This window comes from Burkholderia sp. KL41 (assembly GCF_057005415.2).
In genome coordinates this window covers 1,189,786-1,244,981 of sequence record NZ_CM174446.1, presented here as the reverse complement: position 1 = coordinate 1,244,981, position 55,196 = coordinate 1,189,786, and the positions used below count along the sequence as shown (strand labels likewise).

The 55,196-nt window shown below is 67.3% G+C and carries 59 protein-coding genes and 2 tRNA genes (2 of these 61 only partly in view); 30 read left to right on the top strand and 31 right to left on the bottom strand.

Annotation, left to right across the window (positions count from 1 at the left end; translation table 11 throughout):
- The 8 genes from fabF to PQB87_RS05930 form a co-directional block, all read right to left on the bottom strand.
- Positions 1–548 carry the beginning of a beta-ketoacyl-ACP synthase II gene (gene fabF, locus PQB87_RS05965; RefSeq protein ID WP_021159697.1) on the bottom strand. The gene continues 685 nt to the left of window position 1, outside the view, so only the first 548 of its 1,233 coding nucleotides appear in the window; its start codon is at positions 546–548; its stop codon lies off the left edge, out of view.
- Positions 549–715: 167 nt separating this feature from the next.
- Positions 716–955, bottom strand: coding sequence for an acyl carrier protein (acpP, locus tag PQB87_RS05960; protein ID WP_004197638.1), 240 nt, complete (start codon positions 953–955; stop codon positions 716–718).
- 144 nt (positions 956–1,099) lie between these two features.
- Complete coding sequence (fabG, locus tag PQB87_RS05955; RefSeq protein WP_006476504.1) at positions 1,100–1,849, bottom strand: 3-oxoacyl-ACP reductase FabG; 750 nt, start codon at positions 1,847–1,849, stop codon at positions 1,100–1,102.
- A gap of 36 nt (positions 1,850–1,885) precedes the next feature.
- Complete coding sequence (gene fabD / locus PQB87_RS05950; protein ID WP_489242681.1) at positions 1,886–2,818, bottom strand: ACP S-malonyltransferase; 933 nt, start codon at positions 2,816–2,818, stop codon at positions 1,886–1,888.
- Positions 2,819–2,901: 83 nt separating this feature from the next.
- The gene (locus tag PQB87_RS05945) at positions 2,902–3,891 is read right to left on the bottom strand and encodes a beta-ketoacyl-ACP synthase III (protein ID WP_027788011.1); all 990 of its coding nucleotides are present in this window, start codon (positions 3,889–3,891) and stop codon (positions 2,902–2,904) included.
- The gene (gene plsX, locus PQB87_RS05940) at positions 3,892–4,998 is read right to left on the bottom strand and encodes a phosphate acyltransferase PlsX (RefSeq protein ID WP_027788012.1); all 1,107 of its coding nucleotides are present in this window, start codon (positions 4,996–4,998) and stop codon (positions 3,892–3,894) included.
- A gap of 129 nt (positions 4,999–5,127) precedes the next feature.
- The gene (gene rpmF / locus PQB87_RS05935) at positions 5,128–5,307 is read right to left on the bottom strand and encodes a 50S ribosomal protein L32 (protein ID WP_006051932.1); all 180 of its coding nucleotides are present in this window, start codon (positions 5,305–5,307) and stop codon (positions 5,128–5,130) included.
- Positions 5,308–5,405: 98 nt separating this feature from the next.
- Positions 5,406–6,044, bottom strand: coding sequence for a DUF177 domain-containing protein (locus tag PQB87_RS05930; protein WP_059486572.1), 639 nt, complete (start codon positions 6,042–6,044; stop codon positions 5,406–5,408).
- Between the two features lie 221 nt (positions 6,045–6,265).
- Between PQB87_RS05930 and PQB87_RS05925 the strand changes: the two genes are divergently transcribed.
- Positions 6,266–6,898, top strand: a complete 633-nt coding sequence (locus PQB87_RS05925) for a Maf-like protein (RefSeq protein WP_059681829.1) — start codon at positions 6,266–6,268, stop codon at positions 6,896–6,898.
- Positions 6,895–7,617: an SAM-dependent methyltransferase gene (locus PQB87_RS05920; protein WP_027788014.1), complete on the top strand. Its 723-nt coding sequence runs from the start codon at positions 6,895–6,897 to the stop codon at positions 7,615–7,617. The genes PQB87_RS05925 and PQB87_RS05920 overlap by 4 nt, the downstream gene beginning before the upstream one ends.
- A gap of 62 nt (positions 7,618–7,679) precedes the next feature.
- On the opposite strand, the gene PQB87_RS05915 is transcribed toward PQB87_RS05920, so the two are convergent.
- The 4 genes from PQB87_RS05915 to PQB87_RS05900 are packed head-to-tail and all read right to left on the bottom strand — an operon-like array spanning position 7,680 to position 10,758.
- The gene (locus PQB87_RS05915) at positions 7,680–8,672 is read right to left on the bottom strand and encodes a S49 family peptidase (RefSeq protein ID WP_059681827.1); all 993 of its coding nucleotides are present in this window, start codon (positions 8,670–8,672) and stop codon (positions 7,680–7,682) included.
- Between the two features lie 12 nt (positions 8,673–8,684).
- Positions 8,685–9,086, bottom strand: coding sequence for a Rieske (2Fe-2S) protein (locus tag PQB87_RS05910; RefSeq protein ID WP_153488006.1), 402 nt, complete (start codon positions 9,084–9,086; stop codon positions 8,685–8,687).
- Positions 9,083–9,742 (bottom strand): HAD-IA family hydrolase, encoded by a 660-nt coding sequence (locus PQB87_RS05905; RefSeq protein ID WP_059681826.1) that lies wholly within the window; start codon positions 9,740–9,742, stop codon positions 9,083–9,085. Before PQB87_RS05905 ends, PQB87_RS05910 begins: the two co-directional genes overlap by 4 nt.
- Before the next feature lie 11 nt (positions 9,743–9,753).
- Entirely contained in the window at positions 9,754–10,758 is a 1,005-nt protein-coding gene (locus tag PQB87_RS05900) for an RluA family pseudouridine synthase (protein ID WP_489242680.1), read from the bottom strand.
- A 723-nt stretch (positions 10,759–11,481) separates the two neighbouring features.
- Between PQB87_RS05900 and PQB87_RS05895 the strand changes: the two genes are divergently transcribed.
- The 6 genes from PQB87_RS05895 (at position 11,482) to PQB87_RS05870 (ending at position 18,706) form a co-directional block, all read left to right on the top strand.
- A complete protein-coding gene (locus PQB87_RS05895) occupies positions 11,482–14,616 on the top strand; it encodes an Rne/Rng family ribonuclease (RefSeq protein ID WP_489242679.1) in 3,135 nt (1,044 codons plus the stop codon).
- Between the two features lie 131 nt (positions 14,617–14,747).
- Positions 14,748–15,860, top strand: a complete 1,113-nt coding sequence (moaA, locus tag PQB87_RS05890; protein ID WP_111939650.1) for a GTP 3',8-cyclase MoaA — start codon at positions 14,748–14,750, stop codon at positions 15,858–15,860.
- Between the two features lie 27 nt (positions 15,861–15,887).
- Entirely contained in the window at positions 15,888–16,505 is a 618-nt protein-coding gene (mobA, locus tag PQB87_RS05885; RefSeq protein ID WP_048022956.1) for a molybdenum cofactor guanylyltransferase MobA, read from the top strand.
- A gap of 105 nt (positions 16,506–16,610) precedes the next feature.
- Positions 16,611–17,909, top strand: coding sequence for a molybdopterin molybdotransferase MoeA (gene moeA / locus PQB87_RS05880; protein WP_489242678.1), 1,299 nt, complete (start codon positions 16,611–16,613; stop codon positions 17,907–17,909).
- 39 nt (positions 17,910–17,948) lie between these two features.
- Entirely contained in the window at positions 17,949–18,224 is a 276-nt protein-coding gene (locus tag PQB87_RS05875) for a hypothetical protein (protein ID WP_006401288.1), read from the top strand.
- On the top strand, positions 18,221–18,706 hold the full coding sequence (locus PQB87_RS05870) for a GNAT family N-acetyltransferase (protein ID WP_489242677.1): 486 nt from the start codon (positions 18,221–18,223) through the stop codon (positions 18,704–18,706). Before PQB87_RS05875 ends, PQB87_RS05870 begins: the two co-directional genes overlap by 4 nt.
- Before the next feature lie 88 nt (positions 18,707–18,794).
- Here the strand turns inward: PQB87_RS05870 and PQB87_RS05865 are convergent, their stop codons facing one another.
- From PQB87_RS05865 to pncB, 5 genes are all read right to left on the bottom strand, one after another.
- Complete coding sequence (locus PQB87_RS05865) at positions 18,795–20,273, bottom strand: DNA recombination protein RmuC (protein ID WP_489242676.1); 1,479 nt, start codon at positions 20,271–20,273, stop codon at positions 18,795–18,797.
- Positions 20,270–21,259 (bottom strand): 2-hydroxyacid dehydrogenase, encoded by a 990-nt coding sequence (locus PQB87_RS05860; RefSeq protein ID WP_021159714.1) that lies wholly within the window; start codon positions 21,257–21,259, stop codon positions 20,270–20,272. The genes PQB87_RS05865 and PQB87_RS05860 overlap by 4 nt, the downstream gene beginning before the upstream one ends.
- Before the next feature lie 81 nt (positions 21,260–21,340).
- Positions 21,341–22,771: a sodium:proton antiporter gene (locus PQB87_RS05855; protein ID WP_027788023.1), complete on the bottom strand. Its 1,431-nt coding sequence runs from the start codon at positions 22,769–22,771 to the stop codon at positions 21,341–21,343.
- Positions 22,772–22,814: 43 nt separating this feature from the next.
- Complete coding sequence (locus tag PQB87_RS05850; protein WP_489242675.1) at positions 22,815–23,477, bottom strand: LutC/YkgG family protein; 663 nt, start codon at positions 23,475–23,477, stop codon at positions 22,815–22,817.
- A gap of 88 nt (positions 23,478–23,565) precedes the next feature.
- A complete protein-coding gene (gene pncB / locus PQB87_RS05845) occupies positions 23,566–24,765 on the bottom strand; it encodes a nicotinate phosphoribosyltransferase (protein ID WP_059498126.1) in 1,200 nt (399 codons plus the stop codon).
- A gap of 300 nt (positions 24,766–25,065) precedes the next feature.
- Between pncB and fdxA the strand changes: the two genes are divergently transcribed.
- The 8 genes from fdxA to PQB87_RS05805 all read left to right on the top strand — a co-directional run bounded on the left by fdxA (position 25,066) and on the right by PQB87_RS05805 (position 29,449).
- Complete coding sequence (gene fdxA, locus PQB87_RS05840) at positions 25,066–25,389, top strand: ferredoxin FdxA (RefSeq protein WP_011351384.1); 324 nt, start codon at positions 25,066–25,068, stop codon at positions 25,387–25,389.
- A gap of 102 nt (positions 25,390–25,491) precedes the next feature.
- Positions 25,492–25,567 (top strand) — tRNA-Asn (locus PQB87_RS05835).
- Between the two features lie 71 nt (positions 25,568–25,638).
- Positions 25,639–25,714, top strand: a tRNA-Asn gene (locus PQB87_RS05830).
- Between the two features lie 119 nt (positions 25,715–25,833).
- Positions 25,834–26,319 carry a CreA family protein gene (locus PQB87_RS05825; protein WP_027788025.1) on the top strand — a complete coding sequence of 162 codons (486 nt, stop codon included), beginning with the start codon at positions 25,834–25,836 and terminating at the stop codon, positions 26,317–26,319.
- A gap of 61 nt (positions 26,320–26,380) precedes the next feature.
- Positions 26,381–27,280: an AraC family transcriptional regulator gene (locus tag PQB87_RS05820; protein ID WP_111939645.1), complete on the top strand. Its 900-nt coding sequence runs from the start codon at positions 26,381–26,383 to the stop codon at positions 27,278–27,280.
- A 122-nt stretch (positions 27,281–27,402) separates the two neighbouring features.
- Positions 27,403–28,170, top strand: a complete 768-nt coding sequence (locus PQB87_RS05815; protein ID WP_489242674.1) for an AzlC family ABC transporter permease — start codon at positions 27,403–27,405, stop codon at positions 28,168–28,170.
- Positions 28,167–28,505, top strand: a complete 339-nt coding sequence (locus PQB87_RS05810; RefSeq protein ID WP_021159722.1) for an AzlD domain-containing protein — start codon at positions 28,167–28,169, stop codon at positions 28,503–28,505. Before PQB87_RS05815 ends, PQB87_RS05810 begins: the two co-directional genes overlap by 4 nt.
- A gap of 161 nt (positions 28,506–28,666) precedes the next feature.
- Positions 28,667–29,449, top strand: a complete 783-nt coding sequence (locus PQB87_RS05805) for a DUF4088 family protein (RefSeq protein WP_059681813.1) — start codon at positions 28,667–28,669, stop codon at positions 29,447–29,449.
- A 123-nt stretch (positions 29,450–29,572) separates the two neighbouring features.
- Here the strand turns inward: PQB87_RS05805 and PQB87_RS05800 are convergent, their stop codons facing one another.
- Positions 29,573–29,974 carry a hypothetical protein gene (locus tag PQB87_RS05800; RefSeq protein WP_489242673.1) on the bottom strand — a complete coding sequence of 134 codons (402 nt, stop codon included), beginning with the start codon at positions 29,972–29,974 and terminating at the stop codon, positions 29,573–29,575.
- Between the two features lie 269 nt (positions 29,975–30,243).
- Here PQB87_RS05800 and PQB87_RS05795 point away from each other — a divergent pair, with 269 nt between their 5' ends.
- From PQB87_RS05795 to fumC, 3 genes are all read left to right on the top strand, one after another.
- Positions 30,244–30,462, top strand: a complete 219-nt coding sequence (locus PQB87_RS05795; protein WP_021159725.1) for an RNA-binding S4 domain-containing protein — start codon at positions 30,244–30,246, stop codon at positions 30,460–30,462.
- Between the two features lie 134 nt (positions 30,463–30,596).
- Positions 30,597–31,985 carry a multidrug efflux MATE transporter NorM gene (gene norM, locus PQB87_RS05790; protein ID WP_489242672.1) on the top strand — a complete coding sequence of 463 codons (1,389 nt, stop codon included), beginning with the start codon at positions 30,597–30,599 and terminating at the stop codon, positions 31,983–31,985.
- 155 nt (positions 31,986–32,140) lie between these two features.
- The gene (fumC, locus tag PQB87_RS05785; RefSeq protein ID WP_489242671.1) at positions 32,141–33,535 is read left to right on the top strand and encodes a class II fumarate hydratase; all 1,395 of its coding nucleotides are present in this window, start codon (positions 32,141–32,143) and stop codon (positions 33,533–33,535) included.
- 71 nt (positions 33,536–33,606) lie between these two features.
- On the opposite strand, the gene PQB87_RS05780 is transcribed toward fumC, so the two are convergent.
- Together PQB87_RS05780 and PQB87_RS05775 are read right to left on the bottom strand one after the other, a co-directional pair.
- A complete protein-coding gene (locus PQB87_RS05780) occupies positions 33,607–34,119 on the bottom strand; it encodes an acyl-CoA thioesterase (protein ID WP_012328135.1) in 513 nt (170 codons plus the stop codon).
- A gap of 130 nt (positions 34,120–34,249) precedes the next feature.
- Complete coding sequence (locus PQB87_RS05775) at positions 34,250–34,390, bottom strand: hypothetical protein (protein WP_006753078.1); 141 nt, start codon at positions 34,388–34,390, stop codon at positions 34,250–34,252.
- A 195-nt stretch (positions 34,391–34,585) separates the two neighbouring features.
- Here PQB87_RS05775 and PQB87_RS05770 point away from each other — a divergent pair, with 195 nt between their 5' ends.
- Positions 34,586–35,293: an ArsR/SmtB family transcription factor gene (locus tag PQB87_RS05770; RefSeq protein WP_027788033.1), complete on the top strand. Its 708-nt coding sequence runs from the start codon at positions 34,586–34,588 to the stop codon at positions 35,291–35,293.
- A gap of 162 nt (positions 35,294–35,455) precedes the next feature.
- Complete coding sequence (locus PQB87_RS05765; RefSeq protein ID WP_489242670.1) at positions 35,456–37,999, top strand: DUF6600 domain-containing protein; 2,544 nt, start codon at positions 35,456–35,458, stop codon at positions 37,997–37,999.
- Between the two features lie 102 nt (positions 38,000–38,101).
- On the opposite strand, the gene PQB87_RS05760 is transcribed toward PQB87_RS05765, so the two are convergent.
- Together PQB87_RS05760 and PQB87_RS05755 are read right to left on the bottom strand one after the other, a co-directional pair.
- Positions 38,102–39,073 carry a thymidylate synthase gene (locus PQB87_RS05760; protein ID WP_489242669.1) on the bottom strand — a complete coding sequence of 324 codons (972 nt, stop codon included), beginning with the start codon at positions 39,071–39,073 and terminating at the stop codon, positions 38,102–38,104.
- Between the two features lie 41 nt (positions 39,074–39,114).
- A complete protein-coding gene (locus PQB87_RS05755; RefSeq protein WP_059681805.1) occupies positions 39,115–40,512 on the bottom strand; it encodes a sigma-54 dependent transcriptional regulator in 1,398 nt (465 codons plus the stop codon).
- A 609-nt stretch (positions 40,513–41,121) separates the two neighbouring features.
- Here PQB87_RS05755 and PQB87_RS05750 point away from each other — a divergent pair.
- Together PQB87_RS05750 and PQB87_RS05745 are read left to right on the top strand one after the other, a co-directional pair.
- Positions 41,122–41,340 (top strand): hypothetical protein, encoded by a 219-nt coding sequence (locus PQB87_RS05750; RefSeq protein WP_226128618.1) that lies wholly within the window; start codon positions 41,122–41,124, stop codon positions 41,338–41,340.
- Positions 41,341–41,610: 270 nt separating this feature from the next.
- Entirely contained in the window at positions 41,611–42,111 is a 501-nt protein-coding gene (locus PQB87_RS05745) for a dihydrofolate reductase (RefSeq protein WP_153487991.1), read from the top strand.
- A gap of 86 nt (positions 42,112–42,197) precedes the next feature.
- Here PQB87_RS05745 and pmbA read toward each other — a convergent pair whose 3' ends face one another.
- Positions 42,198–43,568, bottom strand: coding sequence for a metalloprotease PmbA (pmbA, locus tag PQB87_RS05740; RefSeq protein ID WP_027788039.1), 1,371 nt, complete (start codon positions 43,566–43,568; stop codon positions 42,198–42,200).
- A gap of 127 nt (positions 43,569–43,695) precedes the next feature.
- Here pmbA and yjgA point away from each other — a divergent pair, with 127 nt between their 5' ends.
- Entirely contained in the window at positions 43,696–44,298 is a 603-nt protein-coding gene (gene yjgA / locus PQB87_RS05735) for a ribosome biogenesis factor YjgA (protein ID WP_279609146.1), read from the top strand.
- Complete coding sequence (mog, locus tag PQB87_RS05730) at positions 44,282–44,896, top strand: molybdopterin adenylyltransferase (RefSeq protein ID WP_111939772.1); 615 nt, start codon at positions 44,282–44,284, stop codon at positions 44,894–44,896. Before yjgA ends, mog begins: the two co-directional genes overlap by 17 nt.
- A gap of 34 nt (positions 44,897–44,930) precedes the next feature.
- Here the strand turns inward: mog and orn are convergent, their stop codons facing one another.
- Entirely contained in the window at positions 44,931–45,551 is a 621-nt protein-coding gene (gene orn, locus PQB87_RS05725) for an oligoribonuclease (protein WP_021159736.1), read from the bottom strand.
- 117 nt (positions 45,552–45,668) lie between these two features.
- Between orn and PQB87_RS05720 the strand changes: the two genes are divergently transcribed.
- The 3 genes from PQB87_RS05720 to PQB87_RS05710 all read left to right on the top strand — a co-directional run bounded on the left by PQB87_RS05720 (position 45,669) and on the right by PQB87_RS05710 (position 48,250).
- Entirely contained in the window at positions 45,669–46,928 is a 1,260-nt protein-coding gene (locus tag PQB87_RS05720; RefSeq protein ID WP_021159737.1) for a M48 family metallopeptidase, read from the top strand.
- The gene (rsgA, locus tag PQB87_RS05715; RefSeq protein WP_021159738.1) at positions 46,925–47,866 is read left to right on the top strand and encodes a ribosome small subunit-dependent GTPase A; all 942 of its coding nucleotides are present in this window, start codon (positions 46,925–46,927) and stop codon (positions 47,864–47,866) included. The genes PQB87_RS05720 and rsgA overlap by 4 nt, the downstream gene beginning before the upstream one ends.
- A gap of 66 nt (positions 47,867–47,932) precedes the next feature.
- Positions 47,933–48,250, top strand: a complete 318-nt coding sequence (locus PQB87_RS05710) for a putative signal transducing protein (protein ID WP_021159739.1) — start codon at positions 47,933–47,935, stop codon at positions 48,248–48,250.
- 67 nt (positions 48,251–48,317) lie between these two features.
- Here the strand turns inward: PQB87_RS05710 and PQB87_RS05705 are convergent, their stop codons facing one another.
- From PQB87_RS05705 to rpsP, 6 genes are all read right to left on the bottom strand, one after another.
- Positions 48,318–49,256 carry a CobD/CbiB family protein gene (locus PQB87_RS05705; RefSeq protein WP_021159740.1) on the bottom strand — a complete coding sequence of 313 codons (939 nt, stop codon included), beginning with the start codon at positions 49,254–49,256 and terminating at the stop codon, positions 48,318–48,320.
- 120 nt (positions 49,257–49,376) lie between these two features.
- Positions 49,377–50,063 (bottom strand): CoA pyrophosphatase, encoded by a 687-nt coding sequence (locus PQB87_RS05700; RefSeq protein WP_021159741.1) that lies wholly within the window; start codon positions 50,061–50,063, stop codon positions 49,377–49,379.
- Positions 50,064–50,150: 87 nt separating this feature from the next.
- Positions 50,151–50,543, bottom strand: a complete 393-nt coding sequence (gene rplS / locus PQB87_RS05695; protein ID WP_006753174.1) for a 50S ribosomal protein L19 — start codon at positions 50,541–50,543, stop codon at positions 50,151–50,153.
- Between the two features lie 133 nt (positions 50,544–50,676).
- The gene (gene trmD / locus PQB87_RS05690; RefSeq protein WP_111939641.1) at positions 50,677–51,471 is read right to left on the bottom strand and encodes a tRNA (guanosine(37)-N1)-methyltransferase TrmD; all 795 of its coding nucleotides are present in this window, start codon (positions 51,469–51,471) and stop codon (positions 50,677–50,679) included.
- A gap of 1 nt (position 51,472) precedes the next feature.
- Positions 51,473–52,150 carry a ribosome maturation factor RimM gene (gene rimM, locus PQB87_RS05685; RefSeq protein WP_027788045.1) on the bottom strand — a complete coding sequence of 226 codons (678 nt, stop codon included), beginning with the start codon at positions 52,148–52,150 and terminating at the stop codon, positions 51,473–51,475.
- Positions 52,151–52,192: 42 nt separating this feature from the next.
- Positions 52,193–52,447, bottom strand: a complete 255-nt coding sequence (rpsP, locus tag PQB87_RS05680) for a 30S ribosomal protein S16 (protein WP_006476550.1) — start codon at positions 52,445–52,447, stop codon at positions 52,193–52,195.
- Between the two features lie 153 nt (positions 52,448–52,600).
- On the opposite strand from rpsP, the gene PQB87_RS05675 reads away from it, so the two are divergent.
- A complete protein-coding gene (locus PQB87_RS05675; protein WP_111939640.1) occupies positions 52,601–53,740 on the top strand; it encodes a PQQ-dependent sugar dehydrogenase in 1,140 nt (379 codons plus the stop codon).
- Positions 53,741–53,849: 109 nt separating this feature from the next.
- Entirely contained in the window at positions 53,850–54,317 is a 468-nt protein-coding gene (locus PQB87_RS05670; protein ID WP_059486875.1) for an NINE protein, read from the top strand.
- Positions 54,318–54,366: 49 nt separating this feature from the next.
- Here PQB87_RS05670 and PQB87_RS05665 read toward each other — a convergent pair whose 3' ends face one another.
- Positions 54,367–55,196: the 3' portion of a PA0069 family radical SAM protein gene (locus PQB87_RS05665; RefSeq protein WP_489242668.1), read on the bottom strand. It continues 358 nt past the right edge of the window; 830 of the gene's 1,188 nt are visible here — the last part of the coding sequence; the start codon falls outside the window, past its right edge — the gene reads right to left on this strand; its stop codon occupies positions 54,367–54,369.

Below are 55,196 nucleotides of genomic sequence, written 5' to 3'. Positions count from 1 at the left end.
GCGTCGCCGGCCTGGATCAGGCGCGCCGCGAGGCCGATGCTGTGCAGGCCGGTCGTGCAGGCCGTGACGGCCGCGAGGTTCGGGCCCTTCAGGCCGAACATGATGCTCAGGTGACCCGAGATCATGTTGATGATCGAACCCGGCACGAAGAACGGCGAAATCCGGCGCGCGCCGCGATCGACGTAGGTCTGGTGCGTATCTTCGATCATCGGCAGACCGCCGATGCCGGAACCGACCAGCACGCCGATGCGTTCCGCATTGGTTTCGTTCACCTCCAGCCCGCTGTCCTTGATGGCCTGGACGCCGGCGGCGATGCCGTAATGGATGAACGTATCCATGTTCCGGGCTTCCTTCGCCGGGATGTACTCCTCGGCGCTGAACCCCTTCACTTCGCCCGCGAAATGGACGGCGAGGTTCGACGGGTCGAACTTCGTGACGGTGGCAATGCCGGACTTGCCGGCGACGAGATTGGCCCAGCCGTCGGCAACATTATTGCCAACAGGCGAAATCAGCCCCAGGCCTGTAACAACAACACGACGGCGGCTCACGGTAACCTCTTTTCCATTATTGGATGACAAAAACAAAAGCCACAGTGGCCACAGGAACCAGCCCTGCGAGCCCTGTGGCTGTTAGTCCGTCCGGCGCGAGGCCGGCAGGATGGCGCGTCAATCGCGAAGATCGCGGCGACGTGGCGGACAAGCGCGAAAGGCGCCTGTTACGCCTTGACGTTTGCGCGAGCGTAGTCGATCGCTTGCTGAACGGTCGTGATCTTCTCTGCTTCTTCGTCCGGAATTTCCATGCCGAACTCGTCTTCGAGAGCCATCACCAGTTCGACGGTGTCGAGCGAGTCGGCGCCCAGGTCGTTCACGAACGAAGCTTCGTTCTTGATCTCGGCTTCCGCGACGCCCAGTTGTTCAGCGACGATCTTCTTGACACGTTGTTCGATGTTGTCCATTACCCCTCCGAGGGAAAGTTCAGATTTACAAGTGCGCGCATTTTATCAGGTTTGCTGACGCCAAAACGCGCGTTGGCTTGATGGTCGATCAAGCGCCGATCCGCCTGAAAAACGGGATACGGCGCGGATGGTAAACGAAAATCGTTACGACATGTACATGCCGCCGTTCACGTGCAGCGTCGTACCGGTGATGTAACCGGCCTGCGGCGATGCGAGGAACGCGACGGCGTGGGCAATGTCTTCCGGGCTGCCGAGGCGGCCGAGCGGAATCTGGGTCTTGAGCGCGGCCTGCTGTTCTTCCGGCAGCGTCTTCGTCATGTCGGTATCGATGAAGCCCGGCGCCACACAGTTCACGGTGATGCCGCGGCTGCCGATTTCACGTGCGAGCGCACGGGTCATGCCCGCGACGCCCGCCTTCGCGGCTGCATAGTTGACCTGACCCGGGTTACCGGCCGAGCCGACCACCGACGTGATGTTGATGATGCGGCCGCCACGCGCCTTCATCATCGGGCGCAGCACCGCGCGCGACAGGCGGAACACCGACTTCAGGTTGGTGTCGATCACCGCGTCCCAGTCCTCGTCCTTCATCCGCATCGCGAGCTGGTCCTGCGTGATGCCCGCGTTGTTGACGAGCACGTTCAGCGCGCCGAATTCCTTCACGGTCGCGTCGATCAGCGCCTCGGCGGCTGCCGCGTCGTTGACGTTCAGCACCGCACCGCGCCCCGTGACGCCCGCTTCCGCGAACGCCGCGGTGATCGCAGCGGCGCCCGACTCACTCGTCGCCGTGCCGATCACCGTCGCGCCCAGGCGCGCGAGTTCGAGCGCGATCGAACGGCCGATGCCGCGCGATGCGCCGGTAACGATCGCAACCTGTTTATCGAGAGTCTTGTCCATGAATCGAATATCCGTCTCTTGAGAAAAGGCGCCGCGTCAGGCGGTCACCAGCTTGAGCGCTTCGTCGAGCGACGCCGGATCGAAAACCGACGCACCCGTCAGGTTGCCGTCGATGCGCTTCGTCAGGCCGGCGAGCACCTTGCCCGGACCGCATTCGATCACGTGCGTGACGCCCGTGCCTGCGATGTGCTGCACGCACTCGACCCAGCGCACCGGGCCCGCGGCCTGGCGCACCAGCGAGTCCTTGATCGCGGCCGGATCGCTGACCACGGCGACGTCGATGTTGTTGACGACCGGAATCTGCGGCGCCTTCACGTCGACGTTCGCGAGGTAGTCGCGCAACTGATCCGACGCCGGCTTGAGCAGCGACGAATGGAACGGCGCCGACACCGGCAGCGGCAGCGCGCGCTTCGCGCCCTTCGCCTTCGCGATCTCGCAGGCCTTTTCGACCGCGGCCTTGTTGCCTGCGATAACGACCTGTGCAGGCGCATTGAAGTTCACTGCCTCGACGACACCCGCTTCCGCGGCTTCCGCGCATACCGCACGCACCGTGTCGTCATCGAGACCCAGGATCGCGGCCATGCCGCCCTGGCCGACCGGCACGGCCGTCTGCATCGCCTGCGCGCGAAAGCGCACGAGCGGCACGGCATCCTTGAACGCGAGCGCACCGGCGGCGACGAGCGCCGTGTATTCGCCAAGGCTGTGTCCGGCGACGATCGACGGCACCGGGCCGCCCGCCTGCTGCCACGCGCGATAGCACGCGTAGGCCGCGGTCAGCATCACGGGCTGCGTGTTGGCGGTGAGGTTCAGCTCTTCGGCCGGGCCTTCGGCGATCAGCTTGCCGAGATCCTGATTGAGTGCATCGGACGCTTCCTGGAGCGTCTCGCGCACGACGGCCAGATCGGCGAATGCGTTGAGCATGCCGACCGCCTGCGAGCCCTGCCCCGGAAATACGAATGCAAATTTCATATCGTCCCCAATTGAATCGATTCGGACGGCGCGCACGAATGGCGCGCCGGTGGGATCCGCGCGCAGCAGTCGCGCGCCGCGGATCAGTAGCGGAAGACCGACGCGCCCCAGGTGAAGCCGCCGCCGACGCCTTCGATCAGCACGTGCTGGCCACGCTGGATGCGACCGTCGCGCACCGCGGTGTCGAGCGCCAGCGGGATCGACGCGGCCGACGTGTTGCCGTGCTGGTCGACCGTCACGACCATGCGCTCCTGCGGCAGGCCGAGCTTGCGGCAGGTGCTGGTCATGATGCGGATGTTGGCCTGGTGCGGAATCAGCCAGTCGATCTGCTCGGGCGCGAGATTCGCCTTCGCGAGCGCCTCGATCGCGACCTTCTCGAGCACGTTGACCGCAAGCTTGAACACGGCCTGCCCGTCCATGTACAGGAACGCGCTGCCTTCGATCACGCCGCGGTTGACGTTGCCCGGCGTGCAGAGGATATGCGAGTAGCTGCCGTCCGCGTGCAGCGCGCTGCCGAGCACGCCCGGCTCTTCCGACGCGGACAGGATCACCGCGCCCGCGCCGTCGCCGAACAGCACGCAGGTCGTGCGGTCCTTGAAGTCGAGAATGCGCGAGAACGTCTCCGCACCCACCACGAGCGCGGTGCGGTGCTGGCCGCTGCGGATGAAGCTGTCGGCCGTCGCCATCGCGTACGCGAAGCCCGAACACACGGCCTGCACGTCGAAGGCCGCGCCGCCGTTCTTGATGCCGAGCTTGTTCTGCAACAGGCACGCGGTGCTCGGGAACACGAAATCGGGGGTCGAAGTCGCGACGATGATCAGGTCGATCGACTGCGGATCGATGCCGGCGGCCTCGATCGCGCGACGCGACGCCTCGAGCGCGAGGTCGCTGGTCGTGACGTCCGGTGCGGCGAAATGGCGCGCATGGATGCCCGTGCGCGCAACGATCCATTCATCGCTCGTCTCGATGCCTTCCTTCGCAAGACGATCGGTCAACTGCTGGTTCGTGACGCGGTCGGGCGGCAGGTAGCTGCCCGTGCCGAGCACGCGGGAATAGAGAGTCGATTGGGCCATTTATGCTTTAGAGGATTGCGCAGCGGAAGGTTCGGCGTGATGGCCTGCGGCGGGGCTTGCATGGCCCGCGCCGCCCGCGTTGTGTTCGCCGTCGCCGAGCGACACCGAATTATCCGCCATCGCACGCGTGAGGCGCTCCAGCACGCCGTTTTTGACGGCATCATACCCGCGTTTGATTGCCCACTCAAACGCGTAGGCATCGGCCGAACCATGGCTCTTGATCACGAGGCTCTTCAGCCCCAGCAGCGCCGCGCCGTTGTACTGGCGGTGATCGACGCGCTTCTTGAAACGCATCAGGACAGGCAGCGCGAGCAGCGCCATCAGCTTCGACATCAGCGAACGGCCGAACTCTTCGCGGATGATGTCCGACAGCATCTGCGCAAGCCCCTCGGACGTCTTCAGCGCGACGTTGCCGACGAAGCCGTCGCACACGATCACGTCGACCGTGCCCTTGTAGATGTCGTTGCCTTCGACGTTGCCACGGAAGTTGAGCGTGCTGGCGCGCAGCAGTTCGCCTGCGCGCTTGATCGTCTCGTTGCCCTTGATCATCTCTTCGCCGATGTTCAAGAGGCCGATCGTCGGACGCTCCTTGCCTTCCAGCGCAGCCACGAGCGCGTGCCCCATTTCCGCGAACTGCAGCAGGTGCTGCGGTTCGCAGTCGACGTTCGCGCCGAGGTCCAGCATCATCGTGTAGCCGGTCGGGTTCGGCAGCGCGAACGCGATCGCGGGCCGCTCGATGCCGGGCAGCGTCTTGAGTACGTAACGGGAAACGGCCATCAGCGCGCCGGTATTGCCGGCGGAGATGCAGGCCTGCGCCGCGCCTTCCTTGACGTGGTTGAGTGCGACGCGCATCGAAGAATCCTTCTTCTTGCGCAGCGCCACTTCGACAGGGTCGTCCATCGCCACGACTTCGGTGGCGGGAACGATGGTCAGCGCGGGATCGTCGAGGACTTTCAGCTTTTTCAGCTGAGCGCGGATCGCGCTTTCGATGCCGACGAGCATCAGGTGCGCATCGGGATGCGCGCGGACGAACTTGACTGCCGCGGGAACGGTCACGGACGGGCCGTGGTCGCCTCCCATGCAATCGATTGTGAGCTTTACGGTCATGGAATGCGACGAATTTCAGGCACAAAAAAGCGGCAGTTGAATGCCGCCTTTTTGTTGAGCCAGGAAAGTGTCAAGCGAACCAGTTGTCACGCGAACGGCAAACGTAGCGCGCAACGCGTGACTTGACGCTTAGTCGTTCTTCGTCTTGACGACTTTCTTGCCGCGGTAGTAGCCGTTCGGGCTGACGTGGTGACGCAGGTGCACTTCACCCGTGCTCGGCTCGACTGCCAGCGGCGCTGCCGTCAGGAAATCGTGCGAACGATGCATGCCGCGCTTCGACGGCGACTTCTTGTTTTGCTGGACTGCCATGACTAACTCCTAAATAATTTTCCGGATTCTAACACAGCCCGATCCGGCGCTTAACTACCCTGGCCCAAAGCCTTTACGCCTTCCCGCGCCACAACTGCTTAGTGTTTCTTGGTGCCGTCACCGCCCTTCTTCAGCGCTTCAAGCGCCGCGAACGGATTCGGCCGTTTGCCTTCGTCCCCGGCTTCGTCGGACTCCTCGTCCGTCTCTTCCGCGGGACCGCTCGCACCCGACACGAGGCTTTCGTGAACTGCCGGGCAAACCTCGTGCTTGGGCACGAGCGGCAACGAAAGCAGCAATTCCTCTTCGATCAAGTCGACGAGATCGAACTGGCGTGAGCCCACGATCACATCGGCTTCATCGTCGTCGAGCGGAAATTCTTCAGCTTCTTCTTCGGTCGCGACGACCCGGTACGTCATGTCGACGTCGAACGTCTGGTCGTACGGGGTCATGCAGCGCTGGCACGTGAGCCACGCATGACCGTGCACCGCGAGACGCAGATACGGCTGCTGCCCGTCGGCGCCGTCGTCCTGCAACTCCTTCTGGGTGAACCCTTCCGCCTGCCATGTGAAGACCGTGTCGCGATCTGGCGCGTCCGCGGGCACTTCGTTTAACATGCGCGGCAGTTGCGAGAGGCGCACCGCGCCTGCTGCCTGCCGCCCGCTGCGGGCGAACTCGAACAGGTCGACTGCATGCGGATCAAGTGGCGCCGCAGCAGGTTTGCCAGAAGAAGTGTTCATGTGCGCTCCTGCCTACAGGCTGACTTGCGGATCCGGCTTGGTGCCGCTCGCGTACGGGTGACCGTACTTTACTTCCGAAGACCCGGCAGGCGCCACCACAACGGAAGCCTGCCGACGAAAAGCGGGAAAGCATACCTGTTTTACCTTTTGCAGTCAATCACTTAAGCTTGCGTCCGCAGCAACGCTGCGCAACACCCGACGACTCACCGATCCCACCGACCATGCCGGATACCGTTTGCCGCCCGCCGCGGCTGATTCTTGCCTCCAGTTCACGCTACCGCCGCGCGCTCCTCGAGCGCCTCGGCATCCCCTTCGACGTCGTGTCGCCCGACCTCGACGAAACCCCGCACGACGGCGAAACGCCGGCCGCGACCGCACTGCGCCTTGCGGGCGCGAAAGCGCGCGCCGTCGCCGCGACGATCGACGCGCCGGACGGCGTGCTCGTGATCGGGTCCGACCAGGTCGCGACCTTCGACGGGCTCCAGATCGGCAAGCCCGGCACGCATGAGCGCGCGCTCGCGCAACTCGTGTCGATGCAGGGCCGCGAAGTCGAATTCCACAGCGCGCTCTGCCTGTATGACAGCCGCACGGGCGAAGCGCAGGTCGAGGACGTCGTCACGCGCGTGCGTTTCCGCTCGCTGCCCGAGGCCGAACTCGATGCGTACCTGCGCGCGGAAACGCCGTACGACGTCGCCGGCAGCGCCAAGTCGGAAGGGCTCGGCATCGCGCTGCTCGACGCGATCGACTCGAACGACCCGACGGCACTCGTCGGCCTGCCGCTGATCGCGCTCACGCGGATGCTGCGCGCCGCCGAATATCCGCTGTTTGCAACCACCCGTGGAGACCGCACATGACGGCCGGCACGCTCTATCTCGTTCCGAACACGCTCGGCGAAGGCGACGAATCGATGCTCGCGGCGGTCCTGCCCGCGGCCGTGCAGGCACGCGCCGGCACGCTCGGCTATTACATCGGCGAGAACGCAAAGACGACGCGCGCGTTTCTGAAGAAGATCGGCACGACGCGCCCGATCCAGGAAATCGAGATCAGCGAACTGAACGTCAATACGCCGGCCGGCCAGATCGACCGGCTGCTCGCGCCCGTACTGGCCGGTGCGGACGCCGGCCTCGTATCCGAAGCCGGCTGCCCGGCCGTCGCCGATCCCGGCGCCTTGCTGGTGCGCCGCGCACACGAGCGCGGCGTGAAGGTCGTGCCGCTCGTCGGGCCGAGCTCGATCCTGCTCGCGCTGATGGCATCGGGCCTGAACGGCCAGAGCTTCGCGTTCAACGGCTACCTGCCGGTCGACGCGGCCGCGCGCGCGAAACGCCTGCGCGAACTCGAGCAGCTGTCACGCAAGGCGCGCCAGACGCAGATCTTCATCGAAACGCCGTACCGGAATCAGGCAATGCTCGACACGCTCGTCGCGACCTGCGCACCGTCGACGCAGATCTGCGTCGCGGCCGACCTGACCCTCGCGACCGAGACGATCGCGAGCCGCACCGTGACGGACTGGAAAAAGGCGCCTGCGCCGAATCTGCACAAGCGCCCCGCGATCTTCCTGCTGCTGGCGAACTGAAGCCGCGACCGGTGGCTGCCCGGCAGCCGATCGGCGGGCCATCGCGGCCCGCCCGCTTCCGGTCAGCGCAGGCTGACCGACGCGCCGCCGGCCGTCAGCGCCTTCATCGCGGCACCGCCGACGGCCGCGCCGAACTTGCGCGCGACACGGTTCGTCAGGCTTTCCTTCACCGTATAGTCGACAAGATCGGGCGCCTTCAGCACGTCGCGCGCGACCGTGTCGGTCGTGCCGAAGCCGTCGGCGAGCCCGAGCTCGACGCTTTTCTCGCCGGTCCAGAACAGGCCCGAGAACATGTCGGGCGTCTCGTGCAGCCGCTTGCCGCGGCCATCCTTCACCGCCTTGATGAACTGCGCGTGCACCTGGTCGAGCAACGCCTGCGCATGCGCGTCCATCTTCGGCGTGTCCGGCGAGAACGGGTCGTAGAAGCCCTTGTTTTCGCCCGACGTATGCAGGCGCCGCTCGACGCCGAGCTTGCCCATCAGGCCGGTAAAGCCGAACCCGTCCATCAGCACGCCGATCGACCCGACGATGCTCGCCTTGTCGACGAAGATCTTGTCGGCCGCGGACGCGATGTAATAACCGCCCGATGCACACATGTCGGTCACGACGACGTACAGCGGCTTGTCCGGATGCTTCGCGCGCAGCCGCCGGATCTCGTCGTAGACCATCCCGGCCTGCACCGGGCTGCCGCCCGGGCTGTTGATCCGCAGCACGACGCCGGCCGTACCGTCGTCGTCGAACGCGGCGCCGAGCGCCGTGTTGATGTCGTCGGCGTTCGCGTTGACGCCGGCGGCGATCTCGCCGTCGATCGTCACGAGCGCCGTATGCCGCCCGCTCGCCGAGAACTTCGCATCGCTCGAGAAATCGATCAGCGCGAACGCAAGCAGCACGAACACGCCGAGGAACGCGAAGCGGAAGAAGATCTTCCAGCGCCGTGCCGCGCGCTGCTCCTTGACGGCCGCGAGCGCGATCCGCTCGAGCGCCGCACGCTCCCAGTTCGGTTCACGGCTGTCGGGACGGGAGGAGGAATCCGGGGAATTCGGTTGGTCGGCCATGCGGTGTTGTCGTCAGTCGGTCGTGGCGGAAACGGCGGGACGCAGGTCGGCGTCGGGCACCCAGAATACCGCACGCCCGTCGGCCGTGTCGCGCTCGTCGACCTCGACCGGCCGCAGCCGGCCGCCGCGGCACGGGCCGCCGACGCACTTGCCGGTGTTCGGCTCGTAGATCGCGCCATGCGTCGCGCACATCAGGTAGAGGCCCGACGATTCGAAGAACTGGCCTTCGGCCCAGTCGAGCTCCATCGGCACATGCGCGCAGCGGTTCAGGTAACCGTATGCGCGCCCCTCGTAGCGCACGAAGAACACGACGGCCTGCTCGCCGCGCAGCGTCGCGTCGACGCGCACGCCGGCACCGCCGTCGGCCAGGGCATCCGATGCGCACACGCGCGTCGCGTCCGGCGCCGCGCTCATGCGTGCTCCCGCAACCACGCGGCCAGCGCTTCGACGTCCGGCGCGACGAAGCGCGGCGCGAGCGCAGCCAGCGCGTCGGCCGTGTGCGCGCCGTATGCGACACCGACGCCGGCCGCCCCGGCACTCGCGGCCATCTGCAGGTCGTGCGTCGTGTCGCCGATCATCACGGTGCGAGAAAGATCCTGCCCCAGTTCCCGGGACAGCTCGTGCAGCATCGCCGGATGGGGTTTCGAGAAAGTCTCGTCCGCGCAGCGCGTCGCATCGAACAGGCTCGTCAGCTTCGACTGGTCGAGCACGCGATTCAACCCGACCCGGCCCTTGCCGGTTGCCACGGCGAGCAGATAACCGGTGTCGCGCAGCTCGGCGAGCAGTTCGCGCACGCCGGCGAACAGCTCGATGCGCTGGTCGTCGAGCAGATAGTGATAGCGGTAGCGCTCGGCGAGCCGCGAATAGTCGGATGGATCGAGGGTCGGAGCGGTAATCTGCAGCGCGTCGCGCAGGCCGAGGCCGATCACGTAGCGCGACGCCTCGTCGGACGGCGTGGGCAGGCCGAGATCGCGGCATGCGGCCTGGATGCTGTGCGCGATGTGCGCAGTCGAATCCATCAGCGTGCCGTCCCAGTCGAAGACGATCAGGTCAAATTGCTGTCGAGCCATGCGGTTCAGGTTCAGGCGGTATCGCGCAATGCGCTGAGTTGGTCGAGGAAGCGCCGGCATTCGTCCGGCAGCGGCGCATCGAACTGCAGCGCCTCGCCGGTCAGCGGGTGGGCGAGCCGCAGCCGGTGCGCATGCAGGAACATCCGTTTCAGCGACGGCTGCGCATTCGCGCGCGCCAGCGCCTTGTTCAGTGCGAAATCGCCATACTTGGCGTCGCCGGCGATCGGCAGGCCGAGATGGGCGAGATGCACCCGGATCTGATGGGTCCGACCCGTTTTGAGTTCCGCTTCGACGAGCACGTAGTCCGGCCAGCGGTCGACGAGGTTGAACACCGTATGCGACGGCAGTCCGTCGTCCTGCACGCGCACGCGGCGCTCCCCTTCCGGGGTCGAATACTTGAACAGCGGCGCCTTCACCGCGCGACGGCGGCCCCAGTCGGGCTGCCATTCGCCGTGCACGCACGCGAAGTAGCGCTTGTCCATCCGGTTCTCGCGAATCTGCTCGTGCAGGCCCACCAGCGCCGTGCGCTTCTTCGCGAGCATCAGGATCCCGGACGTCTCGCGGTCGAGCCGATGCACGAGTTCGAGGAACTTCGCGCGCGGGCGCGCCTGGCGCATCTGCTCGATCACGCCGAACGCGACGCCGCTGCCACCGTGGACCGCGACTCCCGCCGGCTTGTCGATGACGAGCATCGCGTCGTCCTCGTACAGCACGTGGAAATTCGCGGGCGGCACGACGGGCGTGTCGGCGCGCGCGAGGTCCGCCGCCGCCACGCGCACGGGCGGCACGCGAACGATGTCGCCAAGGGCCAGACGGTACTGCGCGTCGATCCGGCCCTTGTTCACACGCACTTCGCCGCTGCGCAGGATCCGGTAAATATGGCTTTTGGGCACGCCTTTACAGACGCGCAACAGGAAGTTGTCGATCCGCTGACCGGCCGAGTTTTCGTCGATCTCGATCATCGATACCTGGCCGCTTGCGACCGAATTCTGGGATATTTTGCCTAACTCATTCATACTGAATATAATTTTGCCCAGCCTGACGTTGTGGGTGGCCTGACCGGCCGGCCCCGACCGAATCGGGCAAGGCGCAAGCGCAAACCGCTATTTTACTTGCGCCGGGGGTCCGCTGCTCGCCCCTAATCAAAGAGATGCAGCAAGTTGCACGCACGGCACCGCTCGCCGGCAAGGATCGCGCCCACAGGCGGATTCGGTCGGCAAGGTGCCGCGGTAACGGAAAGTTGGTTGAAAAGAATTTGATCGGCAGCCAGACGGCGCGAGGTGCGTCCGCAGGCTGCCGGTTGCGAAAATTACGGCGTTGCGCCCGATTTGGTTCCGCGAAGCGTGCGGGACTTGGCGACGTCAAACCAGGGAAGTACACCCCAAGCGGGAAAGTCGGGCTGGATTCGATACTCCCCGCTGCGGCCCAAGCCGCAGCATCTGCCGCCCGTCGGCGCGCGCGACGCATTGCGCGCGCCCGTGGCAATGCCCGGACTCAGGCTTAGCGCGCTTGTGCAGCGTGCGGTGTGTGAACGCCGTGCTTTGAAGCCGTATTCGCAGGTGCCCTACGGCCGCCGGCCCCGTCTTTCGGGGCCCAAGCGCCTCTTCAGGCAATTCTCCCCGCCATCGTTCCCGCTCCAGCGTGCTTGTGACAACACAACAAGGTGCGGCCTGCCGTCGTTCCCGCCCTCGCGACTGACAACCGCGAGGCGCCGGCAGCGGAGCCGCCTGGAGCCGTTCATGAAACGCATGCTGTTCAATGCGACGCAGCAGGAGGAGCTGCGCGTCGCCATCGTCGATGGGCAGAAGCTCATCGACATCGACATCGAAACCGCCGGGCGCGAACAGCGCAAAGGCAATATCTACAAAGGTGTCATCACCCGTATCGAGCCGTCGCTCGAAGCGTGCTTCGTCAATTACGGCGAAGACCGCCACGGGTTCCTGCCGTTCAAGGAAGTCGCCCGCCAGTACTTCAAGGAAGGCATCGACATGCGCTCCGCGCGCATCCAGGATGCACTGCGCGAGGGCCAGGAGCTGATCGTCCAGGTCGAGAAGGAAGAGCGCGGCAACAAGGGCGCCGCCCTCACCACCTTCATCTCGCTCGCCGGCCGCTACCTGGTGCTGATGCCGAACAACCCGCGCGGCGGCGGCGTGTCGCGCCGGATCGAAGGCGACGAGCGTCAGGAACTGCGCGAAACGATGGCGCAACTGCAGATTCCGGACGGCATGAGCATGATCGCCCGTACCGCGGGCATCGGCCGCAGCGCCGAGGAACTGCAGTGGGACCTGAACTACCTGCTGCAACTGTGGCGCGCGATCGAAGCGGCGTCGCAAAGCGGCAACGCCGGCCAGCCGATGCTGATCTACCTGGAATCGAGCCTCGTGATCCGCGCGATCCGGGACTATTTCCAGCCCGATATCGGCGAAATCCTGATCGATACGAACGAGATCCACGATCAGGCCCGCGCATTCATGGATATCGTGATGCCGGACAACGTCGCGAAGGTGAAGCGCTACCACGACGACGTGCCGCTGTTCTCCCGCTTCCAGATCGAGCACCAGATCGAGACCGCATACTCGCGTACGGTGCCGCTGCCGTCGGGCGGCGCGATCGTGATCGACCACACCGAAGCGCTCGTCGCGATCGACGTGAACTCGGCGCGCGCGACCAAGGGCGCGGACATCGAGGAAACGGCGACCCGCACGAACCTCGAAGCGGCCGACGAAGTCGCCCGCCAGCTCCGCCTGCGCGACCTCGGCGGCCTGATCGTGATCGATTTCATCGACATGGAATCGGCGAAGAGCCAGCGCGAAGTCGAGCAACGCCTGAAAGACGCGCTCAAGCATGACCGCGCGCGCGTCCAGATGGGCAAGATCTCCCGTTTCGGCCTGATGGAACTGTCGCGCCAGCGCCTGCGTCCGGCCCTGTCGGAAGGCAGCCATGTGACCTGCCCGCGTTGTAACGGCACCGGCCACATCCGCGATACCGAATCGTCCGCGCTGCAGGTCCTGCGGATCATTCAGGAAGAAGCGATGAAGGAAAACACCGCGGCGATCCACTGCCAGGTGCCGGTCGAGGTGACCGCCTTCCTGCTCAACGAAAAGCGTCAGGAAATCAACAAGATCGAGTCGCGCTTCAAGGTCGGCATCGTGCTGATCCCGAACAAGCACCTCGATACGCCGCACTACAAGCTCGAGCGCCTGCGCCACGACGACGCACGTCTCGACGATCCGCGCGCATCCTGGAAGATGGCCGAGGAAGCGGCCCGCGAACTCGAGTCGGAAACCGGCTACAGCAAGCGCGCGGCGGAAGTGAAGCCGAAGCAGGAAGCCGCGGTCAAGGGCATCACGCCCGAGCGTCCGGCGCCGAGCCCGGCACCGCAGCGTCCGGTCGAACCCGTTGCCGCGCCCGCGCCCGTCGCGCCGGCAAGCGGCGGTTTCATCGGCTGGCTGAAGGGCCTGTTCGGCGTGGCGCCGGCTCCGGCGCCCGCACCGGTTGCCCCGGCACCGGCGAAGGAGCAGGCAGCCCGTCCGGCTCGCGGCGAACGCGCCGAGAAGTCCGAGCAACGCGGCGAACGCGGCGGCGATCGCAACCGCAACCGTCGCGGCGGCGCCCAGCAGGCACAAGGCGGACGCGACCAGGCTGCGGCAGGCCGCGGCCAGCAGCAACGCCAGGAACGCGAAGGCAAGGAAGTGCGTGAAGCACGTGAGCCGCGCGAGAACCGCGAACCGCGCGAGGGCCGTGAGCCGCGTGAAGGTCGCGAGATCCGCGAAGGCCGTGAGGGTCGCGAAGGTCGCGAGGGCCGTGGCCCGCGCGAAGGCCGCGAGCCGCGTGAAAGCCGCGAACCGCGCGAGAACCGTGAGCCGCGCGAGCGTGCCGAGCAGCCGGAAGGCGTCGAAGCCGCCGCCCGTGGCGAGCGCCAGGAACGTCGCGAGCGCGGCGAGCGCCGCAAGCCGACCCAGCATGCGGCTACGCTCGAAACGGTCAACCGTGGCGAAACGCATCCGGAACCGGAAGCCGACAAGGCCGTCGCCGAGGCCCTGCCCGGCGCCGAGCTGGCAGCCGACGCGGAAGCCGGCGCGCGTGATGGCGAGGAACGTCGCCGTCGCCGTCGCGGCCGCCGCGGCGGTCGCCGCGAGCGCGAGGAAGACGGCGCAGTCGTCGACCACGCCGAGCAAGGCGCAGATGGCGAAGCCGCCGTGCAAGCCGTGACGCCGGAAGCACCGGCCGCTGCCGAACCGGCCCACACGGCCGCACCGGCAGTCGTCGTGGCCGCGGCTGCGGCAGGCGCCGTCGTCGCCGAAGCGGCGGTCGAGCACCACGCCGAACCGGTTGCGCCGGCCGCTGTCGAGCCGCAGCCGGCACCGGTACACGTCGAAGCGGCGCCGGTCGAACCGGCGGTTGTTGCCCACGCGGTAGAACCGGCTCCGGTCGCACCGGCCGTCGAAACGGAAGCCGGTCCGGCTCCGGTCGCGGTTTCGCCGACGGACGCGTTCGAAGTGCCGGCAGCGCCTGCCGCGGTCGAAGCACCGCAGTCCGCGCCCGTCGAGCAAGCCGCGCCGGCCGTGGCGATCGAAGCCGCTCCGGCGGCTGTCGAGCTGGCACCGGTCGAAGCTGCGCCGGTCGAGGCCGTCGCAGCACCGGCACCGGCACCGGTTCCCGCACAACCGGCAGCCGCGCCCGCTTCGGCGAGCCTGGATGTCGTGCTGGAGCAGGCCGGTCTCGTCTGGGTGAACACGGACGCCGACAAGTTCGCCGCCGCACAGGAAGCCGCGTCGCGACTCCCGCGTCCGGCTCGCGTGCCGCGCGAACGCAAGGCACTGCCGCCGGTCGATACGGCCCCGATGCAGCAGGTCGAAACGACGCATCACTGACCGGCACATCGCCCGACCAGGAAAAGCCCGCCTCCGGCGGGCTTTTTCACGTCCGCGCTGCGGGTTTCCGCCCACCGGACCGGCCCGCCGCTTGCGGCTAAAATAGAGGTCTGGTTCGCACTTCTTTCAACATGTCCCGACGCATCATTCCTCTCGCCGACGTCAGCGGGATGCCGGACGTCTCCGGCGTCGCGCACGCCCCGGACGGCACGCTGGCCGACACGCTCGCCAGGCCGCTGCGCGACCTGCGCATTTCGGTGACGGATCGCTGCAACTTCCGCTGCGTGTACTGCATGCCGCGCGCCGTCTTCGACAAGGACTACCCGTTCCTGCCGCACAGCGCGCTGCTCACGCACGAGGAAATCGAACGCGTGGCGCGACTCTTTGTCGCACACGGCGTCGAGAAGATCCGCATCACGGGCGGCGAGCCGCTGCTGCGCAAGAATCTCGAATTCCTGATCGAGCGCCTCGCACGCCTGACCACGCATGACGGCCGCCCGCTCGACCTGACGCTCACGACCAACGGTTCGCTGCTCGCCCGCAAGGCGCGTGCGCTGAAGGACGCCGGGCTCACGCGCGTGACGGTCAGCCTCGACGCGCTCGACGATACGCTGTTCAAGCGCATGAACGATGCCGAGTTCGCAAGCGCCGACGTGCTCGACGGCATCTTCGCCGCCCAGGCCACCGGCCTCGCGCCGGTCAAGGTCAACATGGTCGTGAAGCGCGGCACCAACGACAGCGAGATCCTGCCGATGGCGGAGCGTTTCCGCGGTACCGGCGTGATCCTGCGCTTCATCGAATACATGGACGTCGGTACGTCGAACGGCTGGAACATGACCGAGGTGCTGCCGTCGGCGGACGTCATCGCACGCATCGCCGAACACTTCCCGCTCGTGCCGCTCGAGCCGCACACGGCGGCGGAAACCGCGCAGCGCTGGGGCTATGCGGACGGCAGCGGCGAGCTCGGCGTGATTTCGAGCGTCACGCAGGCCTTCTGCGGCGACTGCACGCGCGCGCGGCTGTCGACCGAAGGCAAGCTGTACCTGTGCCTGTTCGCGTCGACGGGCCACGACCTGCGCGCACTCGTGCGCGGCGGCGCGAGCGACGCCGAGATCGCGACCGCGATCGCCCGCATCTGGCAGGCCCGCACCGACCGTTATTCGCAGCTGCGCGGCAGCGCGTCTGCCGACACCGTGCCTGACGGCGCCGGCAAGCGTGTCGAGATGTCGTATATCGGCGGCTGACGCACGCTGCCCTTCCGCCTTCTCGCGATGCCCGCTTCCACCTCTCCCTCGATCGCCGGCCTGCTGCTCGCAGGCGGGCGGGCCACACGCATGGACGGCGTCGACAAGGGCCTGCAGTTGCTCGACGGCACGCCGCTCGCGCTGCATGTGCTGCGCCGTCTCTCGCCACAGGTCGACGAAACGCTGATCAGCGCGAATCGCCATGCCGATCGTTATGCCGAACTCGGTGCGCCGTTCGACGCGCGCATCGTCGCGGACGAAACGCCCGACTTCCCCGGCCCGCTCGCGGGCCTGCTCGCCGGCATGCGGGCGGCACGCGCGCCGCTCGTCGCGTGCTCGCCATGCGATACGCCCTACCTGCCTGCCGACCTCGTCGCACGGCTGCACGCGGCGCTCGACGCGCAGCAGGCCGACATCGCCATGGCGGTGACCGTCGACGCGCAGCAGGCGCGCTCGCCGCAGCCGACGTTCGCGCTGCTGCGCACGTCGCTGGCCGACGATCTCGCCGCCCGGCTCGCGGCCGGCGACCGCAAGGTGCGTGCGTGGTACGCACGCCACAAGACGGTCGAAGTCGAGTTTCACGACGAGCGTGCGTTTTACAATGCCAACTCCTGGCAGGAACTCGCCGCGCTGGCCCGCCGCTGACGGCACTCGCGCGGTTCCCGCCCGCCGCACGCGAAACCCGCGCCCAGGCACCCTCCTCGCGCCACCGGCCACGAACCCGATACGCCTTGCGGCGCAGTCCGACTGATGATCACGCAATCCTCGCCCGCCTCCCGAAGCGCCCCCGATTCCGATGCCCCGCTGTCGCTCGCCGACGCGCAGGCACTCGCGTGCCGCTTTGCGGTGCCCGTCGCGGCGTGCGAGACGGTGGCGCTGCGCGATGCGCTCGACCGCGTGCTCGCGGCCGACGTGAACGCACCGTTCGACATTCCCGCCTACGACAACTCGGCGATGGACGGCTACGCGTTCGACGGCAGCACCGGCACGCACGCGGCGCCGCAAGCGGATGTCGCGCTGACGGTCGCCGGCACCGCGCTCGCCGGCCATCCGTTCGACGGCACCGTGGCGACCGGATCATGCGTGCGCATCATGACGGGCGCGCCGATGCCGGCCGGATGCGACACGGTGATTCCGCAGGAACGCGTGCGCGCCGACGGCGACACGATCCGCTTCGTCGCGCATGACATCGCGCGCGGCGCGAACTGCCGCAAGGCCGGCGAGGATCTCGCGCGCGGCGCCTGCGCGCTCGCCGCGGGCCGCATCCTGCGACCGTCCGATCTCGGCCTGCTCGCGTCGTTCGGCATCACCGAGGTCACGGTCCGCCGGCGCGTGCGCGTCGCCGTGTTCTCCACCGGCGACGAACTGCACGAGCCCGGCGAGCCGCTCGGCCCCGGCGCACTGTACGACAGCAATCGCGGGATGCTGATCGCGATGCTCGAACGACTGCATGTCGACGCAATCGACCTCGGGATCGTCCGCGACGACCCGGCCACGCTCGAAGCCGCATTGCGCGACGCCGTCGCCGCGCACGCCGACGCGGTGATCACGTCCGGCGGCGTATCGGTCGGCGAAGCCGATTTCACGCGCGACGTGATGGCACGGCTCGGCGACGTGACATTCGCCAGCCTTGCGCTGCGTCCCGGCCGGCCGCTCGCGTGCGGCACGCTCGCGCGCGCGCCCGGTGGCGCCGGTCACGCGCTGTTCTTCGGCCTGCCCGGCAATCCGGTCGCGTCCGCCGTGACGTTCTACGCGATCGTGCGCCCCGCACTGCTGACGCTGGCCGGCGCGCAGGCCCAGCCGCCGGCGATGCATACGGCACTCAGCACGCATGCGCTGAAGACACGCCCGGACCGCACCGACTACCTGCGCGGCATCGCGGCACGCGCCGCCGACGGCCGCTGGCACGTCACACCTGCCGGCTCGCAGAGTTCCGCGTCGCTGAGCGGCCTCTCGGCTGCCAACTGTTTCATCGTCCTGGGCCACGATACCGCGGCAGTCGACGCGGGCACCCCGGTCGACATCCTGCCGTTCGACGGCCTGATCTGAATTCCACTATCGGTATATCTCTACGGGGGCAATCCGCACATGAAGAAACAAATTTCGTCGATCGCCGCGGGGCAGACCGCCAAGGCGCTGATCCTCGTCTACCTGACGTTCAGCGTGCCGATCGTGCTGCTCGGCATTCTCGTCGCCTACGTTCGTTACGGGATGGTCGAACTGAGCACGATCCTGAGCGCGCTGCTGCTGAACGCCATCCTCGGCTTCGTGTTGCTGTGGATCGCGTGCCACGCGTACAACTGGGTCGCATCGCGCTTCGGCGGCATCGAGATCGTGCTGTCCGATCCGCCGGAGGAAGCGTGAGCGGCACACCGCTGATCCGTGCGGCGCAAGCGAGCGACGTCGGTGCGATCCTCGCGCTGATGCGCGAGCTCGCCGAATTCGAGAAGCTCACGCATCTGTTCGTCGCGACCGAGGCCGATCTCGCCGACGCGCTGTTCGGCGCGCGGCCTGCCGCCGAAGCACGGGTGGCCGAACACGACGGCGCGATCGTCGCGTATGCGCTGTTCTTCCACAATTACTCGACGTTCCTCGGCCGTCGTGGCCTCTATCTCGAGGATCTGTACGTGCAGCCGTCGCAACGCGGCACGGGCCTCGGCACCGCGATGCTGCGTCACCTCGCGGCCCTGGCCGCCGAGCGCCGTTGCGGGCGCTTCGAATGGTCGGTTCTCGACTGGAACCAGCCTGCGATCGATTTCTACGAGAAGATGGGCGCCACCGTGCTGCCCGACTGGCGCATCGTTCGCGTGACGGGCGACGCGCTGGACACGCTCGCCGGGCATTGAGCGCATCGCGGCCGCACCGGCAATCGCTGCATGAAAAAACGGGCGCCGCGGCGCCCGTTTTCGTTCCGGCCGGTATCGGCAACGCGCGTCACGCGTCGTCCGCATCGGCACCGTCGCTACCTTCCGCACCGAGCAGCCCGGCCGCCGCGTCGCCCGGCAGCGCCTCGACCTGCTTCAGCTTGCGGTTCATCACGCGCGTACGCTGCTCGGCAGACTCGATCGAGCGCGTGACCGTTTCGAGCTGCGCCTTCGTGCGTGCGAGCACGTCGCCGAACTTGCCGAATTCCGTTTTTACCGCGCCGAGCACCTGCCACACCTCGCTCGACCGTTGCTCGATCGCGAGCGTGCGGAAACCCATCTGCAGGCTGTTCAACAGTGCGGTGAGCGTCGTCGGGCCGGCCACCGTCACGCGATAGTCGCGCTGCAGCAGGTCGGTCAGCCCCGGGCGGCGCAGGATCTCCGCATAGAGCCCTTCGGTCGGCAGGAACAACAGCGCGAAATCAGTCGTGTGCGGCGGCGCGACGTACTTCTCGGCGATCGTGCGCGCCTCGAGCCGCACACGCGCTTCGAGCGCGCGGGCCGCTTCCTCGACCGCCGCCGCATCGGCGCGCTCCTGCGCGTCGATCAGCCGCTCGTAATCCTCGCGCGGGAATTTCGCGTCGATCGGCAGCCACACGGGCGGCGCATCGCGCGTACCGGCATCGCGCCCCGGCAGCCGGATCGCGAACTCTACGCGCTCGCTGCTCTTCGGCACCGTCGCGACGTTCTTCGCGTACTGCTCGGGCGTCAGCATCTGCTCGAGCAGCGCCTCGAGCTGCACTTCGCCCCAGGTGCCGCGCGTCTTCACGTTGGTCAGCACTTTCTTCAGATCGCCGACGCCCGCCGCGAGCGTCTGCATCTCGCCGAGCCCGCGATGCACCTGCTCGAGCCGGTCCGACACGAGCTTGAACGATTCGCCGAGCCGCTGCTCGAGCGTCGCGTGCAGTTTCTCGTCGACGGTGCGGCGCATCTCCTCGAGCTTCACCGCGTTGTTCGTCTCGATTTCCTTCAGCCGCTGTTCGAGCGTCGCGCGCACTTCGCCGATCCGGCGATCGTTCGCCTCGGTCAGCTGCGTGAGCTGCCGGTTCAACGTGTCGCCGAACAGCCTGAGCGCGCCCGTCTGCTCCTCGCGCGCCTGCTGCGCCTGGCGCTGCAAACTCTCGCGCATCGCGTCGAACTGCTGCGCATTGCCGGCGACGAGCTTGCCGAGCTGCTGGGCGAAGCCTTCGACCTGGTTGTTCTGCACGGTCGCCACGCTCGTCAGCTGCGCGGCGAGCGTCTGCTGAAGCTGCGCAAAACTGCCGGCCAGCTCGGTGCGCGAGCCGCGCGCGTTCTCGACGATCTCGCCGCGCAATTCACGTTCGAGCCGCTCGACCGCGCGCGCCTGCGCGTGCGCGGCGTCCTCGATCTGGTCGCCCAGTACCGCCGTATCGTCGTGACGGCCAGCGCCACGCATGAGCGCGACGATCGCCACCGCGAGCGCGACGGCCAGCACGACGACCGCCGCAAGCAACAACGTCATCGTCATGCGCGCGGCTTCCCGATCACGTCAGGGTTGATCGGATTCGGCGGCCGCCCCGCGCGCGGCCCCTCGCCCAGTGCGGCGATCAGGTTGTCGGCGGCGAGGTTCGCCATCGCGCGGCGCGTTTTTTCGGTCGCGCTCGCGATATGCGGCGTCAGCACGACGTTCGGCACCTCGAGCAACGCCGGATGCACCGTCGGCTCGCCTTCGTACACGTCGAGGCCGGCGGCGGCGATCGTCCCGTCGCGCAGCGCGACGGCCAGCGCCGCGTCGTCGACGATCCCGCCGCGCGCGATGTTGGTCAGCGTCGCGGTGGGTTTCATCTTCGCGAGTTCGGCCGCGCCGATCGTATGGTGGTTTTCCTGCGTGTACGGCAGCACGAGCACGACGTGATCGGCGCGCGCGAGCAGCGCATCCTTCGATACGTATTCGGCGTTCAGCTCGGCCTCGATCTCGGGCGCGACACGCGACCGGTTGTGATAGATCACCTGCATCCCGAAGCCGCGCGCGCGGCGCGCGAGCGCCTGGCCGATGCGCCCCATTCCGATCACGCCGAGCGTCGAGCCGTAGATGTCGCTGCCGAGGAACCCGTCGTAAGCCCACTTCTGCCAGTGGCCGGCGCGCAGCCAGTGCTCGGATTCGGCGATCCGGCGAGCGGCGGCCATCATCAGCGCCCAGCCGAAATCGGCGGTGGACTCGTTCAGCACGTCGGGCGTGTTGGTGCCGAGCACGTTCGCCGCGTTGAACGCAGCCATGTCGAAGTTGTTGTAGCCGACCGCCATGTTCGCCACGACGCGCAGGCGCGGCGCCGCGGCGAGCTCGGCCGCGCCGACCGGATCGCCGGCCGTCAACGCGCCGTCCTTGTCGGCCAGACGCGCGGCGAGCGCGCCGGGCGCGAGTGCGTCGCCGTTGTTCCAGTCGACGTCGAAATATTGCTTGAGCCGCTCGATCACGTCCGGAAAGATCGGACGCGCGACCAGGATCTTCTGCATCGCCATCTCCGCATGCCGCGGGCGGATCGAAGCGCGCCGTGCGCCGCCGGGACCGCCCGCTCAAGGTTGAAAATCGTCAGCTTACGCCGTGAAGAAAAGCCACGACGTCAGCAGGAATACCGGTATCAGTACGACCAGCGCCCAGCCGAGATACGCGAAGAAGCTCGGCATCTTCACGCCGCGCGATTCGGCGATCGCCTTCACCATGAAGTTGGGTGCGTTGCCGATATAGCTGTTCGCGCCCATGAACACCGCGCCCGCGGAAATCGCGGCGAGCGTCGACGCGCCGGTCGTCATCAGCGACTGGGCATCGCCGCCCGCGAGGTTGAAGAACACGAGATAGGTCGGCGCGTTGTCGAGGAACGACGACAGGATGCCTGTCGCCCAGAAGTACATCGCGTCGATCGGCTTGCCGTCCGGCCCCGTGACGAGGTGGACGATCTGCGCGAACGCGCCGTCGGCGCCGGCGCGCAGGATCACGATCACCGGCGCGATCGTCACGAAGATCCCCGCGAACAGCTTCGCGACTTCCTCGATCGGCGCCCAGTTGAACGCGTTGCCCTCGCGCGCGGAACGCGGCGTCAGCGCGAGCGACGCGAGCGTCACGCCCACGAGCGCGACGTCGCGCACGAGGTTCTGCAGCGCGACGTGCGTGCCCCATACGTCGAACGCGATGCCCGGCTTCCAGATGCCGCTCATCAGCACGAGCGCAACCACGGCCGCGAGCAGCACGAAGTTGATCTTCCCGTCGATCGACAGCGCCGCGCCGTCCGGCGTCGGGTCGAGCACGGCCGGCCGCTCCTCGCCGCCCTTCCGGTAGAAGTACGTATCGAGCACGAAGAACAGTGTCAGCAGCACCGCGCAGATGAACAGCATCGGCAGTGCGAGGTGCGTGGTCGTCCAGAAGAAGCTCACGCCGTTCAGGAAACCGAGGAACAGCGGCGGATCGCCGAGCGGCGACAGCGAGCCGCCCGCGTTCGCGACGAGGAAGATGAAGAAGATCACGACGTGCACGACATGCTTGCGATTGTCGTTGGCGCGCAGCAGCGGCCGGATCAGCAGCATCGCGGCCCCCGTCGTGCCCATCACGCTCGCGAGCAGCGTACCGAGCGCGAGGATCGCGGTATTGAGCTTCGGCGATCCGTGCAGATTGCCGTTCACGCAGATGCCGCCCGCGACCGTATAGAGCGCGGTGAGCAGCACGATGAACGGAATGTATTCCTCGAGCAGCGCATGCACGAGCGTGCCGAACGCGGTGCCCGCGCCGAACGCGAATCCGAACGGGATCAGGAACACGACCGCCCACGCGGCGGCAATCTTGCCGAAGTGGTGATGCCAGAAGACGGGGGCGACGAGCGGGAACAGTGCGATGGACAGCAGGATTCCGGCGAACGGGATGCCCCAGAGGGCAGACAGCGCGGCACCGTCGAGCGTTGCGGCCGATGCAAGCGCGGGAACGGCGCCAAGCGCGATCCCCGACGCCATGCCCGCCCAGGCGGCATGTCGTTTCATGCAGAACTTCCTTGTTCGAATGGTGGTGGATGCGGCGGGCGCGTCATGCGCCCCGTACGACGATCACGTGAACGCGGTACGGGCCGTGTGCGCCCAGTACGATGGTCTGCTCGATATCGCCCGTGCGCGACGGGCCCGACACGAAATTGACCGCGCGCGGCAATTCGCCGCGCTCCGCGCGGATCAGCGCAAAGGCGTCCTCATGACCGGCGACGATCCGCGACGCGGGAACGATCGCGATGTGCGTTTCCGGCAGCAGGCCCGCCGACGCATAGGTGTCGGGGCCGGACAGCAGCACCAGCGAGCCCGTTTCGGCGGTCGCGCAAAAACAGCCGGTAAGGCCGACCAGATCGCCGTCGCACGGCTTGCGGCATTCGACCGACAGGCCTGCGCCCGCCCAGTCGAAATCGGCCAGCGTGCGCCATGCGACGGCCTGCGTCGGCAGGCCGTGAGCGGACAGGTAGCGGGCCGCGGCGGCCGGCACATCGGCAAGCGCCGCGACTTCGTCGACCGTCGTCGACAGACGGGCCGCTTCGTCGACGAATGCCGCGACGAGGTCGGCCGGCGCCGGCGGGCGCGGGCCCTCCGGATGACGGGCGAGATAGTCGGCAACGCCGTCGCGCTCGGCCGCATCGGGTTCGGCCGCACGCCCCTGCGCCGCGCGAATGCGCGCGAGGATCTGGCGACGGGCAGCGGAAGTGTCCATGAACGGTCCTCGTGACGTTGGCGGGCGATACCGTCGGATTATACCGGCCGGCCCCGCCGCGACGCAGTTTTGGCCGTTCGGCCGACGCCTACTTCGACGCGTCTTCCTCGACCGGCTGCGCGATGCCGAACACCTGGCGCAGGTACGCGAGATACGCCTTGTCGTCGCACATGCTCTTGCCCGGCGTATCCGACAGTTTCGCGACCGGCTGCCCGTTGCAGCGAACCATCTTGATCACGATCTGCAGCGGCACGTAGCCGAGGTCGTTCGTGAGGTTGGTGCCGACGCCGAATGCGAGCTTGCAGCGGCCGCGGAACCGTTCGTACAACTGCATGACCTTCGGGATGTCGAGCGCATCCGAGAACACGAGCACCTTGGTGCGCGGGTCGCAGCGGTTCGCCTCGTAGTGGCGCAGCATGCGCTCGCCCCACTCGAACGGATCGCCCGAATCGTGGCGCGCGCCGTCGAACAGCTTGCAGAAGTACATGTCGAAGTCGTTCAGGAACGCGTCCATCCCGTAGACGTCCGACAGCGCGATCCCGAGGTCGCCGCGATACTCCTTCGCCCACATCTCGAAACCGTAGATCTGCGAATCGCGCAGCCGCGGGCCGAGCGCCTGGCACGCCTGCAGATATTCGTGCGCCATCGTGCCGAGCGGCGTGATGCCGTGCTTCATCGCGTACAGCACGTTGCTCGTGCCGGCGAACTGCGGGCCGAGCCCGTCGCGCAGCGTGAGGGCGACTTCCTCGTGCCACACCTTCGAGAAGCGCCGGCGCGTGCCGTAGTCGGCGATCTTGCAGTCGGCGAACTCGGGCTTCGCGCCGAGCAGCTTGATCTTCTCGCACAGCCGCTCGCGACCTTCGCGATAGTCGGGCTCGCGCTGCGTGTTGCGGAAATAGACTTCGTTGACGATCGCGAGCACCGGGATCTCGAACAGGATCGTGTGCAGCCACGGCCCCTCGATCACGATGTCGATCTCGCCGTTGCCCTTCGGCGATGGCGTGATCGAGATGTATTTCTCGTTCAGGTGGAACAGCGCGAGGAAGTCGACGAAATCGCTCTTGATGAAGCGCATGCGCCGCAGGTAGTCGAGTTCGACGTCGGTGAAGCGCAGCGAACACAGGCCGCGCACCTCGTCGCGGATCTCGTCGATGTACGGCACGAGATCGACGCCGGGCGTACGGCACCGGAAGCGGTACTCGACGTTTGCGGCAGGAAAGTGATGCAGGACGACCTGCATCATCGTGAACTTGTAGAGATCCGTGTCGAGCAGCGAAGTGATGATCATGATTACGGCACCGCCAGTATCGTGACAGGGCCCAGGCGCACCGCGCGCCGCCCGGTCTGCCGGCCATGTTACCCGAATGCGGGCCCGACCATCGCGAAACCGCCTGCCGCGCTCCCCGGCCGCGCCGCCGTACAGTGCACGCACCCCGTCGGCGAGTCCCTTCTGCGGGCCGCCATAAACTAATCACGAAACGATATAAGCCGGATAGCCGACCACGCCATGCGGGTTTTGCGCTTCAGTTACAATGCCGGTTTTGGCGCAAACGCCACCCCATATATACCGCCAAGCAGGAGCGTTTTAATGACTCACGTTGTGACCGAAGGCTGCATCAAGTGCAAATACACGGACTGCGTGGATGTGTGCCCGGTGGATTGCTTCCGTGAAGGTCCCAACTTTCTCGCCATCGATCCGGACGAGTGCATCGACTGCGCCGTGTGCGTCGCCGAGTGCCCGACCAATGCGATCTATGCCGAAGAAGACGTTCCGGGCGACCAGCAGCAGTTCACCGCGCTGAACGCCGAGCTGGCAAAGGACTGGCCGTCGATCACGAAGACCAAGCCGGCACCGGCCGACGCGGACGAGTGGAAGGACGTGCAGGACAAACTGCACCTGCTCGAGCGCTGATCGCGCAGCGGCCGCAAAAAATTTTTGTGCGCCGTGGCCCAAAAGTGTTGACAGGTTGATCAACGCTCCATACAATCTCGTTTCTCTGCTGTTGTTGTTTGTTCCCCGATAGCTCAGTCGGTAGAGCGCCGGACTGTTAATCCGTAGGTCCCTGGTTCGAGCCCAGGTCGGGGAGCCAAAAACGCAAAGGCCCGTTGAAAGTGGACGGGCTTTTTGCTGGTAGACAAACAAGCAGATGTACCGATTTATTCCCCGATAGCTCAGTCGGTAGAGCGCCGGACTGTTAATCCGTAGGTCCCTGGTTCGAGCCCAGGTCGGGGAGCCAAATAGCGAAAGGCCCGTCATTCGACGGGCCTTTTGTTTTTCCGGCCCGCCTTTCGGCTTTCGTCGCCCGGTCGCGCGCATGCTAGAGTCTCTGTCCCGCATTCGCATCCGGTTCCGTCGATGAAGCACCGTCTCCTCCGCTCAGCACCACTCGCCCTCCTGCTTTCCGCATTCGCCGCGGCACCGCTCGCGCACGCGGAGGAAGTCGGCAGCGTCAACACCCATTTCCGCGTCACGGGCTCCGATCGCGTGGTCGTCGAGGCGTATGACGATCCGGTCGTGAACGGCGTGACCTGCTACGTGTCGCGCGCGCGCACCGGCGGGATCAAGGGCACGCTCGGCGTCGCCGAGGATCCGAGCGAAGCGTCGATCGCGTGCCGGCAGGTCGGCCCGATCAGCTTCAAGGAGCCGCTCAAGCAGCAGACCGACGTGTTCAGCGAGCGCATGTCGTTCATCTTCAAGACCCTGCACGTCGTGCGCGTGGTCGACACCAAGCGCAATACGATCGTCTACCTGACCTACAGCGACCGCATCGTCAGCGGCAGCCCGAAGAACGCCGTCACCGCGGTGCCGATGCCGGCCGGCACGACGATTCCGGTCAAGTAAGGCCCGCGCCTGCCGGGCGCGCGAGCGATACACTGTCGGTTCGACCGCTCCGCGCCCGATCATGTCCGCCACCCGCCTTCCCGACTCCGCACGCTACTGGCGCACGCCGCTGCTGCCGGATGCGGATCTCGTCACGGCCACCTATCGCGACCACACGTTCGCGCCCCACTGGCACGACGCGTACACGATCCCCGTGATTCTCGAAGGCGCGGAACGCTTCACCTATCGCGGCAGCGGCCATGTCGCAGAAACCGGCACCGTACCCGTGATCAATCCCGGCGAAGTGCATACGGGGTCGCGTGCGGCCGACGAGGGCTGGTGCTATCGCGTCAGCTACATGCCGGTCGATTTCATCCGCGAACTCACCAGCGCGATCGCCGGCCGCCCGCAGGACGCGCCGTGGTTTGCGCCCGACGTGATTCGCGACGCCGACCTGGCGGCGCGGCTCACGCTGGCGCACCGGATGATGGAGGCCGGCAGCGAGCACGCACTGCCCTCGCAGGCGCACGGGCAGGCAGCTGACGTTCCGGCGACGGGCGCACCCCGCATCTACGATCCGCTCGCCGCCGAAACGGCGATGCTCGATGCGTTGTCGACGCTGATCGTGCGCCATGCGGACGCCCTGCCGCGACCGGCGCCGCTCGCGGCGGACGAACCCCGCGTCGACGCGATGCGCGAACGGCTCGCCGCCGATCTGACGTGCACGGTGACGCTCGACGAAGTCGCGCAGGCGGCCGGCCTGTCGCCGTTCCACGCCGCGCGCCTGTTCACCCGCACGAACGGCATGCCGCCGCATGCGTGGCGCAACCAGTTGCGCCTGCAACGCGCGCTGGCGCCGCTGCGCGCGGGCGTGCCCGTCGCCGATGTCGCCGCGGCCAGCGGCTTCGTCGACCAAAGCCACTTCACACGGCATTTCAAACGCATGTTCGGCGTACCGCCCGGGCGCTGGCAGGCGAGCTGACGCGCGGCGTCCGGCCCGCCAACGCGATGCCGCCGGCGCCTGCAAGCAGGCAAGCACCGGCTCGTCGCCCAAGCGCAAGAACATACAAGCCGGCTCGCCCCCCGCCCGCTATCCTCCCGTTCATGGAGGAGCACCCTTTGAACCCGACACCCGCATCGCCCGCTCGCCGCCCGTTCAACGAATGGCTCGACGGCGCGCGCGACACGATCCCGATGATGATTGGCGCCGCCCCGTTCGGCGTGATTTTCGGCACGCTCGTCGGCGGCGGCCCGCTCGCCGCGTGGCATGGCACGCTGATGTCGCTCGCCGTGTTCGCGGGCTCCGCGCAGTTCATCGCGCTCGGCCTGATCGCGGGTAGCGCAAGCTTCGTCGTCGTGCTCGCGACCACGCTGATCGTGAACCTGCGTCACCTGCTGTACAGCGCGACGCTCGCGCCCTATGTCGCGCACCTGCCGCTGCACTGGCGCGCAACGCTCGGCGCGCTGATGACCGACGAGGTGTTCGCGGTCGCCTATGCGCACTACCGGCATTTCCCGCCCGGCGCGATCGGCCCCCACTACTTCTTCGGCTCGGGGCTCGCGATGTACCTGAACTGGCAGGTCTGGACGCTCGCGGGCATCGGTTTCGGCGCGGCGTTCCCGGGCCTGCAGTCGCTCGGCCTCGATTTCGCGATGGCGGCCACGTTCATTGCGATCGTCGTCCCGCAGCTCGGCACCCTGCGCTATTTCGCGGCGGCCGTGACGGCCGGCACGCTGGCGTACTTCTGGCAGGGCTGGCCGTACAAGCTCGGACTGCTCGGCGCGGTCGCCGCCGGCGTCGCGATCGGCGTCGCGCTCACGCTGCTGCACGAACGATCGCGTGCCGGCTCGCGCACGGAGGCCGCATCGTGAGCTACGCGCTGCTGATTCTCGGGATGGCCGTCATCACGTACGCGATCCGCTCGACGCTGTTCCTGTTCGGCGAACGGCTGGCCTTCCCGCCGCTCGTGCGGACCGCGCTCGGCTTCGTGCCCGTCACCGTGCTGACCGCGATCATCGTGCCGATGACCGTCTCGCCGCACGGCGGCACGGCCGAGCTGACCTGGCGCAATCCTCAGCTCGTCGGCGCGCTGGCGGCCGTGCTCGTGTCGGCAGCGACCCGCCGCCCGCTCGTGACGATCGCGGCAGGGCTCGCGGTGTTCTTTTTCTGGCAAGGGGTCGTGCTGCCCCACTGGCTGCCCGCCTGAGCACACGCTCGGTCACGCGCGCTCAAGTTTCCGCCCGGCAGGCCGATATAGGGGATGAAGACCCGCCACCGGCCTCGGCGCGCACCGGTCAGTCGACGCTGCGCCCGCCCCGGTGCGCCGTGCCGGCCGCCGGCTTGCGCGGGCCGCCATCGAGACGATTCATGGGCCAGATCACCCTTTCCCTCAAGGACGACACGCTCGAGTCCCTGCGCAAGGACTACGACGCGTTCGTCCGCGTGTCGCTGAAACTCGACCCGCAGTTCGCGACGCCGTCGTTCGAGGATTTCCTGCGCGCCAAACTGCTTGACAACATGGTGCCGCTGACCGAGCACGCGGTGCAGCGGATGCTGCAGGGCGGCCAGTACGCGTGGGCCAAACGCACGCTCGACAAGGAATTCCCGGACGTCGTCGCGATCCTGATGCGACAGGCCGGCGAATTCGGCTTCGGCTTCGCGTCCCGCTCCGAATGGACCCCCGACGAACTCGCGAAGGCGTGCCGCGACTGGGCAAAGGCGATCGTCGCCGAAGCGCAGGGCGACCCGTCGCTGATCGACCCGCTCGCGTCGCAGATCAAGGGCGCGGCGCAAGATATCCAGGCACTCGAGGAACTGATGCAGACGCCGGCGTGGCGGCTCGCGGAATCGCTGCGGCAACGGGTCTACGAGGCCAAGCTCGCGTGCGAGATGAGCGTCGGCAGCACCGCGCGCGACAAGCTCGGCGAACTGCGCGGGCTGCTGCGGCTCGGGCTCGCACACGGCTCGTTCCAGAAACAGGAAGCGCAGCAGATCATGGAATACCTGCGGCTGCTGAAGCCGGAGATCTTCGTCGAGGAGCCGTACGACGTCTTCGCACGGCTCGCCGCGTGGCTGCGCAGCGTATTCACCCCGGCTGCCGCGCGGCCGGCACCGGGTTCGGGACAAGGGCAAGGACAGCGCCGCCCGTAACGGCGCCCCCATGCGCATCGACACACGAAAACGGCCCGGTTCGCGCAATGCGAACCGGGCCGTTGGATGACCGCCATCGCGACGCACCGCCAGGGACGAGCGTCGCGCGGCGCCAGGCACCGCTTACTGCGTGGCGCCCTGGGCCGATGCACCGCCCCCCGCACCGACCGATGCGCCGCCTTCGGTCGCTTCGCCGGCCTTCGCCTTGGCCGAACCGACATGGCTCTTGGCCGACTTCGCGGCATGCTTCGTGTGCTTCTTGGCCGAGTGGACGGCCGACGACGTCGTATCCTTCGCGCCGTCGGCTGCCGCGCCGACCGCATCGGTTGCACCGCCGGCGGCATTGCCCGACGCGTTCGCGCCCGCACTGCCCTGCATGCCGGCACCGACACCCGCCGCCGGCGTCTGCGCCTGCACGCCGGCACCGGCCGTGCCCTGCACCGCCGTGCCCGTCTGGGCAAATGCGGCCGAAGTAGCGAACGCCGTCAGCGCGGCACCGATCAGCATCGTACGAATCTTGGACATGGCAATTCTCCTCAGGAAGTTGTGAGCCCGAACCGCAGCGATGCGGTCCGTCGCTTCCCCTGCCGCAACACGCAGCAGGTACGAAAAAGACCCGCGGCGCGCCCGGCCGGTTCTCGAATCTCTCAGACTGTTACCCACCGTTTCATTTGCTGACGAGTCGCTCACAGTCCTTAACAACTGCATGCCGCGGCGGCCCGCGCTCGCGTGCCGGCCCGTGGTGCCGTATGATGCGGAGCGTTTCCTCCCGCGCCTTGCGCACCTTCTTCGTCATGCCCAACCTGGATTTCACGCTGACCGGCGAATACGTCGAGCTGCACAACCTTCTCAAGATCACCGGCCTCGCGGACAGCGGCGGCAGCGCGAAGCTGATCGTCGCGTCCGGCGCGGTGAAAGTCGACGGCGCGGTCGAACTGCGCAAGACCTGCAAGATCCGCGCGGGCCAGGTCGTCCTGCTCGGCGACACGCGCATTGCGGTGCGCGAAGCCTAGGGCCGACGGTTCCCCTGCCTGCGACATGGCCATCGGCGCGCGCGTTCGACACGGTTCGAATAAAGCCGTAAGCTAGCCGTCTCTCAAAATAAATACATATAGCGCGGGCCCGCACCCGCGCGAGCGCCCATTCCATGTCGCATTCCGGTCTTACGCGGACGGCCGCCGCGCCGCCGTCCCTGTCCAGTCATGCCGCCGATACCGCCCGCCTCGCCGCGCCGCTCGCGATCGCGCAGCTCTCGCAGATGGCGATGAGCGTCACCGACACGGTGCTGCTCGGCTCGCTCGGCCCCGATTCGCTCGCCGCCGGCGGGCTCGGCGCGAACTTCTTCTTCGTCATCGTGACCGTGCTGCAAGGCGTGCTGTCGTCGGTCAGCGTCAGCGTCGCGCACGCGCGCGGCGCCAAGGCCGACGAGCGCGTACCGCACATCTACTGGACCGGCTTCGCGCTGTCCGTGCTGCTCGCGATTCCGGCCATCATCGCGCTGTCGCTGTCCGAACCGATCCTGCTGATGTTCCACGAGCCGCCATTGCTCGCGCATCACGTCGGCGAATACACGGGCATCCTGCGCTTCGCCGCGCTCGGCAGCCTGATCGGTGTCGGGCTGATGCGTACGTTCCTTCCGGCGATCGGCGCGGCGCGGCGGCTGCTGTGGGTGTCGATCGGCGGCGTCGGCGTCAACGCCGTGCTGAACTACGGCCTGATCCACGGCGCGTTCGGGCTGCCGCGCCTCGGCTTCCTCGGTTCGGCGGTCGCGACGACGATCACGATCTGGCTCACCGCGCTCGCCCTGATCTGGCTGCTGCACGGCCGGCAGCGTTTCCGTCATTTCGTCACCGCCGCGCGCCCGAAGCTGCCCATGATGGGCGAGCTGATCGGCATCGGCTGGCCGGTGGCGATCACGTACGGGGTCGAGTCGACGCTGTTCCTCGCAACCGGCCTGACCATCGGCGTGCTCGGCGCGACGTCGCTGGCCGCGCACCAGATCGCGCTGAACGTCGCGTCGGTGGCGTTCATGGTGCCGCTCGCGATCGGCCAGGCCGCCAACGTGCGCGTCGGCTACTGGGTCGGCGCGGGGGCGCCCGTCGCCGCGCGGCACGCGGGTTTCGTCGCACTCGGTCTCGGTGTCGCGTTCATGACGCTGTCGGGCATCGTGCTGATCGTCGCACCGCACGCGATCGTCGGCCTGTACCTGAACCTCGACGATCCGTCGAACGCGGCCACGGTGTCGCTCGCCGCGTCGCTGCTCGGCATCGCCGCGGTGTTCCAGATCGTCGACGGCGCGCAGACCGTCGCGTCGGGCGCGCTGCGCGGCCTGAAGGACACGCGCATCCCGATGCTCGCGGCGACCCTCGGCTACTGGGGCATCGGTTTCCCGACCGGCTACTGGTTCGCGTTCCACGTGGGCCTCGGCGCCCGCGGCCTCTGGTGGGGTCTCGCGGCCGGCCTTGCCAGCGTCGCCGTGCTGATGGGGTGGCGCTTTCATCTGAAGAGCGCGTCGCTCATGACGTCGCCGCACTGAGCGCGACACGACGCGAAATCCCGGCCGGCGCTATGCTAGTCGGCTGAAGACCTCGAGACGCCGCGCCAGCGGCGCGACTGCCTCACGATACGTCTGGTTATGCCTGATGCCGCGCGACGACGCGCGGCCTTTCCCCTTTCCTGGAGGAGTGGATCATGAACGAAGCAGTTCGGATGGAACGCGATACGTTCGGCGAGATCGCCGTACCGGCCGACCGGCTCTGGGGCGCGCAGACCGAGCGCTCGCTGCAGAATTTCCGGATCTCGACCGAGAAGCAGTCGCCCGAGCTGATCCACGCGCTCGCGATCGTCAAGCGCGCCGCGGCGGCCGTGAACCAGTCGCTCGGCGTGCTGGCCGACGACAAGGCACGCGCCATCATCGACGCGGCCGACGAGATCATCGCCGGCAAGCATCCGCGCGAATTCCCGCTCGCCGTGTGGCAGACGGGCTCCGGCACGCAGACCAACATGAACCTCAACGAGGTGATCGCGAATCGCGCGAGCGAACTGATGGGCGGCGAGCGCGGCGAAGCGCGCAAGGTTCATCCGAACGACGACGTGAACCGCGGCCAGTCGTCGAACGACGTGTTCCCGACCGCCATGCACGTCGCCGCCGCGTACGCGATCGTCAACCACCTGCTGCCGGCGCTGCGCACGCTGCGCTCGACGCTCGACGCGAAGTCGAAGGCCTTCGCCGACATCGTGAAGATCGGCCGCACGCACCTGCAGGACGCCACGCCGCTCACGCTCGGCCAGGAGTTTTCCGGCTATGTCGCGCAGCTGGACCAGGGCATCCGTCACGTCGAATCGGCATTGCCGCACCTGTATGAGCTCGCGCTCGGCGGCACCGCGGTCGGCACGGGGCTGAACGCGCATCCGGAGTTCGCGGTGCGTGTCGCCGATGAAATCGGCCGGCTCGCGAAGCTGCCGTTCGTGACGGCGCCGAGCAAGTTCGAGGTGATGGCGGCCGCCGATGCGCTGGTGTTCGCGCACGGCGCGCTGAAGACGGTTGCTGCCGGCCTGATGAAGATCGCGAACGACGTCCGCTGGCTCGCAAGCGGGCCGCGCTGCGGGCTTGGCGAACTGTCGATTCCGGAAAACGAGCCGGGCAGCTCGATCATGCCGGGCAAGGTGAACCCGACGCAGTCCGAAGCCGTGACGATGCTGTGCTGCCAGGTGTTCGGCAACGACGTCGCGGTCAACGTCGGCGGCGCGAGCGGCAATTTCGAGCTGAACGTGTTCCGGCCGATGATCGCGCACAACGTGCTGCAGTCGGTGCGGCTGCTCGCCGACGGCGCGCAGAGCTTCAACGACCATTGCGCGGTGGGCATCGAGCCGAACCGCTCGCGGATCGCCCTGCTGCTGAACGAATCGCTGATGCTCGTGACGGCGCTCAATCCGCACATCGGCTACGACAAGTCGGCGCAGATCGCAAAGAAGGCGCACAAGGAAGGCACGACGCTGAAGGCGGCCGCGCTCGCGCTCGGCTACCTGACCGAGGCGGAATTCGATGCGTGGGTGCGCCCCGAGCAGATGATCGGGTCGCGCTGACGGAACGACGACCGGCGGTACGACGATCTACGGAATCGCGGGCGCGGCGCGATGCGCGGCGCCCGCCGCGGTCAGACCGCGCCTTTCGCGACTTCTTCCGGCTTCATCTCGACGATCTTGTCGAGCGCGGCCCGCACGTCGGCCGCATATTTCGCGAGCACCTTCTGCTCGTCGGTCTCGGGCACGAACGGCGGCACCGGCACCGGGTTGCCGTTCTCGTCGACCGCGACGAACACGACGAGGCAATCGGTCGTCTGGCGCAGCACGCCGCCCTTCGGATCCCCGGCATGGACGGACACATGGATGTGCATGCTGGTGCGGCCCGTCGCAACGACGCGGGCCTTCAGCTCGACGAGATTGCCGACCAGGATCGGACGCTGGAAACGGATGTTGCCGACGCTGACCGTCACGCAATAGCGGCTCGACCAGACGGCCGCGCACGCATACGCGACTTCGTCGATCCACTTCATCAGCGCGCCGCCATGCACCTTGCCGCCGAAGTTCACGGACGACGGTTCGGCGAGGAAGCGGAATACGGTTTCGGTGCGGTCGAGGGCGGCCGGTACGGGGGACGGTTGGGACATCGTGTTGGCTCCAGGCGGCAGGGGCGCTGTAATCGGCCGATTATACGTTGCACTGCGGCAACGCGTCGCGGGGCGCCCCGTGTGGCGCGGCTGTGGAGGCCGTGCCCGGCGTGCATGTGGCCGGCGCCGGTCAGCGGCGCACCGTGATGCCCTGATCGATCGTCCCGTACATCTCGAGGCTGCCGCCGCGCTCGCCGGCCGCGCCCGCACCGCCCTGCGCACAGGCCGCGCAGACGAGCGCCGCCGCCAGCAAACAGAAAATCGTCTTCATCGTCGCGTCGTGTCACGTGCGGCAGCCCGCTGCCGCCGCTTTCGGCCATTCTACGCGCGCGCCGCACGCGGCCGCGGCCCGGTTCGCCGCATCGACGACGCCGGCAAGTCTGCATCCGACATTTCAGCCAGAACCGAAACATCGAATGCGCGCGCCCACTACACTGGAGAGCATCCCGCCTGACGAGACACGACGATGACCGACCAAGACGACCACCACTTTCCGGGCCTGAGCCGCATCGGTTCGCTGATCGCCGACCCGGGACGCGCCGCGATGCTGTGGGTGCTGATGGACGGCAGCGCACGACCGGCAGGCGAGCTGACGATGATCGCGGGGCTGTCGCCCTCCGCCGCAAGTGCCCACCTCTCGCGCTTGACCGAAGGCGGCCTGCTCGCGCTCGACGTGCGCGGCCGGCACCGCTACTACCGGATCGCATCGGCCGACATCGCGGCATCGCTCGAGGCACTCGCGAACGTCGCCCGCGCGGCCGCGCCGCATCGCGCGGCTCCGCCGCCGTCCCGCACGGTCCCGGCCGAATTGCGCTATGCGCGCACCTGCTACGACCACATGGCCGGCGAACTCGCGGTGCGCATCTTCGACGGGCTCACCGCACGCGGCTGGCTGCAGGCGGACGGCGACGCGATCGAGACCACCGAACTCGGCACCCAGGCGCTTGCGCAATGGGGCATCGACGTCGCACAGCAGCGCACGCGCCGGCGCCGCTTCGCGTGCGGATGCCTCGACTGGAGCGAGCGGCGTTCACACCTCGGCGGCGCGCTCGGTGCGGCACTGCTCGAGAGCTTCTGCGCGCACGGCTGGATCGAGCGTGCGGCACGGCCGCGCGTACTGCGCGTCACCGTGCCCGGACAGCAGGTTTTCGACGAGTGGCTTACGTCCGCTTGACGCCCGCATTGCGTCTGCACGACAACGGCGCGCGATCGACAGGTTTTGTTACATCGCGTGCCATTCGACTTACAAAACACCGAGCATTGAAACAGGCCGAGCGGATATTGTGAACTCAACGGCACGAATCGACGCGCCGCGACAATGACGAAGACGCTCACCATGGCCACCCTGTTCACGCTCAAGCGAACCGCCCGCTGCACACTGCTCGCGTTCGTCGCGCTTGCGGCCCTGCCCTCCGCATTCGCGCAATCGGCCGACGCCCCTCCGTATGCGGCCGCGGCGCGGCAACCGGGCGGCGACCCGCCCAGCCGCGTCGCACGGCTCAATTACCTGTCGGGCGCCGTGACGACCGAGCCGGCCGGCACCGACGCGTGGTCGTATGCCGCCGTGAACCGGCCGCTGACGACCGGCGACCAGCTCTGGAACGATGCCGGTGCGCGCTCGGAACTGCACATCGGCTCGACTGCGGTGCGGCTCGGCGAGTCGACGAGCCTGTCGGTGCTGAACCTCGACGACACGACGACCCAGCTGAAAGTGGGGCTCGGCACCGTATCGACTCACGTGCGCGATCTGCCGGCCGGCGGATCGTACGAAATCGACACGCCGAACCTCGCGCTCGGCATCACGGGCCCCGGCGACTATCGCGTCGACGTCGCACCGAACGGCGCGAGCACGACGGTCACGGTGCGCAGCGGCAGCGCGACCGTCTACGGCAGCAACGGCCAGTATCCGCTGTCACCGGGGCAGCAGGTCGTGTTCACGGGCACCGACCTGCAGGTCGCGCAGCAAGCCGCCGCCCCCGGCCCCGATGCGCTCGACCGGTGGGCCGCCAGCCGCGACGCGGCCGAGGAACGCTCGGTGTCGGCCCGCTATGTGTCCCGTGACATTCCCGGCTACCAGGATCTCGACGCAAACGGCACGTGGCGCGACACCCCGAATTACGGCCAGGTATGGGTGCCGAACGATACGCCGGCGAACTGGGCGCCGTATCACGACGGCCACTGGATCTGGCAGGCCCCGTGGGGCTGGACGTGGGTCGACGACGCACCATGGGGTTTCGCGCCGTATCACTACGGCCGCTGGGCGTATGTGGACGATAGCTGGGCCTGGGTACCGGGCCCGCTGGCCGTCAGCCAGCCGCCGGCCTATGCACCGGCACTCGTCGCGTTCGTGGGCGGTGGCGGCGGCCCCGACTGGAGCGTCGCGCTCACGGTGGGCGGCGTCGCCGCGGCCGGCTGCGCGTGGTTCGCGCTCGGCCCGGGCGAACCGTGGCATCCGGGCTGGGGCGGCTGGAGCCCGCACTACTACGACCGTGTGAACCGCAACATCGTGGTGAACAACGTCAACGTGAACAAGACCGTGAACGTGACGAACATCACCAATATCACCAACATCAACAAGACCTACGTCAACTTCCGTGCGCCGCACGCGATCACGGCCGTACCGGCTTCCGCGTTCGTGCACGGCCAGCCTGTCGCGCACTTCTCGCAGCACGTCGACCCGCAGCAATGGCGCAATGCGCACGTCACGCCGGGTACGCCGGGCATTGCGCCGGTGCGCCAGAGCTTCACCGGCGGGCTGCGCGATGCGAGCTACCGCCCGCCGGCGGCAATTGCCCAGCATCCGTACGTCGCCACGCGCAATCCCGCCGTGCCGGCCGCGTATCGCGACCAGGCCGCCGCCCACCTCGCGCAGCAAGGCGGGCGCGTGCCGGGTGCCGGCGCGCCCGTCGTGAAGACGAACGTGCCGGCCGACTATACGGCGCGTCCGGTCCGCGTACCGGGCAAACCGGGTGGCGGCGCATGGGCGATGCACAACGTGCAGCTCGTGAATCCGCACGGCCCCGTCGTGCAGCCGGCTCGCGCGCCTCGCGAAGGCCAGCCGGCCGCCTTGCAGGCCGGGCGGCCGGGAACACCGATGCCCGGCGTGCCGAATGCCACGCGGCCCGCGAACGGCGAAAACCCCGGCGCACCGCACTTCGCCAACGGCGGCATGCCGCAGGCACCCGGCAACCCGGCGCCGCATCAGGCGTTCGGGCCCGGCAACGGTGTCCCCCATCCGCCGGTGGCGAACAACAGTCCGGCCGGCATCGGCAATGCGCACGCGGCCGAGGCGCCGTCGCCCGCGTGGATGCAGCCGCACACACCGATGGAGCGCCAGCGCCCCGCTCCGCCCACTGCACTGCATGCGGCGGGACAGAATGCGCTGCCGCCGGTGCGCAGCGCGGCGATCCCGCATCCGGAGGGCGCACCGGCGCTGCAGGGCGCGCAGCCCGGCGGCCGGAACGAAACGCCGCGCGCACTGCCGCAACCACGGCTCGACAATACGGCGCAGATTCCGCAGCCGCGCCCGCGCCCCGAATTCCCGACACCGGCGCAGCATGGGCAACCGCAACCGGAGCGGGCGGCGCCCGCGCCGCAGCCGCACCCCGAATTCGCGCAACCGGCGCCGCACCACGAAGTCGCCCCGCCACGTGTGAACGAGTACCGGCCGCCGGCCCCCGCCGTGCATGACATGCCGCGCCCGCAACCGCAGGCGCCGCGCATGGAGCCGAGACCGCAACCGGCGCCACGCATGGAGCCGCGCCCGTCGATGCCCGCACCGCACATGGAACCGCGGCCGCAACCGGCGCCGCACGTCGAGGCGCCACACCCGGGCAACCCGCCGCCGCAAGGCGGCCACGAAGAGCGGCACCGCCAGTAAGCGCCGCAAACGTGAAACAAAATGGCCCGACCGGTATCAGCCGGTCGGGCCATTTTCCTGCGGGAAGCGGATCGATGCCTCCGCGCGGCCCGGGCCGCGCGATCAGACCGCCATCGGTGCGGTCAGCGGCTCGTGGTGGCGATAGCCGACGAGCGAGAAGTCCGACGGCTCGATCCGTTCCAGCCACTCGGGCTCATAGACGCCCGTCTTCGCGTAATCCGGCACACGCTCGGAAATCTCGAGCCGCGGGCTGTCGTAAGGCTCGCGCGTGAGCTGGCGCTGCAGCATGTCGAGCTGGTTCTCGTAGATGTGCGCGTCGCCGATAAAGTACGTGAACCAGCGCGGCGTGTAGCCGGTCAGCCGGCCGACGAGCGCCAGCAGCGCGGCCCCTTCCGTCAGGTTGAACGGCGTGCCGAGGCCGACGTCGTTGCTGCGGATGTACAGGCACAGCGAGATTTCGCGCTTCGTAGCGTTCGGCAGGAACTGGTACAGCAGATGGCACGCGGGCAACGCGATCTGGTCGAGCACGGCCGGGTTCCACGCGTGAAACAGGATGCGACGATCGGACGGGTTCTCCATGATCGTGTCCAGGCACTGGCGCAACTGGTCGATCGCCTTGTACAGCAGCACCTTCGGTGCGCCGTCTTCGTCGAAACGCGTAACGATCCGGAAGCCGCGGCGCGTCGCATCGGCGATCTGCGCGTCGGCGCCCGCGTCGAGCACCTTGTAGCCCGGCCACTGGCGCCATTGCACGCCGTACACGTCACCGAGATCGTCGACACCCTGGCGATACGGGTTTGCAAGCCACTGGGCATTCTCGTTCGCGTTCGCGTCCCACACCTTGCAGCCGAGCGCGCGGAAACCGGCCGCGCTGCGGGAAGCGCGCAGGAAACCGACCAGTTCGCCGATCGCCGACTTGAACGCGAGCTTCTTGGTCGTCACGGCCGGGAAGCCTTGCTGCAGGTCGAAGCGCAGCATCGCGCCCGGCATGCTGATGGTGCGGATCCCCGTGCGGTTCTCCTGCCAGGTGCCGGTATCGAGAATGGTACGAACGAGATCGAGATACTGTTTCATGCGGGTTCCTTCGGCCGCGAGGGCGGCCGTACCCGCCAATTTTAGCAAGCGTGATGCGGAAGCTCCTGCAACGGCGCCGAAAACCCTGCCAGCGTGTCGCCGCGATCGCGCATGCCGTGCGCGCACATCAGCCGGTAGAGCGTGACGCGCGACACGCCGAGTTCGCGCGCGGCATCCGCGAAACGGCCGCGATGGCGCAACAGCGCCTGCTCGATCGCCTGCCGTTCGGCCGCCTCACGCGCCTCCAGCAGCGACACGGGTGCGAGTGTCGCAAATTCGTTCAGCTCGAGATCGGCGGCGGTGATCATCCGCCCCTCCGACATGACGATCGCGCGGCGCACGCGATTGATCAGTTCACGCACGTTGCCCGGCCACGAATAGCCGTACAGCGACGCGACCGCATCAGGCGAAAAGCCGCGCAGGCGGCGATGTGCGTCGCCCTTGAAACGCTCGAGCATGTGGCGCGCAAGTATCTCGATATCCTTGCCGCGCGCGCGCAGCGGCGGCTCCTCGATCTTCAGCACGCACAGGCGATGGAACAGGTCCTCGCGGAACCGCCCTTCGCGCAGCGCTGCGTCCATGTCCACGTGCGTCGCACAGATCACGCGCACGTCGACGGGCACCGATACGTGGGCACCGAGCCGCTCGATCTTGCCTTCCTGCAGGAAGCGCAGCAGGCTTGCCTGGCTTTCGAGCGGCAAGTCGCCGATCTCGTCGAGAAACAGCGTGCCGCCGTTGGCGGCCTCGACGCGGCCGATCTTGCGCTGGTTCGCGCCGGTGAACGCGCCGCGCTCATAGCCGAACAGCTCGGCCTGCAGCAGCGTCGACGGAATCGCGCCGCAATTGATCGCGATGAACGGCGCGTGCGCGCGCGACGAGCGCTCATGAATCGCGACCGCCGTCAGCTCCTTGCCCGTACCCGATTCGCCGGAGATGAACACCGGTGCGTCGGTTGCCGCGACGCGGCGAATCGTCCTGAAGAGCCCGAGCATCGCATCGCAGGTCCCGACCATTTCGCCCTCGCTGCGTCCCGTGCCGACGGGCGGCGCAGCGGTTTCGGTCAGCGCGACCATGCCGTGCGCATGACCGACGGTCTCGACGATCCGCGCCGTCTCGTACGGCATCGTCACGTAGTCGAAACAGTAGTCACGAATGAGATGGCGCAGCGTGGCGTCCTGCAACTGGCCGCGGCGCGTCGCCGCGATCCAGCCGATGTGCTGAATGCTCAGACAGGATTCAAGTTCGCGCAGGTCCGAGGGCTTGAAGCCCGGTGAAAAATCGAGCAGCCCCGCCGTTGCGACACCGTGCTGCACGACGCGCCGTACGTCCCGCACGGTCTCCGCGAGATCGACACGCCAGCCGCATTCGTCGAAATGGCCGCGCAACGCGTCATTCGGCTCGCGCGAATAGTAGATCACATGCCGCTGATCGACTCCCATATGCTCACCCCGTTCCTCAACCGTCTAACGATTGCCGTGCACGTCAGTATGCGTGCGAAAGGATCGAATCGGGGCAGCCGAAGGCGGCTCGATTCGCCATGCCGATGCTCGGCAACGACAAAGCCTCGCATGATGGCGCTTATCTCGCGTCCAGTTATTTTGATCAAGATAGCTTAGTTATAGGCACTGAATACGACAATCCGATTTCAGTGCCGTGGGCGATACGGCCGGATCGCTCAGGAGGTCGATGTATGTCAATCGTCTGCACATAGCACCTGTGCAGCAATGCGTGCAGTCATCGATGCATGCGACGATTTTCATCCTTGAAGCGTATCGATTGAATCCGCAGTATTCCCGAGCCCCCTCGTTTCAGGCCTGAAACATTTTCAGCCGTTTTCCGCCACAATTCGCAACGCTTGCGCACGAATCGCAGTCTCGACAACGGTCGCAGCGCGATGGCATGCATTTCGCTGAATAGGGAAACCGTCGGAGACAGCGACCATGCGAAAACATCTTTTACTTTCTTTCGTGCCGATGACCATTGCGGTCGCGGCCGCCGGCCCGCCCTCACCCGTACACGCAGACGAAAGCTCGAAGCCGGATCACGCCATGCTGCTTGCATCGAACGCGCCGGGCATGCAGCACGGCGTCGGGTTCGGCATCGTGACCGTGTCGGCGCCGCAACCGCTGCCGGCCGGCAGGACATCGGTGACCTTGTGGGACGAGATCCCCCCGCCGCCCCAGTTGCCGATGCCGCTCCCGATACCGCAGCCGGGCGACGTGCAGCACGCGATGGAAGGCACCGCACAAGGCAGTACGCACCAGTGACCGTCGATCGAATCATTTGATCAGGATGACGTATTGATCCGGGCAGGCCGGAGAGCATCGATCAGAGGCTGCATTCGCGATCTCTCGACACGAAACGGTTTTGTGCTCCGTCCCCCGGCGGGCACGCTTTTTATTCATTCCATCGCCGCGCCGCGTGGCTTCGACCGTCGCGGCGCGCAGCGCCGGAAGGCGGATGTGCGCACCCGGAACCGGTGCGCACCGCCGTTCCGGTAGAATCGGCGCCATTCCGGTTTTCCTCTCCCCACCTTCATGACGACGTTGACCCTGATCGTCGCGCGTGCCCGCAACGGCATCATCGGCCGCGACAACCAGTTGCCCTGGAAACTTCCCGAGGATCTCGCCTTCTTCAAGCGCACGACGATGGGCGCACCGATCGTGATGGGCCGCAAGACCCACGAGTCGATCGGCCGGCCGCTGCCGGGCCGCCGCAACATCGTCGTCACGCGCGATGCGGCGCGACGCTTCGACGGCTGCGACACGGTCACGTCGCTCGCCGATGCGCTGGCGCTCGCCGCGCGCGACGGGGTGCCCGAGGCGTTCCTGATCGGTGGCGCGCAACTCTACTCGGAAGGTCTCGCACTCGCCGACAAGCTGGTCGTCACCGAGATCGATGCCGACTTCGACGGTGACGCGTCTTTCCCGGCACCCGACGCCGCGCACTGGCAGGAAGTGTCGCGCGACGCGCACCAGGCGGCCGCGCCGAACACGTTCGGCTATGCGTTCGTCGTCTACGAGCGCAAGCGCGGCTGACGCATCGCGCGCAATAAAAAAGCCCGACCGGCTCACTCACGCCGTCGGGCTTTTTTTGTTTGATGGCGGCCGATGCCGCGCGCCGCTTACTGCCCGGCGATCGTCATCTGCTCGATCAGCACCGAGCCCGTTTCCTTCGTGCCGCGCACGATCGAATCGGCGCCGATCGCGACGATATGCCGGAACATTTCCTGCAGCGTGCTTGCGACGGTGATTTCCTCGACCGGATACTGGATCACGCCGTTCTCGACCCAGAAGCCCGCCGCGCCGCGCGAATAGTCGCCCGTCACGTAGTTCACGCCCTGCCCCATCAGCTCGGTCAGCAACAGGCCCGTGCCGAGCTTCTTCAGCATCGCGTCGAAATCGTCGCCCGGCTGCGTGTTCGAGCTGCGCAGCGCGAGGTTGTGCGAGCCGCCTGCGTTGCCGGTGGTTTGCGTGCCGAGCTTGCGCGCCGAATAGGTCGACAGGAAGTAGCCTTCGACCACGCCATCCTTGACGACGCTGCGCGCACGCGTGCGCACGCCTTCCTCGTCGAACGGCGCGCTGCCCATCGCGCGCGGCACGTGCGGATCCTCGACGACCTGGATGTGCGGCGCGAACACCGGCTTGCCGAGACTGTCGACCAGGAACGACGTCTTGCGGTACAGCGCACCGCCGCTCACCGCCTGTACGAACGCGCCGAGCAGGCCGGCCGCGAGCGGCGCCTCGAACAGCACGGGCACCTTGCGGGTGTCGAGACGGCGCGCGCCCATCCGCGCAAGCGCACGCTCGGCCGCGTAACGGCCCACCGCTTCGGGCGCCGCGAGATCGGTCGCGCTGCGCTTCGACGAATACCAGTCGTCGCGCTGCATGTGGCGGCCGCTGCCCGCGATCGGCGCGCATGCGATGTAGTGGCGCGAGTACGGGTAGCCGGACAGGAAGCCACGCGACGTCGCGAGCACGAACTGCGAATGCTGGGCCGACACGCTCGCGCCTTCCGAATTGCGGATCTGCGGGCTGACCGCGAATGCGGCATCTTCCGCGCGGCGGGCGAGTTCGACGGCCTCGTCGGCCGTCAGTGCCCACGGGTGGTACAGATCGAGGTCGCGCGGGTCGGTTTCGAGCAGCTCGGCTTCAGCGAGGCCGGCGGCCTCGTCCTCGGCCGTGAAGCGCGCGATGTTGTAGGCGGCGGCGACGGTATCCTTGATCGCGCCCGGCGAGAAATCCGACGTGCTCGCGTTGCCGCGCTTCTTGCCGATGAACACGGTCACGCCGACCATCTTGTCGCGGTTGTGTTCGATCGTTTCGACTTCGCCGCGGCGCACCGACACCGACAGGCCGTCGCCCTCGGAGATTTCGGTCGCGGCATCCGTCGCGCCGAGGGCCTTCGCATGGCGAAGGATGTCCGAGGCGATTTCCTTGAGCTGGTCCTGCGTGTGCGGGAAATAGCGCGCTTGTACGTCGAGATTGGCTGCCATCGTCTTGATATCCGGTGGCGGGCGGGCGCCCGCATGTTCAAAATATTGCGTATCCCGCGATCATAGCAAGGTCCGGGGCCGGACACCGACAAGCTTGGCGTGTCCGCGGCGCGATACAATGCCGTCCATGACACGCAAAACCCGAATCCAGCCGATCGAGCATGCCGTCGAGGACGACGACAATGGCTACGATCGCCCCAGCAAATCCCAGTTGAAACGCGAAATGCACGCGCTGCAGGAGCTCGGCCAGGCGCTCGTCGACCTGCCGAAGGACGCCCTCAAGCGCATGCCGATGCCCGAAGATCTCGCGGACGCCGTGCGCGAAGCCCGCCGGATCACCGATCACGAAGGCAAGCGCCGCCAGCTCCAGTACGTCGGCCGCGTGATGCGCTCGCTGACCGACGACGAGACGGCCGCGCTGCGCACCGCGCTCGACGCGCAGCGCGGCGTGAACAAGGCCGCGACGGCCCGCCTGCACTGGATCGAACGCACGCGCGAACAGTTGCTCGCGAACGACGACGCGCTGACCGAATTCCTGCGCCAGCACCCGGAAGCCGATATCCAGGAAGGCCGCACGCTGATCCGCAACGCACGCAAGGAAGCGCAGCAGGGCAAGCCGCCCCGCTATTTCCGCGAGCTGTTCCAGTGGATCAAGGCCGCCGGCGGCGCGTCCGATGCGGACGACGAAACGGCGGACGACGCCGGAGACGACCATGACGACGAAGCGTAACCACCCGGACGAGCTCGTCGTCGGCCTCGTGTCGATCAGCGACCGCGCAAGCACGGGCGTCTACGAAGACAAGGGCATTCCCGCGTTGCAGGAATGGCTCGCCGGCGCGCTCACGTCGCCGTGGCGCGCCGAAACGCGCCTGATCCAGGACGATGCGCCCACGATCTCCGCCACGCTCGTCGAGCTCGTCGACGTCGCGGGATGCGACCTCGTGCTGACGACCGGCGGCACGGGCCCCGCGCGCCGCGACGTGACGCCCGAGGCCACGCTGGCCGTGGCGACGAAGGAAATGCCCGGGTTCGGTGAACAGATGCGGCAGATCAGCCTGAATTTCGTGCCGACCGCGATCCTGTCGCGGCAGGTCGCGGTGATCCGCGAAACGGCCCGGGCCGACCATGCGGCGCTGATCATCAACCTGCCGGGCCAGCCGAAATCGATCCGGGAAACGCTCGAAGGGCTGCGCGATGCCGACGGCAAGTCGACCGTGCCCGGCATCTTCGCCGCGGTGCCCTACTGCATCGACCTGATCGGCGGCCCGTATATCGAGACCGACGCCGCGGTGGTCGCGGCGTTCCGGCCGAAAAGCGCGCGGCGCTGAGCCTGTACCCGGCGCCGGGCGCGTGCCGGCCCGCTCAGGCGGCCGGCGCGGACTCGCCTGCCGGAGCCGACGCGGCCGGAATCAGGAAATGTTCGCGGTAGTACTTCAGCTCGTCGATCGACTCGTGGATGTCCGCGAGCGCCGTGTGCATCGCCCGCTTCTGGAACCCCTTGTAGATCGCCGGCTGCCAGCGGCGGCACAGCTCCTTGAGCGTGCTGACGTCGAGGTTGCGGTAGTGGAAGAACCGCTCGAATTCGGGCATCCAGCGCGCCATGAAGCGGCGGTCCTGGCAGATCGAGTTGCCGCACATCGGCGACTTGCCGGGCGACACGTACTGCGCGAGGAAGGCCTGCAGCTGCGCGGCGGCGTCCGCTTCGGTCACGGTCGACGCGCGCACGCGGTCGATCAGGCCCGAGCGGCCATGCGTCGACTTGTTCCAGTCGTCCATCTTCGCGAGCGTTTCGTCGCTCTGGTGGATCGCGAACACGGGGCCTTCGACGGCGACGTCGAGCGTGGAATTGGTCACGACGACCGCGATCTCGATGATGCGGTCGTTATCCGGGTCGAGGCCCGTCATCTCCATGTCGAGCCAGACGAGGTTCAACTCGTTGCGCACGAGCGCGGGCTGGCTGGTGGAAGCGGCGGTATCGGTCATGAGTCATCCTGGAAAATGGCGGGCAGCGCGCGGCGCCGCCCGGGCGGCCGGCATCGCATCAGCGGGCCCGGTCCGCAAGAACATATAATTCTCGCATAGAACCCTTTGGCGCCTTCGATGTCACCCTTTTCGTTCACCCTGCTGTTCGCGCTCGCCGTGCTCGCGATGGTCGTCACCAAGCTGTGGCTCGCGTCGCGGCAGATCCGCTTCGTCGCCGCGCACCGCAACGGCGTCCCCGCGCAGTTCAGCGCGACCATCCCGCTGACCGCCCACCAGCGCGCGGCCGACTATACGGTCGAGCGCACCCGGCTGACGATGCTCGAGATCGTCGTCAGCGCGGCCGTGCTGGTCGGCCTCACGCTGCTCGGCGGCGTCGGCGCGCTCGACACGCTGCTCACCGGCTGGCTCGGCCGCGGCTACGGGCAGCAGGTCGCGCTCGTCGCCGCGGTGCTCGTGATCACGAGCGCGATCGACGTCCCGTTCGAGTATTACCGCCAGTTCGGAATCGAACAGCGCTTCGGCTTCAACCGGATGACCAAGCGGCTGTTCTTCACCGACATGCTGAAAAACTCGCTGCTTGGCGCCGCGCTCGGCCTGCCGCTGCTGTTCGTCGTGCTGTGGCTGATGAACCAGGCCGGCAGCCTGTGGTGGCTGTGGACCTGGATCGTCTGGGTCGCGTTCCAGATGCTCGTGCTGCTGATCTACCCGACCTTCATTGCACCGATCTTCAACAAGTTCGAACCGCTCAAGGACGACGCGCTGCGCGCGCGCATCGAGTCGCTGATGAAGCGCTGCGGCTTCGCGGCGAAGGGCCTGTTCGTGATGGACGGCAGCCGCCGCTCCGCGCACGGCAACGCGTACTTCACGGGCTTCGGCGCCTCGAAGCGGATCGTGTTCTTCGACACGCTGCTCGCGCGGCTGTCCGGCCAGGAAATCGAGGCCGTGCTCGCGCACGAACTCGGCCACTTCAAGCGCCGCCACGTGATGAAGCGGATGCTCGTGTCGTTCGTGCTGAGCCTCGTGCTGCTCGCGCTGCTCGGCTGGCTTGCACAGCGCACGTGGTTCTACACGGGGCTCGGCGTCACGCCGTCGCTCGACACGAGCAACGCGGGCGCCGCGCTCGTGCTGTTCTTCCTCGCGATTCCCGTGTTCCTGTTCTTCGCGACGCCGTTCGGCAGCCTCACGTCGCGCAAGCACGAATTCGAGGCCGACGCATTCGCGGCCAGCCAGACCGACGCGCAGGATCTCGTCAGCGCGCTCGTGAAGCTCTATGAGGACAATGCGTCGACGCTGACGCCCGACCCTGTCTACACGGCCTTCTACTACTCGCATCCGCCCGCCTCGCAGCGGATCGACCGCCTGCTGCAGCACGCATGAGCCGGCCGACCTCCCGCAAGCCGGCGCCGCGCGCGTCGGGCGCGCAGCGTGCCGAAGGCCGCGTGATCGCGGCGCACGGGCGCCACTACATCGTCGCGCCCGACGATGGCGGCCCGATGCTGCAGTGCTTCCCGCGCGGCAAGAAGAGCGATATCGCGGTCGGCGACCGTGTCGCGTACGAACTCGCCTCGGCCGACCAGGGCGTCATCGTCGAGATCGGCGAACGGCGCAACCTGCTGTACCGCTCCGACCAGTTCAAGTCGAAGCTGTTCGCGGCCAACCTCGACCAGTTGCTGATCGTGCTCGCGACCGAGCCCTATTTCAGCGAGGACTTGCTCGGCCGCGCGCTGATTGCCGCCGAGGCGAACGAGCTGAAGCCGCTCGTCGTGCTGAACAAGATCGACGTCGAAGCCGCGCTGCCGGTCGCGCGCGAGCGCCTCGCGCCCTACCGCGCACTCGGCTACGACGTGCTCGAGCTGTCGGTGAAAGGCTCGCCCGACGACGCGCGCGCGCAACTGATGCCGCACCTCGCCGGGCATTCGACGATCCTGCTCGGCCAGTCCGGGATGGGCAAGTCGACACTCGTGAACCTGCTCGTTCCCGACGCCGAAGCCGCCACACGCGAGATTTCGGCCGCGCTCAACAGCGGCCGTCACACGACGACGTTCACGCGCCTCTACCCGCTGGAAGGCGGCGGCGCCCTGATCGATTCGCCGGGCTTCCAGGAATTCGGCCTCTACCACCTGACGGAAGGCCGTCTCGAGCGCGCGTTTCCGGAGTTCCGGCCGCTGCTCGCGGACTGCCGTTTCTATAATTGCCATCATCTGCACGAACCCGGCTGCGCGATTCTCGAAGCCGTCGCCGACGGCCGCATCGCGCCGACACGGCATGCGCTGTATGCGCAACTCGTGCACGAGGCAAGCCAGATCGTCCGCTGATCGCGCGGCACGCGCGCGGCGGCCAGCCGGTGCCATGCGGGCCGGCCCTCACCGACAGGAGCCGCGATGCGTTTCAAGGCACCCGATCTCGCGACGGCGCAGCATTGGGCCAACGTCCTCCAGGTAGCCGGCATCGGTTGCGAGCTGCATAACTGCTACGCGACCGGCGCACTCGGCGGCCTGCCTGCCGACGCGTGCACGCCCGAGCTGTGGCTCGACGACGAACGCGACGACGCGCTCGCGCGCCGGCTCCTCGATGCCGCTTCGCATGGCCCGTCGGCCGGCGCCGCGCCCTGGCGCTGCCGGCAGTGCGGCGAGGCGCTCGAGGCCCAGTTCACGGCCTGCTGGCAATGCGGCGCCGTGCGCGACCCACGCGACGATTGACCCGCACAGCAAAAAAGGCCGGCATCAAGCCGGCCTTTTGTCTTTCATCGGGCACCGCACTGCCCCGTCACGACACCCAGACGGCGAGTGTCAGCATCAGCAGCAGAATCATCCACAGGATCACCGCGCGCCAGACAAGGCCAACCGCGGATTGCAGCGTACGCGGCGTGCAATCGTCACCGACCGTCAACGGACCGCTGTCACCGACCGCCAGCGCATCGAGGCTCGACGGTTCCGCGAGCGGCCCCGCGAGGCGTGCGCCGAGCGCGCCGCTACCGGCTGCGAGCAGGACGCCGTCGTTCGGATCGGGCCACTGGCGCGTATGGTTGCGCCACGCGTAGATCGCGTCCTCGAAGTTACCAACGATTGCAAAGCCGAGCGCGGTCAGTCGCGAGGGAATCCAGTCGATCACGAAGAACGCGCGCTGCGCGAACGTCGAGAAGGCCGCCGTGCGGTCGTCACCCGGCGTCGACCAGCTGCGCGCGAGGTATTCGGAAATCCGGTACAGCACGGCACCGGCCGGGCCGATCGGCAGCACGTACCAGAAGAACACGCCGAACACGTGGCGATGCGATGCGACAACGGCGTGAATCAGCGTATGGCGGACGATTTCGCCGACCGGCATGTCGACCGTGTCGATACCCGTCCACTCGTGCAGGATTTCGCGCGCACGCGGCACGTCATCGTTGTTGAGCGCGAGGTGGATGTCGGTGAAGTAGTGGCTGAACTGGCGGAAGCCGAGCGTGAAATACACGACGACGACGTTCCAGATGAACGCGAGCACGAAGCTCACCTTGTACAGCAGGAAATAGATCAGCGCGACGATCAGCACCCACGGCAGCACGACCGCGAGCCATGCGAGGATGCCGTGCTTCTGCTTGCCTGCGTCGAGACCATGCGCGACGGTTTCCGCATGAAACTGGAACAGCGCGAACACCGGATTGTTCGGCGACAACGCGCGGACCTGTTCGATGATGAGGGCGAGGAGAACCGAAAAGAAAGTCATGCGTGGCGCCGTCTTCGGAGTTATGTCATTTTTTGCATAACGATAGCACAGCGTAAGCACCGGATGGCTGCCGGCGCGGTCGTGCGGCAGCCGGCCGCGCGCGCCAGCCGCCGTGCGCGCCTAGCCGGCGGCCAAGAAGCGGTACAGATTGCGCAACATGCCGGCAGTTGCGCCCCAGATGAAGTAATGCCCGCCAGGTTCGCCATTCGGATAGGGCATCGCAAAAAAACGACGCTCGCCGCCTTCCCAGCGAAACACCCGGACCTGATGGTTCGCGGGATTCATCAGGAACGCGAGCGGCACCTCGAAAATCTCGGCCACTTCGAACGTGTCGGCCTGCACGGTGAACGGCGGATGCACGAGGCCGACCACCGGCGTCACGCAGAAGCCCGTGCCGGTCAGGTAGTCGGGCAACGCGCCGAGGATCTCGACACGCTCGTCCGCCAGCCCGATCTCTTCCTTCGCCTCGCGCAACGCGGTTGCGGTCGCGTCACGATCGAACGGTTCGCGGCGACCGCCGGGGAAGCTGATCTGTCCGGCGTGGTCGTTCAGGTGGTCGGCGCGCTGGGTCAGCAGCATGGTGAGGCCGGACTCGCGGACGACGAGCGGGACGAGGACGGCCGCGCTACGCGGATCGACGCCCTCCTGCAGTCTCGCCTCGTCGGGCTCGACGCTCCACTCGAGCGTGCGCGCGAAACGGTCGCGCAGGCCGGACGGTGTCATCAGGCGGGAATCGATGGCCGGCAGGCCGGCGCCGGTGCCTTCGACCGGCAGGACTTCGGGATCGATGATGGGGCGGCGATTCAATGGGGCTCTCGTGTTTGTGTCGTATCGAGCATATTGTCGCGCCAGAATGAAAAAAGCACCCGGGTGGGTGCTTTTTCCTTACAGCTCTTACTCTTGGGAAGCTGCTGCGGCGCGATCCTTCGACACCAGCTTTTCCTTGATACGAGCCGACTTGCCCGAACGCTCGCGCAGGTAGTACAGCTTCGCACGACGCACATCACCGCGGCGCTTCACGACGATGCTTGCCAGCAGCGGCGAGTACGTCTGGAACGTACGCTCGACGCCTTCGCCCGACGAGATCTTGCGGACGATGAAATTCGAGTTCAGGCCACGGTTGCGAATAGCGATCACGACGCCTTCGTAGGCCTGAACGCGCTTGCGGTTACCTTCAACCACGTTCACGTTCACGATCACCGTATCGCCCGGGGCGAATTCGGGGATCGTCTTGCCGGCGAGCGCGCGCTCGATTTCTTCCTGCTCAAGTTTTGCGATCAGATTCATTACTGACTCCTTATGCCATCGTGTCGGCGTTGGCACCCGCCTGCTTCCAGGCCTGGCCCCGATAGAGGATGGATTCACATCAGGCGCCGCACACGCATGCACGACACCGCCAATTCCCGCCCGCGACACCGCCTCAGGAGGCGTCCTTCGCTTCGCGTGCGAGGTTCGCAAGCCACGCCTCGTCGGCCCGGCTCAGCAACTTCTCGCGGCGCGCCCGGACGATCAGGTCCGGTCGCTTCCGCAACGTATTCCTCAATGCTTCCTGGCGCCGCCACCGCTCGATCTCGGCATGATGCCCACCGAGCAGTACGTCCGGCACGCGCATGCCATCGTATTCCTCGGGGCGCGTGTAGTGCGGACAATCGAGCAGGCCGTCGGCGAAACTGTCCTGCACGGCCGACAGCGAATCGTTCAGCACGCCGGGCAGCAACCGCACGACCGCATCCATCATCGCCATCGCCGGCAGTTCGCCGCCCGACAATACGAAATCGCCGAGGCTGATTTCCTCGTCGACGCAACGATCGAGCAGGCGCTGGTCGATCGCTTCATAGCGGCCGCACAGCACGACAACGCCGGGTTCCTGCGCCATCCGCACCGCGCGATCGTGCGTGAGCGGTGCGCCTTGCGGCGACATCATCACGACGCGCGTGCTCGCGATACCCTGTTCCGCCTGCGCCGCTTTCGCGGCATCGATCGCGGCTTCGAGCGGCTTGGCCAGCATCACCATGCCCGGACCGCCGCCGTACGGACGATCGTCGACCGTGCGGTAGTTGTCCGTCGTGAAATCACGCGGGTTCCAGGTGCGCAACCCGAAGCGCCCTTGCTTGACAGCCCGGCTGGTGATCCCCCAGTCGGTCAGTGCACGGAACATCTCGGGAAAGAGCGTGACGACGTCGAACTGCACCGCGCTCTCGGTAACCTGGTTCATTTCAGTAATCGGCTTCCCAGTCGACGACGATGCGACGCGCCGCCTGATCCACCGTTTTGACGTATACGCCGACGAACGGAATCAACCGCTCGTCGGTGGTCGGCTGACCGTCTTTGCCGGTCGCCGGATACTCGACACGCATGATCGAATGCACGCCGTTGTCGATCATCCCGCTCACCTTCCCGAGCGCCACCGATTGCTCGTTGACGACATCGAGACCGATCAGGTCGACCCAATAGAATTCGTCCGCGGCCAATGCCGGGAAATCTTCCCGGCGCACGAACACGCGAAAACCACGCATGGCCAGCGCGGCATCGCGGTCGCTCACGCCCGCGGGTTGCGCAACGACAGTGTCGCTGTGTGTCTTCGACTGCAGGATGCGGACGGAAAGCCGCTCCGCACCGCGCTCCAGCCACCAGCGGCGCGCCTTGAGCAGCGCATCGCCACCGCGACCGGCGTCGGCATGTGTCGCCACCTTGACCCAACCCTTCAGGCCATAGGCGTCGACCACTGCCCCGACCTCGACGGCATCGTCGGGCCAGGCCTGCGCCACTTCGAGGCTGCCCTGCTCGGCAGCCTGACCGGCGTTCGCGACAACGTCGCGCTCGACCGGCTTGCGGACGAATGCGCCAAACGACGCCCGCCCGCGCCTTGCATTACCGGAATCGTGACCCGCCATCAATGCACCTCACAGCCGGCACGACCGGCACACCGTGCCATGTTAGGCAGCCGGTTGCGCCTTTTGCGCTTCCTTCACGAGACGCTGGACGGTCGGCGACAGTTGCGCGCCAACGCCTTGCCAGTACGTCAGGCGATCCTGAGCGATACGCAGCGATTCGCCCTTCGTGGCGACCGGGTTGTAGAAGCCGACGCGCTCGATGAAGCGGCCGTCACGACGGTTGCGCGAATCGGTAGCAACGATGTTGTAGAACGGGCGCTTCTTCGAGCCGCCACGAGCCAGACGGATGATAACCATATGATGTCCTTCGGGAAAACCGGGTTCGAAACTACTGAAACACGCGATTATAGCCGGAAACCAGAGGTACAACAAACACTTACGCGCAAAAATTCCGCGGGCGGCCTGTCCGCCGGGCATAGAATCGTCGTGTCCGGGACGTTCCACACCGTCATGCCGCCCCTTCGCGCCGCCTCGATGTGCCGCGCGCAGCGCCGTTTCGCGGCGCTGCTTGCCGGCCTTGCCTGCCTCGTATCCGCAATGGCGTCAGCCGCGCCGCTGCCGGTGGGCGAACTCGTCGTGCCGCCCGGCTTCCACGTCGAAGTGCTGGCCGACGCGGTACCGACCGCGCGCGAAATGGCGTGGTCGCCACGCGGCATCCTGTATGTCGGCACGCGGGAAGGCCGCGTGCACGCGTTCGTGATGCACGAGGGCCGGATCAGCGCGCGCTACGTGATCGCGTCCGGGCTCGACATGCCCGTCGGTGTCGCCTACCGTGACGGCGCACTCTATATATCAGCCGTATCGCGCATCCTGCGGCTCGATCGCATCGACGACCGGCTCGCCACACCGCCCGCACCCGCCGTCGTCACCGACGCGCTGCCGACCGAACACCATCACGGCTGGAAATTCATCGCGTTCGGCCCCGACGGCAAGCTGTACGTGCCGACCGGCGCACCGTGCAACGTCTGTCTCGCCGATCGCAGCCGCTACGCGATCATCGCGCGCATGAAGGCGGACGGTAGCGGGAACGAGGTTGTCGCCCGCGGCATACGCAATACGGTCGGTTTCGCATGGCACCCCGATTCGGGCGAACTGTGGTTTACCGACAACGGGCGCGACATGATGGGCGACGACGTGCCCGACGACAAGCTGAACCGCGCACCGCGCGCGGGCCTCGACTTCGGCTTCCCGTATTGCCATGGCGGCGACACGCCTGACCCCGAATTCGGCAGCCCCGACGTTTGCCGCCGCTACGTGCCACCCGTATTGAAACTCGGTGCGCACGTCGCGGCCCTCGGCATGCGCTTCTATACAGGGCCGATGTTTCCGGCGTCGTATCGCAACAACGTGTTCATCGCCGAACACGGCTCGTGGAACCGCAGCACGAAGGTCGGCTACCGCGTGATGCGTGTTGTGGTCTCGGCGGACGGCAGCCACGCGCGCCAGACTCCGTTCGTCACGGGCTGGCTGCGGCCCGACGGCACGGTATGGGGACGCCCTGCCGACGTGCTGCCGCTGCCGGACGGCTCGCTGCTCGTCAGCGACGACTACGCGGGCGCAATCTATCGCGTGACCTATGCGGCACCTTGACGCAGTACAGGGGTGACCGGCCCCGACCGCGCATCGTAGAATGCGTGCCGGGCCGCGCGCCCGCGCCGGCCCGCCGGCCGCCCATGCCAACGACAATACGCCGCCATCCATGTCCAGCAGCACCGCACCGTCCCGCCGCTTCCGCTCCAAGACGCTCACCGCCGCCCTCGCGTTCCTGTTCGGTTCGCTCGGCGCGCACCGCTTCTATCTGTATGGCTTTCGCGACGTGTACGGCTGGGCGCACCTGCTCGCGACGATCGTCGGCATCCCGGGCTTCCTCTTGCTCGCCGCGACCCAGCGCAGCGCCGGCCTCGGCTGGTGGCTTGCGGTACCCGGCGCAATCTCGCTGCTGGCCGCCTTCCTCGCAGCCCTCGTCTACGGGCTGCGTCCCGACGAAAAATGGGACGCGCAATTCAACGCGGAGACGGGCAGGCACAGCAAGTCGGGCTGGACCGTGATCTTCGTGGTGATCTTCTCGCTGCTGATCGGCGCGTTCCTGCTGATGACCGCGCTCGCACTGTCGTTCCAGACGTATTTCGAGTCGCAGGTCGAAGCGGCCAAGCAGATTTCGCAGTAAGCGCAACGAACGCGACGCACCGGCACCCCGCGCCGGCTTGGCGCGCCGATCAGAACAGGTTCAATTGCATGTCGTCGCGCGCCTGCGTCGATCGCGTGCCGGCTGAACGCACAGCAACACGCGACACCGGCGCCGCGGCGGCCGGCGTGCCGCGAAACTGCGACAGATCGAGAATGCCGTTCGTGCGCTCGTTCAGCCCGAGCCGCTTGACGGCCTGGCGGAAGCGCTGCCGCAGCAGGTCGGCCCAGATTCCCTCGCCCTTCATCCGTTTCGAGAAATCCGAGTCGTAGTCTTTTCCGCCGCGCATGTCGCGCACGCGGTTCATCACGCGCTCCGCGCGGTCGGGAAAATGCGCGGCCAGCCAGTTCTTGAACAGTGGCGCGACTTCCCACGGCAGCCTCAGGATGATGTAGCTCGCATGCGTCGCGCCGGCTTCCGCGCACGCCTCGAGCACACGCTCCATGTCGGGCTCGGTGACGAACGGAATCATCGGCGCAATGCTCACGCCGACCGGCACGCCCGCCTCGCTCAGCGCACGAATCGTACGCAACCGTCGCGCCGGCGTCGCCGCGCGCGGCTCGAGCGTGCGCGCGAGATCGGCGTCGAGCGTCGTGATCGTGACCGCCGCCATCACCTGCTTGCGCTCGGCCATCGGCGCGAGCAAGTCGAGATCGCGCTCGATCAGCGACGACTTCGTGATCGCCGCGAACGGCAACCCGCGATCGTGCATCACCTGAATCACGCTGCGCGTGATGCGCAAGTCGCGCTCGACCGGCTGGTAGGCGTCGGTGTTGACGCCGAGCGCGATCGGCTCCGGCACGTAGCGCTTGCGCGAAATCTCGCGCTCGAGCAGTTCGGCCGCATTGACCTTCGCATAGA

Coding starts and splice junctions, on each gene's coding strand:
- PQB87_RS05760 (WP_489242669.1), bottom strand. CDS start 39,073: ATGAAACAGTATCTCGATCTCGTTCGTACCATTCTCGATACCGGCACC.
- rsgA (WP_021159738.1), top strand. CDS start 46,925: ATGAGCCGGCCGACCTCCCGCAAGCCGGCGCCGCGCGCGTCGGGCGCG.
- PQB87_RS05765 (WP_489242670.1), top strand. CDS start 35,456: ATGGCCACCCTGTTCACGCTCAAGCGAACCGCCCGCTGCACACTGCTC.
- PQB87_RS05825 (WP_027788025.1), top strand. CDS start 25,834: ATGAAGCACCGTCTCCTCCGCTCAGCACCACTCGCCCTCCTGCTTTCC.
- PQB87_RS05670 (WP_059486875.1), top strand. CDS start 53,850: ATGTCCAGCAGCACCGCACCGTCCCGCCGCTTCCGCTCCAAGACGCTC.
- fdxA (WP_011351384.1), top strand. CDS start 25,066: ATGACTCACGTTGTGACCGAAGGCTGCATCAAGTGCAAATACACGGAC.
- PQB87_RS05895 (WP_489242679.1), top strand. CDS start 11,482: ATGAAACGCATGCTGTTCAATGCGACGCAGCAGGAGGAGCTGCGCGTC.
- PQB87_RS05720 (WP_021159737.1), top strand. CDS start 45,669: ATGTCACCCTTTTCGTTCACCCTGCTGTTCGCGCTCGCCGTGCTCGCG.
- fabG (WP_006476504.1), bottom strand. CDS start 1,849: ATGGACAAGACTCTCGATAAACAGGTTGCGATCGTTACCGGCGCATCG.
- yjgA (WP_279609146.1), top strand. CDS start 43,696: ATGACACGCAAAACCCGAATCCAGCCGATCGAGCATGCCGTCGAGGAC.
- PQB87_RS05805 (WP_059681813.1), top strand. CDS start 28,667: ATGGGCCAGATCACCCTTTCCCTCAAGGACGACACGCTCGAGTCCCTG.
- pmbA (WP_027788039.1), bottom strand. CDS start 43,568: ATGGCAGCCAATCTCGACGTACAAGCGCGCTATTTCCCGCACACGCAG.
- PQB87_RS05860 (WP_021159714.1), bottom strand. CDS start 21,259: ATGCAGAAGATCCTGGTCGCGCGTCCGATCTTTCCGGACGTGATCGAG.
- rpsP (WP_006476550.1), bottom strand. CDS start 52,447: ATGGTTATCATCCGTCTGGCTCGTGGCGGCTCGAAGAAGCGCCCGTTC.
- PQB87_RS05820 (WP_111939645.1), top strand. CDS start 26,381: ATGTCCGCCACCCGCCTTCCCGACTCCGCACGCTACTGGCGCACGCCG.
- PQB87_RS05910 (WP_153488006.1), bottom strand. CDS start 9,086: ATGAGCGCGGCGCCGGACGCGACGCGCGTGTGCGCATCGGATGCCCTG.
- mobA (WP_048022956.1), top strand. CDS start 15,888: ATGCCCGCTTCCACCTCTCCCTCGATCGCCGGCCTGCTGCTCGCAGGC.
- PQB87_RS05705 (WP_021159740.1), bottom strand. CDS start 49,256: ATGACTTTCTTTTCGGTTCTCCTCGCCCTCATCATCGAACAGGTCCGC.
- fumC (WP_489242671.1), top strand. CDS start 32,141: ATGAACGAAGCAGTTCGGATGGAACGCGATACGTTCGGCGAGATCGCC.
- PQB87_RS05800 (WP_489242673.1), bottom strand. CDS start 29,974: ATGTCCAAGATTCGTACGATGCTGATCGGTGCCGCGCTGACGGCGTTC.
- moeA (WP_489242678.1), top strand. CDS start 16,611: ATGATCACGCAATCCTCGCCCGCCTCCCGAAGCGCCCCCGATTCCGAT.
- PQB87_RS05750 (WP_226128618.1), top strand. CDS start 41,122: ATGCTGCTTGCATCGAACGCGCCGGGCATGCAGCACGGCGTCGGGTTC.
- PQB87_RS05855 (WP_027788023.1), bottom strand. CDS start 22,771: ATGAAACGACATGCCGCCTGGGCGGGCATGGCGTCGGGGATCGCGCTT.
- PQB87_RS05710 (WP_021159739.1), top strand. CDS start 47,933: ATGCGTTTCAAGGCACCCGATCTCGCGACGGCGCAGCATTGGGCCAAC.
- PQB87_RS05675 (WP_111939640.1), top strand. CDS start 52,601: ATGCCGCCCCTTCGCGCCGCCTCGATGTGCCGCGCGCAGCGCCGTTTC.
- PQB87_RS05850 (WP_489242675.1), bottom strand. CDS start 23,477: ATGGACACTTCCGCTGCCCGTCGCCAGATCCTCGCGCGCATTCGCGCG.
- PQB87_RS05795 (WP_021159725.1), top strand. CDS start 30,244: ATGCCCAACCTGGATTTCACGCTGACCGGCGAATACGTCGAGCTGCAC.
- rimM (WP_027788045.1), bottom strand. CDS start 52,150: ATGGCGGGTCACGATTCCGGTAATGCAAGGCGCGGGCGGGCGTCGTTT.
- PQB87_RS05900 (WP_489242680.1), bottom strand. CDS start 10,758: ATGAATGAGTTAGGCAAAATATCCCAGAATTCGGTCGCAAGCGGCCAG.
- PQB87_RS05905 (WP_059681826.1), bottom strand. CDS start 9,742: ATGGCTCGACAGCAATTTGACCTGATCGTCTTCGACTGGGACGGCACG.
- fabD (WP_489242681.1), bottom strand. CDS start 2,818: ATGAAATTTGCATTCGTATTTCCGGGGCAGGGCTCGCAGGCGGTCGGC.
- PQB87_RS05780 (WP_012328135.1), bottom strand. CDS start 34,119: ATGTCCCAACCGTCCCCCGTACCGGCCGCCCTCGACCGCACCGAAACC.
- PQB87_RS05930 (WP_059486572.1), bottom strand. CDS start 6,044: ATGAACACTTCTTCTGGCAAACCTGCTGCGGCGCCACTTGATCCGCAT.
- PQB87_RS05945 (WP_027788011.1), bottom strand. CDS start 3,891: ATGGCCCAATCGACTCTCTATTCCCGCGTGCTCGGCACGGGCAGCTAC.
- PQB87_RS05775 (WP_006753078.1), bottom strand. CDS start 34,390: ATGAAGACGATTTTCTGTTTGCTGGCGGCGGCGCTCGTCTGCGCGGCC.
- PQB87_RS05875 (WP_006401288.1), top strand. CDS start 17,949: ATGAAGAAACAAATTTCGTCGATCGCCGCGGGGCAGACCGCCAAGGCG.
- PQB87_RS05925 (WP_059681829.1), top strand. CDS start 6,266: ATGCCGGATACCGTTTGCCGCCCGCCGCGGCTGATTCTTGCCTCCAGT.
- PQB87_RS05745 (WP_153487991.1), top strand. CDS start 41,611: ATGACGACGTTGACCCTGATCGTCGCGCGTGCCCGCAACGGCATCATC.
- PQB87_RS05920 (WP_027788014.1), top strand. CDS start 6,895: ATGACGGCCGGCACGCTCTATCTCGTTCCGAACACGCTCGGCGAAGGC.
- PQB87_RS05865 (WP_489242676.1), bottom strand. CDS start 20,273: ATGACGATGACGTTGTTGCTTGCGGCGGTCGTCGTGCTGGCCGTCGCG.
- pncB (WP_059498126.1), bottom strand. CDS start 24,765: ATGATCATCACTTCGCTGCTCGACACGGATCTCTACAAGTTCACGATG.
- norM (WP_489242672.1), top strand. CDS start 30,597: ATGTCGCATTCCGGTCTTACGCGGACGGCCGCCGCGCCGCCGTCCCTG.
- acpP (WP_004197638.1), bottom strand. CDS start 955: ATGGACAACATCGAACAACGTGTCAAGAAGATCGTCGCTGAACAACTG.
- orn (WP_021159736.1), bottom strand. CDS start 45,551: ATGACCGATACCGCCGCTTCCACCAGCCAGCCCGCGCTCGTGCGCAAC.
- rpmF (WP_006051932.1), bottom strand. CDS start 5,307: ATGGCAGTCCAGCAAAACAAGAAGTCGCCGTCGAAGCGCGGCATGCAT.
- PQB87_RS05915 (WP_059681827.1), bottom strand. CDS start 8,672: ATGGCCGACCAACCGAATTCCCCGGATTCCTCCTCCCGTCCCGACAGC.
- plsX (WP_027788012.1), bottom strand. CDS start 4,998: ATGACCGTAAAGCTCACAATCGATTGCATGGGAGGCGACCACGGCCCG.
- rplS (WP_006753174.1), bottom strand. CDS start 50,543: ATGAATCTGATCGCAAAACTTGAGCAGGAAGAAATCGAGCGCGCGCTC.
- PQB87_RS05770 (WP_027788033.1), top strand. CDS start 34,586: ATGACCGACCAAGACGACCACCACTTTCCGGGCCTGAGCCGCATCGGT.
- trmD (WP_111939641.1), bottom strand. CDS start 51,471: ATGAACCAGGTTACCGAGAGCGCGGTGCAGTTCGACGTCGTCACGCTC.
- moaA (WP_111939650.1), top strand. CDS start 14,748: ATGTCCCGACGCATCATTCCTCTCGCCGACGTCAGCGGGATGCCGGAC.
- PQB87_RS05755 (WP_059681805.1), bottom strand. CDS start 40,512: ATGGGAGTCGATCAGCGGCATGTGATCTACTATTCGCGCGAGCCGAAT.
- PQB87_RS05815 (WP_489242674.1), top strand. CDS start 27,403: ATGGAGGAGCACCCTTTGAACCCGACACCCGCATCGCCCGCTCGCCGC.
- mog (WP_111939772.1), top strand. CDS start 44,282: ATGACGACGAAGCGTAACCACCCGGACGAGCTCGTCGTCGGCCTCGTG.